The 56,435-nt window shown below is 65.6% G+C and carries 53 protein-coding genes, 2 tRNA genes and 1 pseudogene (1 of these 56 running past the window's edge); 13 read left to right on the top strand and 43 right to left on the bottom strand.

The features are described from left to right. Both NNX38_RS07905 and arfB read left to right on the top strand, forming a co-directional pair. Positions 1-229: the 3' end of a DUF1697 domain-containing protein gene (locus NNX38_RS07905; protein ID WP_255797496.1), read on the top strand. 341 nt of this gene lie to the left of the window's left edge; the window shows 229 of its 570 coding nt (coding positions 342-570); its start codon lies beyond the left edge, outside the window; it ends in the stop codon at positions 227-229. Between the two features lie 89 nt (positions 230-318). Beyond that, positions 319-741 carry an alternative ribosome rescue aminoacyl-tRNA hydrolase ArfB gene (gene arfB, locus NNX38_RS07900; RefSeq protein WP_255797622.1) on the top strand — a complete coding sequence of 141 codons (423 nt, stop codon included), beginning with the start codon at positions 319-321 and terminating at the stop codon, positions 739-741. Positions 742-801: 60 nt separating this feature from the next. Here the strand turns inward: arfB and NNX38_RS07895 are convergent, their stop codons facing one another. The 9 genes and pseudogenes from NNX38_RS07895 to NNX38_RS07855 all read right to left on the bottom strand — a co-directional run bounded on the left by NNX38_RS07895 (position 802) and on the right by NNX38_RS07855 (position 7,480). Beyond that, positions 802-1,035 carry a DivIVA domain-containing protein gene (locus tag NNX38_RS07895; protein ID WP_370646398.1) on the bottom strand — a complete coding sequence of 78 codons (234 nt, stop codon included), beginning with the start codon at positions 1,033-1,035 and terminating at the stop codon, positions 802-804. Next, positions 1,027-1,191: pseudogene (locus NNX38_RS07890) on the bottom strand (DivIVA domain-containing protein); the annotation flags it as partial. The pseudogene NNX38_RS07890 and the gene NNX38_RS07895, both read right to left, overlap by 9 nt. Before the next feature lie 267 nt (positions 1,192-1,458). Continuing rightward, complete coding sequence (locus tag NNX38_RS07885; RefSeq protein ID WP_255797495.1) at positions 1,459-2,103, bottom strand: NUDIX domain-containing protein; 645 nt, start codon at positions 2,101-2,103, stop codon at positions 1,459-1,461. Continuing rightward, the gene (locus NNX38_RS07880; protein WP_255797494.1) at positions 2,100-3,647 is read right to left on the bottom strand and encodes a nicotinate phosphoribosyltransferase; all 1,548 of its coding nucleotides are present in this window, start codon (positions 3,645-3,647) and stop codon (positions 2,100-2,102) included. Before NNX38_RS07880 ends, NNX38_RS07885 begins: the two co-directional genes overlap by 4 nt. A 26-nt stretch (positions 3,648-3,673) precedes the next feature. Beyond that, on the bottom strand, positions 3,674-4,489 hold the full coding sequence (locus NNX38_RS07875; RefSeq protein ID WP_255797493.1) for a ribose-phosphate pyrophosphokinase: 816 nt from the start codon (positions 4,487-4,489) through the stop codon (positions 3,674-3,676). An 87-nt stretch (positions 4,490-4,576) separates the two neighbouring features. Beyond that, positions 4,577-5,053 (bottom strand): hypothetical protein, encoded by a 477-nt coding sequence (locus NNX38_RS07870; RefSeq protein WP_255797492.1) that lies wholly within the window; start codon positions 5,051-5,053, stop codon positions 4,577-4,579. A 52-nt stretch (positions 5,054-5,105) separates the two neighbouring features. Next, entirely contained in the window at positions 5,106-5,900 is a 795-nt protein-coding gene (locus NNX38_RS07865; protein WP_255797491.1) for an ABC transporter permease subunit, read from the bottom strand. Beyond that, positions 5,897-6,865 carry an ABC transporter ATP-binding protein gene (locus NNX38_RS07860; protein ID WP_255797490.1) on the bottom strand — a complete coding sequence of 323 codons (969 nt, stop codon included), beginning with the start codon at positions 6,863-6,865 and terminating at the stop codon, positions 5,897-5,899. The genes NNX38_RS07865 and NNX38_RS07860 overlap by 4 nt, the downstream gene beginning before the upstream one ends. Positions 6,866-6,874: 9 nt before the next feature. After that, positions 6,875-7,480: a DinB family protein gene (locus tag NNX38_RS07855; protein ID WP_255797489.1), complete on the bottom strand. Its 606-nt coding sequence runs from the start codon at positions 7,478-7,480 to the stop codon at positions 6,875-6,877. Between the two features lie 134 nt (positions 7,481-7,614). Between NNX38_RS07855 and NNX38_RS07850 the strand changes: the two genes are divergently transcribed. Then, entirely contained in the window at positions 7,615-8,073 is a 459-nt protein-coding gene (locus NNX38_RS07850) for a hypothetical protein (protein WP_255797488.1), read from the top strand. Between the two features lie 69 nt (positions 8,074-8,142). Here NNX38_RS07850 and nrdF read toward each other — a convergent pair whose 3' ends face one another. From nrdF to nrdH, 4 genes are all read right to left on the bottom strand, one after another. Further along, on the bottom strand, positions 8,143-9,117 hold the full coding sequence (gene nrdF / locus NNX38_RS07845) for a class 1b ribonucleoside-diphosphate reductase subunit beta (RefSeq protein WP_255797487.1): 975 nt from the start codon (positions 9,115-9,117) through the stop codon (positions 8,143-8,145). 54 nt (positions 9,118-9,171) lie between these two features. Beyond that, positions 9,172-11,310, bottom strand: a complete 2,139-nt coding sequence (gene nrdE / locus NNX38_RS07840; protein ID WP_255797621.1) for a class 1b ribonucleoside-diphosphate reductase subunit alpha — start codon at positions 11,308-11,310, stop codon at positions 9,172-9,174. Then, positions 11,307-11,804: a class Ib ribonucleoside-diphosphate reductase assembly flavoprotein NrdI gene (gene nrdI, locus NNX38_RS07835; RefSeq protein ID WP_255797486.1), complete on the bottom strand. Its 498-nt coding sequence runs from the start codon at positions 11,802-11,804 to the stop codon at positions 11,307-11,309. The genes nrdE and nrdI overlap by 4 nt, the downstream gene beginning before the upstream one ends. Before the next feature lie 99 nt (positions 11,805-11,903). Then, positions 11,904-12,149 (bottom strand): glutaredoxin-like protein NrdH, encoded by a 246-nt coding sequence (nrdH, locus tag NNX38_RS07830; protein WP_146361766.1) that lies wholly within the window; start codon positions 12,147-12,149, stop codon positions 11,904-11,906. Positions 12,150-12,601: 452 nt separating this feature from the next. Between nrdH and NNX38_RS07825 the strand changes: the two genes are divergently transcribed. The 3 genes from NNX38_RS07825 (at position 12,602) to NNX38_RS07815 (ending at position 15,512) form a co-directional block, all read left to right on the top strand. Then, positions 12,602-13,540, top strand: a complete 939-nt coding sequence (locus NNX38_RS07825) for a LysR family transcriptional regulator (RefSeq protein WP_255797485.1) — start codon at positions 12,602-12,604, stop codon at positions 13,538-13,540. A gap of 40 nt (positions 13,541-13,580) precedes the next feature. Further along, entirely contained in the window at positions 13,581-14,681 is a 1,101-nt protein-coding gene (locus NNX38_RS07820) for an aromatic acid exporter family protein (RefSeq protein WP_255797484.1), read from the top strand. Between the two features lie 561 nt (positions 14,682-15,242). Next, entirely contained in the window at positions 15,243-15,512 is a 270-nt protein-coding gene (locus NNX38_RS07815) for a hypothetical protein (RefSeq protein WP_255797483.1), read from the top strand. 64 nt (positions 15,513-15,576) lie between these two features. Here NNX38_RS07815 and NNX38_RS07810 read toward each other — a convergent pair whose 3' ends face one another. After that, positions 15,577-16,650 carry an App1 family protein gene (locus NNX38_RS07810; RefSeq protein WP_255797482.1) on the bottom strand — a complete coding sequence of 358 codons (1,074 nt, stop codon included), beginning with the start codon at positions 16,648-16,650 and terminating at the stop codon, positions 15,577-15,579. 62 nt (positions 16,651-16,712) lie between these two features. Continuing rightward, a complete protein-coding gene (locus NNX38_RS07805) occupies positions 16,713-17,810 on the bottom strand; it encodes an acyl-CoA desaturase (RefSeq protein WP_255797481.1) in 1,098 nt (365 codons plus the stop codon). Positions 17,811-18,002: 192 nt separating this feature from the next. Here NNX38_RS07805 and NNX38_RS07800 point away from each other — a divergent pair, with 192 nt between their 5' ends. From NNX38_RS07800 to NNX38_RS07790, 3 genes are read left to right on the top strand one after another with little or no spacing between them, the layout of a single operon-like run. Then, entirely contained in the window at positions 18,003-19,298 is a 1,296-nt protein-coding gene (locus NNX38_RS07800) for an amino acid deaminase/aldolase (protein WP_255797480.1), read from the top strand. Further along, on the top strand, positions 19,295-20,602 hold the full coding sequence (locus NNX38_RS07795; RefSeq protein ID WP_255797479.1) for a D-arabinono-1,4-lactone oxidase: 1,308 nt from the start codon (positions 19,295-19,297) through the stop codon (positions 20,600-20,602). Before NNX38_RS07800 ends, NNX38_RS07795 begins: the two co-directional genes overlap by 4 nt. A gap of 56 nt (positions 20,603-20,658) precedes the next feature. After that, positions 20,659-21,363, top strand: coding sequence for a lysoplasmalogenase (locus NNX38_RS07790; protein WP_255797478.1), 705 nt, complete (start codon positions 20,659-20,661; stop codon positions 21,361-21,363). A gap of 24 nt (positions 21,364-21,387) precedes the next feature. On the opposite strand, the gene NNX38_RS07785 is transcribed toward NNX38_RS07790, so the two are convergent. From NNX38_RS07785 to NNX38_RS07705, 17 genes are all read right to left on the bottom strand, one after another. Next, positions 21,388-22,122, bottom strand: coding sequence for an NUDIX domain-containing protein (locus tag NNX38_RS07785; RefSeq protein WP_255797477.1), 735 nt, complete (start codon positions 22,120-22,122; stop codon positions 21,388-21,390). Continuing rightward, positions 22,122-23,228 (bottom strand): AAA family ATPase, encoded by a 1,107-nt coding sequence (locus NNX38_RS07780; RefSeq protein ID WP_255797476.1) that lies wholly within the window; start codon positions 23,226-23,228, stop codon positions 22,122-22,124. Before NNX38_RS07780 ends, NNX38_RS07785 begins: the two co-directional genes overlap by 1 nt. After that, positions 23,225-23,887 (bottom strand): nicotinamide riboside transporter PnuC, encoded by a 663-nt coding sequence (gene pnuC, locus NNX38_RS07775; RefSeq protein WP_255797475.1) that lies wholly within the window; start codon positions 23,885-23,887, stop codon positions 23,225-23,227. The genes NNX38_RS07780 and pnuC overlap by 4 nt, the downstream gene beginning before the upstream one ends. A gap of 149 nt (positions 23,888-24,036) precedes the next feature. Then, positions 24,037-25,686, bottom strand: coding sequence for an FAD-dependent oxidoreductase (locus NNX38_RS07770; protein ID WP_255797474.1), 1,650 nt, complete (start codon positions 25,684-25,686; stop codon positions 24,037-24,039). Positions 25,687-25,957: 271 nt separating this feature from the next. After that, positions 25,958-26,030 (bottom strand) — tRNA-Ala (locus NNX38_RS07765). Positions 26,031-26,079: 49 nt separating this feature from the next. After that, positions 26,080-26,155 (bottom strand) — tRNA-Ala (locus NNX38_RS07760). A 126-nt stretch (positions 26,156-26,281) separates the two neighbouring features. Further along, complete coding sequence (locus NNX38_RS07755; protein ID WP_255797473.1) at positions 26,282-26,965, bottom strand: histidine phosphatase family protein; 684 nt, start codon at positions 26,963-26,965, stop codon at positions 26,282-26,284. Between the two features lie 9 nt (positions 26,966-26,974). Further along, positions 26,975-27,361, bottom strand: a complete 387-nt coding sequence (gene rsfS, locus NNX38_RS07750; RefSeq protein ID WP_255797472.1) for a ribosome silencing factor — start codon at positions 27,359-27,361, stop codon at positions 26,975-26,977. A gap of 24 nt (positions 27,362-27,385) precedes the next feature. Then, positions 27,386-28,636, bottom strand: a complete 1,251-nt coding sequence (locus NNX38_RS07745) for a hypothetical protein (protein ID WP_255797471.1) — start codon at positions 28,634-28,636, stop codon at positions 27,386-27,388. A gap of 24 nt (positions 28,637-28,660) precedes the next feature. Then, a complete protein-coding gene (gene nadD / locus NNX38_RS07740; RefSeq protein WP_255797470.1) occupies positions 28,661-29,326 on the bottom strand; it encodes a nicotinate-nucleotide adenylyltransferase in 666 nt (221 codons plus the stop codon). Positions 29,327-29,361: 35 nt separating this feature from the next. Then, positions 29,362-29,595, bottom strand: a complete 234-nt coding sequence (locus NNX38_RS07735; protein ID WP_255797469.1) for a hypothetical protein — start codon at positions 29,593-29,595, stop codon at positions 29,362-29,364. A 119-nt stretch (positions 29,596-29,714) separates the two neighbouring features. After that, entirely contained in the window at positions 29,715-31,028 is a 1,314-nt protein-coding gene (locus NNX38_RS07730) for a glutamate-5-semialdehyde dehydrogenase (RefSeq protein WP_255797468.1), read from the bottom strand. Further along, positions 31,025-32,239 carry a glutamate 5-kinase gene (gene proB, locus NNX38_RS07725; RefSeq protein ID WP_255797467.1) on the bottom strand — a complete coding sequence of 405 codons (1,215 nt, stop codon included), beginning with the start codon at positions 32,237-32,239 and terminating at the stop codon, positions 31,025-31,027. The genes NNX38_RS07730 and proB overlap by 4 nt, the downstream gene beginning before the upstream one ends. Positions 32,240-32,291: 52 nt before the next feature. Then, on the bottom strand, positions 32,292-33,875 hold the full coding sequence (gene obgE / locus NNX38_RS07720) for a GTPase ObgE (RefSeq protein WP_255797466.1): 1,584 nt from the start codon (positions 33,873-33,875) through the stop codon (positions 32,292-32,294). Positions 33,876-33,983: 108 nt separating this feature from the next. Next, positions 33,984-34,247, bottom strand: a complete 264-nt coding sequence (gene rpmA / locus NNX38_RS07715) for a 50S ribosomal protein L27 (protein WP_104053918.1) — start codon at positions 34,245-34,247, stop codon at positions 33,984-33,986. Between the two features lie 84 nt (positions 34,248-34,331). After that, entirely contained in the window at positions 34,332-34,643 is a 312-nt protein-coding gene (rplU, locus tag NNX38_RS07710; RefSeq protein ID WP_146361875.1) for a 50S ribosomal protein L21, read from the bottom strand. Between the two features lie 349 nt (positions 34,644-34,992). After that, positions 34,993-38,307 carry a ribonuclease E/G gene (locus NNX38_RS07705; RefSeq protein ID WP_255797465.1) on the bottom strand — a complete coding sequence of 1,105 codons (3,315 nt, stop codon included), beginning with the start codon at positions 38,305-38,307 and terminating at the stop codon, positions 34,993-34,995. Positions 38,308-38,748: 441 nt separating this feature from the next. On the opposite strand from NNX38_RS07705, the gene NNX38_RS07700 reads away from it, so the two are divergent. Next, positions 38,749-39,408, top strand: coding sequence for a vitamin K epoxide reductase family protein (locus tag NNX38_RS07700; RefSeq protein ID WP_370646388.1), 660 nt, complete (start codon positions 38,749-38,751; stop codon positions 39,406-39,408). 34 nt (positions 39,409-39,442) lie between these two features. On the opposite strand, the gene NNX38_RS07695 is transcribed toward NNX38_RS07700, so the two are convergent. Next, positions 39,443-40,081: a hypothetical protein gene (locus NNX38_RS07695; RefSeq protein WP_255797464.1), complete on the bottom strand. Its 639-nt coding sequence runs from the start codon at positions 40,079-40,081 to the stop codon at positions 39,443-39,445. A 126-nt stretch (positions 40,082-40,207) separates the two neighbouring features. Between NNX38_RS07695 and NNX38_RS07690 the strand changes: the two genes are divergently transcribed. Beyond that, positions 40,208-41,308, top strand: coding sequence for an SDR family oxidoreductase (locus NNX38_RS07690; RefSeq protein WP_255797463.1), 1,101 nt, complete (start codon positions 40,208-40,210; stop codon positions 41,306-41,308). 72 nt (positions 41,309-41,380) lie between these two features. Here NNX38_RS07690 and ndk read toward each other — a convergent pair whose 3' ends face one another. From ndk to NNX38_RS07660, 6 genes are all read right to left on the bottom strand, one after another. After that, entirely contained in the window at positions 41,381-41,797 is a 417-nt protein-coding gene (gene ndk, locus NNX38_RS07685) for a nucleoside-diphosphate kinase (protein WP_229951669.1), read from the bottom strand. A gap of 39 nt (positions 41,798-41,836) precedes the next feature. Then, on the bottom strand, positions 41,837-42,313 hold the full coding sequence (locus tag NNX38_RS07680) for a DUF4233 domain-containing protein (RefSeq protein ID WP_229951668.1): 477 nt from the start codon (positions 42,311-42,313) through the stop codon (positions 41,837-41,839). Between the two features lie 11 nt (positions 42,314-42,324). Next, positions 42,325-43,704, bottom strand: a complete 1,380-nt coding sequence (locus tag NNX38_RS07675; RefSeq protein ID WP_227921060.1) for a folylpolyglutamate synthase/dihydrofolate synthase family protein — start codon at positions 43,702-43,704, stop codon at positions 42,325-42,327. Then, positions 43,704-47,003, bottom strand: a complete 3,300-nt coding sequence (gene ileS / locus NNX38_RS07670; RefSeq protein ID WP_255797462.1) for an isoleucine--tRNA ligase — start codon at positions 47,001-47,003, stop codon at positions 43,704-43,706. The genes NNX38_RS07675 and ileS overlap by 1 nt, the downstream gene beginning before the upstream one ends. Positions 47,004-47,331: 328 nt before the next feature. Next, positions 47,332-48,090 carry an SDR family oxidoreductase gene (locus NNX38_RS07665; RefSeq protein WP_255797461.1) on the bottom strand — a complete coding sequence of 253 codons (759 nt, stop codon included), beginning with the start codon at positions 48,088-48,090 and terminating at the stop codon, positions 47,332-47,334. Positions 48,091-48,150: 60 nt separating this feature from the next. Next, positions 48,151-48,996 (bottom strand): endonuclease domain-containing protein, encoded by an 846-nt coding sequence (locus tag NNX38_RS07660; RefSeq protein ID WP_255797460.1) that lies wholly within the window; start codon positions 48,994-48,996, stop codon positions 48,151-48,153. 539 nt (positions 48,997-49,535) lie between these two features. Between NNX38_RS07660 and NNX38_RS07655 the strand changes: the two genes are divergently transcribed. Together NNX38_RS07655 and valS are read left to right on the top strand one after the other, a co-directional pair. Beyond that, positions 49,536-49,829, top strand: coding sequence for a hypothetical protein (locus NNX38_RS07655; RefSeq protein WP_255797459.1), 294 nt, complete (start codon positions 49,536-49,538; stop codon positions 49,827-49,829). A 127-nt stretch (positions 49,830-49,956) separates the two neighbouring features. Continuing rightward, a complete protein-coding gene (valS, locus tag NNX38_RS07650; RefSeq protein WP_255797458.1) occupies positions 49,957-52,584 on the top strand; it encodes a valine--tRNA ligase in 2,628 nt (875 codons plus the stop codon). Between the two features lie 71 nt (positions 52,585-52,655). On the opposite strand, the gene NNX38_RS07645 is transcribed toward valS, so the two are convergent. The 4 genes from NNX38_RS07645 to NNX38_RS07630 all read right to left on the bottom strand — a co-directional run bounded on the left by NNX38_RS07645 (position 52,656) and on the right by NNX38_RS07630 (position 56,164). Continuing rightward, entirely contained in the window at positions 52,656-53,294 is a 639-nt protein-coding gene (locus tag NNX38_RS07645; protein ID WP_255797457.1) for a DsbA family protein, read from the bottom strand. Between the two features lie 66 nt (positions 53,295-53,360). Beyond that, a complete protein-coding gene (gene clpX / locus NNX38_RS07640; protein ID WP_229951660.1) occupies positions 53,361-54,653 on the bottom strand; it encodes an ATP-dependent Clp protease ATP-binding subunit ClpX in 1,293 nt (430 codons plus the stop codon). 168 nt (positions 54,654-54,821) lie between these two features. Further along, positions 54,822-55,496 carry an ATP-dependent Clp protease proteolytic subunit gene (locus NNX38_RS07635; RefSeq protein ID WP_255797456.1) on the bottom strand — a complete coding sequence of 225 codons (675 nt, stop codon included), beginning with the start codon at positions 55,494-55,496 and terminating at the stop codon, positions 54,822-54,824. A 47-nt stretch (positions 55,497-55,543) separates the two neighbouring features. Continuing rightward, a complete protein-coding gene (locus NNX38_RS07630; protein WP_227922731.1) occupies positions 55,544-56,164 on the bottom strand; it encodes an ATP-dependent Clp protease proteolytic subunit in 621 nt (206 codons plus the stop codon). Between the last annotated feature and the right edge of the window lie 271 nt (positions 56,165-56,435).

Genomic DNA, 56,435 nt, shown 5'->3' with positions numbered 1-56,435 from the left:
CGCGATCTTCCTCATGGACATCGATGCGGACACCGCCATGGACGCTTTCCGGCCGAGGGAAGGCGTTGACGAGATCTGGGCGGGCGAAGGCGTCATCTACTCGCAGCGGCTCAGCTCCGAGCTGACCAAGAGCCGGCTGAGCGCCATCGCAGCCTCGCCGCTGTACAAATCGATGACCATCCGCAGCTGGAACACCACGCAGAAACTGTGGGAGCGGCTGCCCGGGTGATGCTTGGGTGTTAGGGTCCTGCCATGTCCGAACCGCTGCTCGACGAGCACGTTAGCCCTACCGGATTCGTTTCGTGCGACGCTGGAGGGATGGATTTGGTGGTGTCGCCCGCGCTCACGATTCCCGCCGCTGAACTCGAGTGGCGGTTCTCCCGTTCGTCCGGCCCCGGGGGCCAGCACGTCAACACCTCGGACAGCCGCGTCGCACTCTCCTGGAACATAGCCGGTTCTGCGGTGCTGTCGGAACAGCAACGCCTGCTGCTGCTGCAGCGGCTGAAACGCAGTCTCGTGGCCGGAGTGCTGACCGTGACAGCCTCCGAGCAACGTTCCCAGCTTCGCAATCGGGAAACAGCCCTGGCCAAGCTCGCCGCGCTCGTGGCAGACGGACTGGCGCCCGGACCTGCACCGCGCCGCACCACCAAACCTACCCGGGGCTCAAACTACCGCCGCCTCGATGCCAAGAAACAACGGGGTGCCACGAAACGGCAACGGCAACGGCCGCCGGCTGATTAAGTCCACCGGGGCTTGGGCATCAATATGAGGGCTGCTGCCCACTGGCCGGTTGTATTCGCGTTAGCTCGGCGTCGTCGGAGTTCCGTATTGGGACGGGCCGAGCCGGCGCCGAAGCTGCTCATTTTCCGAATGCCACTCCCGAAGACCCGTGGCAATCCGGTCCAGGAAGTCATCCACCTCATTCTGCGCATACCCCTCGCGGAACTTTGTCGGCTGGAACCTCTGATTTATTACCTCTTCAGGGCTAAGAATTGAAGCGGTAACGTCCTGCCTCGGGATGTCCGTCTTTTGCAGCTGAAGACGTTCATTTTCGAGTCGCCGAAGCTCCTGGACAGTGCGCTCCAGGAAGTCATCCACCTCGTCCTGGTCATAGCCCTCCTTGAATTTGGTGGGCTGGAAGCGCTTCGCGATAACCTCTTCAGCTGTGAGGGTTCCGGTTCCGTATGTCACGGATTCCCCCTTGGTTTTAGATGATTTCGAAGCATTCGGCAATACCAAGGTGAGCAGTACTATTACCGCGACGAAAATCCAGATTTTTCCTGAGCCGTCGCTTTCGCTCGCCCCTTGGGCCATTACCGCTGAAACATACTCAAAGGACATGGAGCTCGACTTTCGTAAGGTCAGTCTGTGTCACAGCTGAACGGATCAAAATCCTGGCGACAATAACTGTAACCGATCGCTCCTTTCGAAAGCCGCCATTGATTTCGACGTTTCCTGCTATTTCCAGGACCACCCTGCAGCCGGACGGCCGCGGCCCGCGGCGACTGTTTCACTGGATTTGGACAACGCGGGGTTGCGGGCGAGCATCCTCCCCAAATTGGAGGAGTCCGGTTCGGTGCGTCCGGCGGCCGCCGCCAGGTTCCGGCTCATCCGTGCGGCGTGGGCCGTGGTGAAGTGCTTCCCCAGCAGCGCTTTGGTCAGTGCGGAGTCCACCCAAAGCGCATCCAGCACGGCACCGGCGGTGCGGCGGATGATGGTGTCGTGGTCGAACGGCAGTCTGGATACCCGTTCCACCGGGGTGACCTTCACAGCGGCTTCGATAAGCCGGGCGTTCGGATGCAGGACGGCGGTATGGACAATCGAGATGGTGGGCCCGCGCGGATCCCGGTCCGGGTTGTCGTAGACGCCCGCCGTGTCGAGGTGTTCCACCTGGTCCTCCCCTACACCGGTCTTGACCGTCAGCGCCCTCAAAGCGGCCTCGGCCAGCCGTTCGGAGGGAAGCAGGAGGACGCCGGGGAGCGCCTGCGCGCCGGCGAAGGGTTCATTGGCCCGCTCCGCGGTCACCAGGCACAGCCCTCCGTCCCTCACGATGAAGGGCACGGTATCGATTGAGACGAGGGGCTGCAGCCTTTCAGAACTCATGAGGCAATGTTACCGAGCACTGCACGGACGTCCGCGAAGGATTGGCGGCGGAGGAACTCGCCGTTGGCCCAGACGGGCTGCAGCAGGGATGCCTCTTCCTGCTCGGGGGTGGCCTTCTCGATGAGGACCAGTTCGCCGTCGTCGTTCCGGGTGACGGCCAGGCGGCCGGTGGCGGAACGCTTGGAACCGAAGCCCTTGGCAGTGATCGGATCCTTGAACACGTTGCGGGGCTGGCCGTTGACCTCGATGTAGGTGACCTTGATGGCCGAGGAGAACGTGTCCCGGGTGACGTACTGGTAGGTGAACGAACCGGCGCCGAGCACAACATTGTCCGAGGCGTAGCCCGCTTTCTCCAGGCGTGCAGTGATGTCTGCGGCACGCTCGGGGGTGATGGAGTCGCCGTACATAACGCGCACGTTGTTCAGGACCTTGTAGCCGGCGTCGTTACGGGTGGAGCCGAACTCGGCTTCCAGGAGGGCGACGACGCCGAAGTAGGCCGGGTCCTCGGCCATCGACGGTGCCGTGTCGGGGACGGCGGCGCCGGGGCGGGTGGAGGTGCCGCAGACGATGTCGGCCGGGTCTCCGGAGTCGGGACGGATGACGACGTTGCCGTCGCGCGAGGTGATGATGTCCTTGAGCCCGGGCAGGATGCCCTGCAGTACGTGCCACAGGTCGTACCCGTCGGAGACCAGGGAGATGTTGCCGGTGGGGTTGACCTTCAGGATGTGGCGGAAGGTTTCCGCTTCTCCGTCCTGGCCGCCGGCACACATCACGGCGTGCTCGCTGGCGGGGATGGAGCCGAGGATCTGGCCATTCTCCGCGCCGAAGGAGGAGTTGTAGTAGCGGCGGATGAAGTCGGCCGAGCCGAGGGAGTCCGAGCCCTTGAAGGAGAGCAGGTGGCCGGCGCCGGACGCCGCGGCTGCTTCGACGCCGGGCATGCCGCGGAAGGAGAAGTCGTGCAGCTGCCAGTCCACATAGGCGGCGTCCGTGCCGGTCTTCCCGGCGGCCGCGTCCAGGATGCCGCGGTACTTGTCGGCAATGGTCGCTGCGGTGGAGGGCTGCCAGATGGAGGCACTGAGCGCCGTCTCGATGTAGTTGACCAGCCAGAAGAACTCCGGCTCGGTGGATTCGACGGTGACGGAGGGGACCCGCAGGGGCACCCGGGTTCCCTCGGGCACGGCGCGGAAGATCAGCGGCAGGTAACCGCGGCGGTGCAGGGACCGGATGTGGTCGGTGCCGACGGTGTTCGGTCCGAGGATGTCGTTGAGGCCGGCCTGGTATTCGGCCACGGCGTCGTCCTCATCAGCGGCGAAGAACGGGGCGAAGGCTTCAATGCAGAACTTCTGCAGGAAGGCCTGCAGACCGAAGTGCACCACGTGGTCCACACCCTCGATCCGGGAGCCGCGGTTGGTGAAGTTGGAGAGAACCTTTGTGGTGCCCCGGGGGTACATGTGGATGTGGCCGAGCTTGTACGCGTCCGTCTGGAACAGGGCTGCGGTGATGCTGGCGGTGGTCAGGGCGGTCGGTGCTGCTGTCGTGGTCATGGCGGGTTCCTTAGCTTGAGACGGAATCAGATGAGGTGGGAGATCAGGGGCGTGATGGAAGCGGCTACGTCCGGGTTGGCGGCTCCGGGGTGTGAATCCGTGGTGTAAATGGAGGAGTAGGCCTGCCGCAGCTGGGCTGCTTTGCCGGAGAACACCCCGTGGCTGACCCACAGGTCCAGGCGGTCCGGCCCGAGACCGGTGGCTGCGGCCAGGCCCATGAAGGTTCCGCCGCCGTCGCAGATGTCGTCGACGACCAGGAAGCGTCCTTCGGCGGGTAGTTCCTCGCAGGTGAATCCGGACAGCTTGCCGGTGGCAAAGTCCCGGTGCTTCTCTGCGGAGTAGAGCGGAAGTCCGAGGGCTGCGGCGGTCCGGGCGGTGCGTTCCTTCGCTCCGGCGTCCGGGCAGATGACGCCGGCATACTCCCCGGCCTTGTTCCGCAGGACCTGGGCGATCACGGCGGAGGAATCCACGACGCGCAGGTTGCGGACCAGGGCCGGCATAACGGGCGAGTGAGGGTCGAAGCAGACCACTTCGTCGGCGTTCATGGCGTTGATGAGGTTGGCGTAGACCTTGGCACCGAAGGGGGTGCCGCGGTCCTGGCGGGCTCCGGGCAGGTACGGGATGAGGGCCTGGACCTTGTGGCCGCCCTGGTGGGCGTAGTCAATCCACATGGCTGCGGTCATGTACTCGTTGGCATCGGCGCCGGTGAGGTAGAAGTACAGCGGGGTTTCCGCCGGGCTGCCTTCGACCTTGAGGTGGGCCTCCCCGGCCGGGAAGGACATCGGCGTCGCTGCCGAGTGGACGGTGTATCCCTGCGGGACTGTGGCGTATGCGGTGAACATGCTGCCAGCCTACACAGCTTTTTCGTCCTTGGAGGTTTATTGGTCAAATAAACGTATTGTTACGAATAATGACGAATGGGGTACAGGCTACCCCGCCGCCGGACCGACGAAACGGCCGCCCAGCTCCTCGGCGAGAGCGGCGATGTGGTCGGAACCGGGTTTCCCGCCCTCACGGCCCGGAAGAACCAGCACGTGCCAGTTGCTGCCTTCGGCGAAGTACGGCAGCGGGTTTTCGGCGGCGTTCAACAGTTCGGACGCCTTGGTCCGGTCCGCCTCGTTCTCGTAGCGGACTATTTCGACCGTGTCGGTGCACATCCGGTACTCGGGAAGATATCCGTCTATCTGTATCGTGACCGGTTCCGCCGTGCTGCCGGGGTCGCAGTCCAGGACGCCGGCGACGGCGTCGTAGGCTTCATCGATCGACCCGAAAGAGGAAAGAGCGTCCTCGACGGTGCGGCCGGCCGGAGCAGGCTGTTCGTCCGCGGCCGACGATCCGCCGTCCGTGCAGGCGGAAAGCAGCAGCACCGTCGCTGCTGCGGCTGCGAGTCCCTTTACTTTGCGCATTGGCGCCCACCCCGTCGTGTTTGGTGGGGTCATCATTGCACAGGGCCGGCGATCACGTGCCGATGTCCCTCCGGGTGAGTGCGAGGGCCGCGAGCAGCACCAGCAGCGCACTTGTTCCATACAGCGCACCGAGCCCGGCCCAATCGGCCCCGTTGCTGAGCGGGCTGGCGCCGAAGGCCCAGTGATAGGGCGTCCAGGAGTGGAGGTAGTCCAGGTCCGGATTCTGGTTGGCCACCGCGTTGAGGGCGTACCCGCCGACGGCGACCGCAACGGCAGCCGCGAGGGCCCAGACGCGGCGGCCGGTGATTGCCCCCGCAGCCAGGGCGACGGACGCAGTCAGCAGCGCCAGCCCGATGAGCGCCGCGCACCCGGCCCAGACATGGGAAGGAATAAGCCCGAGTTGTGCGGGGCGGTTGAAAACCAGCACGGCCAGGCCGGTGAAAAGCCCGAGCAGCACCAGACGGGCAACAATGGCGGCGCTGCGCTCCAGGACGAGCTGGACCCGGCCGACCGCGTGGGCCAGGAGGAGTTCCAGGGTTCCGCTCTCCTCGTCGCCGGCAATTGCCCGGGTTCCCCACGAAATGGCGGCGATGGTGAAGAGGACGAACCCGATGAGTCCGAAGAAGGTCGACTGGGTGTATCCGGCGCCGGTGGTCAGCTCGTCATAACCCAGCGCGGAAATGAGCTCGGGAGGCAGGCTCTGCAGAAGATCCTGAAAATCCTGCCCGGCCAGGGACGGATAGAGGGGCAGGTACAGGCTCAGGACAGCGAGGATGCCCGCCGCCCATCCCAGAAGCGGACGCCACGAGCCGGCAAACGAGCGGGTGAACAAGGGGAAGCGACTCATTCGGCGGCACCGCCGTCGGCCGGCCCGGCAGCGTTCTTGGGCCCGTAAAACCGCAGGACGGCCTCCTCGAGGTCGGGCTCCTGCACCACCAGGTCGAGGAGGTGATGTCCCGCCAGGGCCGTGATCAGGTCCGGCATGTCCCCCTCGAACCGGGCATGGATCGAGGTTGCATCTCCGGTCGCCGGGTCGGCGGGCGACTGCAGCAGCACCAAGCCAGGCACCCTTGCGAGGCTTTCCATCAAGGCAGGTCCCTCTGCTGCAGTGATTCCAATCCGCACCCGGCGGCCTGCCGCAGCCCGTATGTCCGCCGTGCTGGCGGCGGAGACCACAGTCCCCGAGCGCAGGATCGCCACGGTGTCTGCGGCATCCTCGATCTCGCTGAGTACATGCGAGCTGAGCAGTACCGTCTGGCCGTTGCTGCTCGCCTCCCTCACCAGTGCCAGGAACTCCTGCTGAACCAACGGGTCTAGTCCGCTGGTCGGTTCGTCCAGGATGAGTAGCGGGGGCTGATGCATGAATGCCTGGATGAGCCCCAGTTTCTGCCGGTTTCCCTTGGACAGGGCACGCACCGGGCGGCCGAGGTCCAGGTCGAGCCGCTCCGCCAGCGCCGGAACGGTTCCCGGATCTACGGGTCCACTGATGCGCGCGAAAAAGCAAAGCAGTTCCCGTCCGCTGACTCTGTCCGCCAAGGCCAGATCTCCCGGCAGGAAGCCGATTCGACGGCGCAGGGCGGGCCCTCCGCTGCGGGGATTGACGCCGAGGACGGTTACCTCTCCGGAGCTGGGGCGCAGCAGGTCCAGCAGCAGGCGCATCAGCGTGGTCTTGCCGGCGCCGTTGGGACCGATGATCCCGAAGACGCTTCCGGCTGGAACCTCCAGATCGATGCCTTTCAGTGCTGCAACGCGTCCGAAGTTCTTATGCAACCCACGGGTGCGGACAGCGGCTGAGGCAGAGCCAGTACTCATGGGGTCAGGCTACGCGCCTGCCGTGGGTGTCGGGTAGGCGGCGGCGCCGGCCGGAGCGGGCCAGGATACGTCCCCCGGAGGATCCTCCCCCACCAGCCCGTCCACCGATTCACGGATCAGGTCGGCGTGTCCGGTATGCCGGGCATATTCCTCGATCAGGTCGATCAGCATGCGGCGCAGACTGCCGGCTTGGCCCTCAATGGCGGGCAGCAGCTGGTCGAGTCCACCGTCGTCCAGCGCGGCGGCAAGGCGGTGCCGGGAGCGTCCGACGGCGTCGCTCCACAGGGCGTAGAGGTCCTCCGGGCTGTCGTTTGCGGCGGTGCGCCAGTCCCAGTCCGGATCGTTTTGCCAGTCCACGGCATTCCACGGGACTCCGGGATCCTGACCTTTCAGCCGCCAGGCGAAGTACATGTCCTCCACACCCGCCAGGTGCTTGAGCAGACCACCGAGTGTAATGGCTGAGGTGCCGACGGTGGCGGTGAGGGCTTCGGCGTCAAGGCCGCCGGTTTTCCAGGCAAAGGTGGCGCGCTGCCGGTCCAGGGAACCCAGGAGGGTTTCGGTTTCATTGCCGGCCAGCGGGGGCTCGATTTTGTCCGGGATGTCCTTCTCAGTCATCGCCGAAGACTAGGCGGACGGGGCAGCCGCGTCCATACGTGCTCCGCCCCAACGCGCTTTTGCCCGTGCCTACTGGACGCGGCGGCCGCTGATGCATGGTTGACAGCTGCACCGGCCCGGGCGAGGATCGCGTCATGACTCGGCAGGAAGCCCTCCCCCTCCGCTGCGCGGTCGTGGCGTTCGCGCTGGCCGCCCTGCTGGCCCAACTTGTAGTTGTTCCGCGGATCGCGGCCCGGTCCGCAGCTGCCTACCCGGAGGTTGCGTCCCTGGCGTCCTCGTACGTCACGGTAATCGGGGCTGCGGTGGCCGCCTTCGAGCTGGCGTTGCTGGCAGCCTGGCACCTGGTCTCAGCCGCGGTAGCAAGCAGGTCCGTGACACGTCGGTCGACGGGATGGGCCAACATCATGGCGGTTTCACTGGGTGTCATGGCAGTGCTCTTTGCAGGGGTTTTCGCCCATGCCGGGTTCATCGAGAATATCGGCGGCCCGGCGATGCTGTTCGGGCTGCTGCTCTTCCTAGCTCTCATCCCTGTCGCCTTTGCCTTCAGATACGGGGTCCTGGGCTGGCTGAAAGAAGAACGTTCCGTGCATTAAACAGCGCTGCCGCCGCGACGGACCCGAAAGGCCCGCCGCGGCGGCAATGATGCGGATTCTGCTAAGGAACTAGAAGTCCCAGTCGTCGTCTTCCGTGTTCACGGCCTTGCCGATCACGTAGGAAGAGCCGGAGCCGGAGAAGAAGTCGTGGTTCTCGTCGGCATTCGGTGACAGGGCCGAGAGGATCGCCGGGTTCACGTCCGTCAGGGTGGACGGGAACATGGCCTCGTAGCCCAGGTTCATCAGCGCCTTGTTGGCGTTGTAGTGCAGGAACTTCTTGACGTCCTCGGCCAGGCCGACGCCGTCGTACAGGTCATGCGTGTACTGGACTTCGTTTTCGTACAGCTCGAAGAGCAGCTCGTACGTGTAGTCCTTCAGTTCCTGGCGGCGCTCCTCGGGAACCGTCTCCAGACCGCGCTGGAACTTGTAGCCGATGTAGTAGCCGTGCACTGCCTCGTCACGGATGATGAGGCGGATCAGGTCGGCAGTGTTTGTGAGCTTGGCCCGCGAGGACCAGTACATCGGCAGGTAGAAGCCGGAGTAGAAGAGGAAGGACTCCAGCAGGGTGGAGGCCACCTTGCGCTTCAGGGGATCATCGCCGCGGTAGTAATCCGTGATGATCTGCGCCTTCTTCTGCAGATTCGGGTTCTCCGTGGACCAGCGGAAGGCCTCGTCAATCTCCTTGGTGGAAGCCAGGGTGGAGAAGATCGAGGAGTAGCTCTTGGCGTGCACGGACTCCATGAACGCGATGTTCGTGTAGACCGCTTCCTCGTGCGGGGTGAGCGCATCGGGGATCAGCGAGACGGCACCAATGGTGGCCTGCATGGTGTCCAGCAGGGTCAGTCCCGTGAACACGCGCATGGTCAGCTGCTGCTCATCCGGGGTCAGCGTGGCCCAGGACTGGACGTCGTTGGACAGCGGCACCTTCTCCGGCAGCCAGAAGTTGTTGACCAGGCGGTTCCAGACCTCAACGTCCTTCTCATCCTGGATCCGGTTCCAGTTGATTGCCTCGACGCCGTCGATCAGCTTCAGCTTCTCGGTCATGAATAATTCCTTGTCTTCAAAAGTTCGGGGAAAGGGGTGCGGACAGCGGCAGCCTTACAGCATGCAGGAAACGCAGCCCTCAACCTCGGTGCCTTCCAGCGCGAGCTGGCGCAGGCGGATGTAGTAGATGGTCTTGATGCCCTTGCGCCAGGCGTAGATCTGCGCCTTGTTGATATCGCGGGTGGTTGCGGTGTCCTTGAAGAACAGCGTCAGGGACAGGCCCTGGTCCACGTGCTGGGTCGCAGCAGCGTAGGTGTCGATGATCTTCTCGTAGCCGATCTCGTACGCATCCTGGTAGTACTCCAGGTTGTCGTTGGTCAGGTACGGCGCCGGGTAGTAGACACGTCCCAGCTTGCCTTCCTTGCGGATCTCGATCTTCGACGCCACCGGGTGAATGGAGGAGGTGGAGTTGTTGATGTAGGAGATCGAGCCGGTGGGCGGCACAGCCTGCAGGTTCTGGTTGTAGATGCCGTGTTCCATGACCGATGCCTTCAGCGCCTCCCAGTCAGCCTGGGTGGGGATGTGCACGCCGTCGAACAGTTCGCGGACCCGCTGGGTCTGCGGGACCCATTCCCGGGTGGTGTACTTGTCGAAGTACTCCCCCGTGGCGTACTTGGAGCGCTCGAAGCCGGCGAACTTGCGGCCGGTCTCGATGGCCAGCAGGTTCGACGCCCGCACGGCGTGGTAGACCACCGTGTAGAAGTAGATGTTCGTGAAGTCGATGCCTTCTTCGGAACCGTAGTAGACCCGCTCGCGGGCCAGGTAGCCGTGCAGGTTCATCTGGCCCAGGCCGATGGCGTGCGACATGTCATTGCCCTTGGCAATGGACGGAACCGAACCGATGTGGCTCATGTCCGAAACGGCGGTCAGCGCGCGGATAGCCGTCTCGATGGTCCGGCCGAAGTCCGGCGAGTCCATGGTCTTGGCAATGTTCAGCGAGCCGAGGTTGCAGGAGATGTCCTTGCCGGTCTCGTCGTAGGACAGGTCATCGTTGTACGTGGTGGGCTGGGAAACCTGGAGGATTTCCGAGCACAGGTTGGACATGATGATCTTGCCCTCGATCGGGTTCTCCCGGTTCACCGTGTCCTCGAACATGATGTACGGGTAGCCGGACTCAAACTGGATCTCGGCGAGGGTCTGGAAGAAGTCGCGGGCACGGATCTTGGTCTTCTTGATCCGCGCGTCGTCGACCATCTCGTAGTACTTTTCGGTAACCGAGATGTCGGAGAACGGCATGCCGTAAACCTTCTCGACGTCGTACGGGGAGAACAGGTACATGTCCTCGTCGCGCTTGGCCAGTTCGAAGGTGATGTCGGGGACGACGACGCCGAGCGAGAGGGTCTTGATGCGGATCTTCTCGTCCGCGTTCTCGCGCTTGGTGTCCAGGAACCGGTTGATGTCCGGGTGGTGGGCGTGCAGGTACACCGCGCCGGCACCCTGGCGGGCGCCGAGCTGGTTGGCGTAGGAGAAGCTGTCCTCGAGGAGCTTCATCACGGGGATGACGCCGGAGGACTGGTTCTCGATCTGCTTGATCGGCGCGCCGACCTCGCGGATGTTGGTCAGCGCAAAGGCAACGCCGCCGCCGCGCTTGGACAGCTGCAGCGCGGAGTTGATGGAGCGGCCGATGGACTCCATGTTGTCCTCGATGCGCAGCAGGAAGCAGGAGACCAGCTCGCCGCGCTGGGCCTTGCCGGCGTTGAGGAACGTGGGGGTGGCGGGCTGGAAGCGGCCCTCGATGATTTCGTCCACCATCTGCGTGGCGAGCTGCTCGTCGCCGCGGGCCAGGTGCAGGGCAACCATGCAGACACGGTCTTCGTAACGCTCCAGGTAACGCTTGCCGTCGAAGGTCTTCAGCGTGTACGAGGTGTAGAACTTGAACGCGCCGAGGAAGGTTTCGAAGCGGAACTTCTTCTTGTAGGCGCGGTTGTACAGCTCCTTGATGAAGGTCATGGAGTACTGGTCGAGCGTTTCCGGCTCGTAGTACTCGTTCTTGACCAGGTATTCCAGCTTCTCTTCCAGGTCATGGAAGAAGACCGTGTTGTTGTTAACGTGCTGGAGGAAGTACTGGCGCGCAGCAGCGCGGTCGGCGTCGAACTGGATCTCTCCGTTCTTGCCGTACAGGTTCAGCATGGCGTTGAGCTCGTGATAGCCCAGGCCCTTGTAAGCCTCCGGGAGCTCCTTGGAGTCCGTCATGCCGGCTTCTGCGACTGATGTGTCCAAAACTTTTCCAATCCTTCGTTAACCTTGGCAACGTCCTCGGACGTGCCCATGAGTTCAAATCGATACAGCACGGGGACCTGGCACTTCACGGCGATGATGTCCGCCGCGAGGCAATAGGATTCCCCGAAGTTTGTGTTGCCCGCCCCGATCACACCCCGGATCAAGGAGCGGTTGCGCTCGTTGTTCAGGAACTTGATGACCTGTTTGGGAACGGCGCCCCGGGCTGCGGCCCCCGGTGATGCTGCCGTTCCACCGTAGGTGGGAAGCAGCAGTACGTAGGGCCGGGTGGCCAGCAGTGTGGGCTGGGAGGTGTGGAGCGGAAGAGCCGCCGCGGAGATCCCGAGCTTTTCCACAAAGCGGCGGGTATACCCGGAGGCTGAGGAGAAGTAGATCAGGGAGGCGTCCGTTTCCGGTTGTCCATCCCCTGCGGATGCCGATGCCGGCGCAAAGCCGGCTTGGTCTGCCATCCCCAGTGCCATGGTTGCTGCGCTCCTGACGGGTATTGCGCGGGTGGTGCGTGATGCGAGGTGCTGCGGCGGGAAAGCCGGACGGAGCCCGGCGGCTCCCTAGGCTACGGAGGAAACCTGTGCCTGGGCCAGCTCTTCGATCTTGTCGGGCCGGAAGCCGGACCAGGAGTCCTGCTCGGTGACGACAACGGGGGCCTGCATGTAGCCCATGGCACGGACGCGCTCGAGGGCCTCGGGGTCCTGCGACATGTCCACGCTCTGGTAAACAATGCCCTTCTTGTCGAGGGCACGGTAAGTGGCGTTGCACTGTACGCAGGCGGGCTTGGTGTAAACCGTAACGGTCATGGCTTGGTCTCCCCTAGTGAAGCGTGAAGTCTGTTCTGTGATGCTGGATGGTGCCTGATGAAGCCGGCGATACTGGACGCTCGTCGTGTTCAAAAACTTGCTTGTGAAGCTTGGTGAAGCTCTCGAAGTCTGTTCCTAGATACTACATCCAGTTCCATGCCCAGACACTACATCTAGTGCGCCCCCCAAGGTGGAACCCCTACATGATGTATTACAAGTATGTCATTACACAGGGCCGCCGTCCACAGTTTGTGCACAGGGGATGCCGCGTAAATAGGCGGGATTTCAGCGGCCCGGCGGGGGTTCTCCACAGCCTGTGCAGAACGCCATGCACATGTGACGAGGCAGGCAAGATTCAAGCGTGTCGCGTACCGTGGGCGTGTCGGGTCTAGTACCCGGCAACACTAGATATTGTGGTCGGCCCCGCCGGGGCGAGGAAGGAGGGCGCAGGGATGGTGAATCCCGTGCACCTGAAGACGCTGCTGGAGGTTCTCCGCACCGGCTCGTTTGCCGGAGCGGCCCTGCGGCTGGGCTATACGGCCTCGGCAGTGTCCCAGCAGATGTCCGCCCTGGAGAAGGACACGGGCGCGCGCCTGTTCGAGCGTTCCGCCCGCACCGCCTCGCCCACGGAAGCCGCCGTCGTCATGGCCAGGCACGCCGTCAAGGTGCTCACCGACATGGATGCCCTCCTGGCGGCCGCTACCCGTCCCGGACCGGGCAGCGGCGAGGAGCTGCGCCTGGGCATCTTCCCCAGCCTGGCCACCTTCGCCCTGCCGGAGCTGCTGGCCTCGCCCCAGTGGCGGGACCTGGGAATTGACCTGCTGCTTTCCGTTGCCGAACCAGCGCAGACCATCCAGGGGCTGCGCACCGGCGGAAACCTCGACGTCGCACTGGTGTACCAGGTAGGCCAGGGCGGACTGGCCTGGCCGTCCTCCATCAGCCGCCGCTGGCTGGGCGACGATAACTTCCGTGTGGTGCTGCCCGAGGCCTGGGGTATCCGCAGCGGTGCCGAGGTGTCCGCCGAGCAGCTGGCCGGGATGCCCTGGATCATGCACCATCCCGGCACCCCCGACGCCCTGGTGATTGAGCGGCTCTTCGCCAGCTGCAGCCTCCACCCGCAGGTGGCTGCGTACTGCGATGACTTCAATGCCAGCCTGGCGATGGCTTCCGCCGGCCTGGGCGCGGCGCTGGTGCCGGAACTGGCAATGCTGAACCGGCCGGCCGGGACGGTGGTGCTGGATGTTCCCGAGATCCGTCTGGCGCGCAGCATTTTCGCCCTGCTGATCCACGAACAAAACGTGCAGGTCCGGCTCTTCCTGGACCGGCTGGCCGATGTGCTGGGCCGCCGGAGCATAGTGCCACTCCCCACATCCGGCGCCAGTCAGGGCTGAAAAGTCGTTTCCCGAGTTGGGCTCGGGCCATACTCGAAACATGACCACTGGCGAAAAAACCATCTCCAAACGGTCATTGAGTGCCGTTACCAACCGGGTGACCGGAGTCCTGCGCGTCACCCGGTTCCAACTCGCCTTCAAGGCGACCCTCGCCGTCGGCATCGCCTGGACACTTGCCCCGCATGTGCCGGGGGTGGCTTCGCAGTACCCGTATTACGCTCCGCTGGGCGCCATCGTCAGCATGTACCCCACGGTGTCAGGCTCCTTCCGCACCGGCATGGAGACCCTGGCGGGCCTGGTGACCGGCATGCTTCTGGCGCTGGGGGCACTGCTGATCGGCACCCCGAACGTCTGGACCATTTCCGTGATCGTCGGCATCGGCGTGCTGCTCGGCGGGCTGTCCTTCCTGGGCGCGTCCGGCCGGGAATACGTGCCGATGGCTGCGCTGTTCGTGCTGGTCCTGGGCGGTGATGATCCGGACGGTTACTCGTTCGGCTACGGCGTGCAGATGCTGGTCGGCGTAGGTGTCGGGCTGGCCGTCAACGCCCTCGTCTTCCCTCCCCTGCACCTGAACGGCGCCGTCAACGGGCTGGTGACGCTGCGGAAATCACTGGCACGGCAGCTGCGGGACATGGGGACGGCGCTGGAGGAAACCTGGCCGCCGGAACACGAGGACTGGTCGCAGCGCGAGAGCGAGCTGGATACCCTGACCAAGGAGGTCCGGGAGGCCGTGGAGCTGGCGGACAACAGCCGGCACGGAAACATCCGCAGCCGCAAGTACAGCCGTGATTTCAACGCCGACTACCGGGCGCTGCGGGCCATGGAACGTGCCACCCGGCACGTGAAGGATATGACCGAAGTCCTCACCGACGCCATCTGGCGGAATCCGCAGAACGTCGCTGTCCCGGCCGCCCTGACCGTGCCGCTGGCCGAGGCCGTAAACGCCTGTGCCGAAGCGGTGGAGACCTGGGACCCCGAGAGCGAGGAGCACTCCACGGCAACCCAGGCGCTCGTGGAACTGGTGCGGCTGGTCAACACTTCGGCCTCGGCCGACAGTCCGGTGGATGCGACGGCGGCCCTGGCCATGGACCTGCGCCGCATCCTGCGGATCATCAACACGGAGTCCGACGACGACGCCTAGGTCCGCTGCTCCCTTCCCTGCGGCGCGGGCGGACCGTTAGGGCGACACCCTTCGCCCGGTCCTGAATTCGCCGCGAATACCGGAAATAACCCCGGGAAAACCTGTTCCTTCGATTAAATTTAAATTCCCAAAAAAGTGCGGAATAGCACGCATGCGGGCGGTTCCCGGGGCCTCCCGGGACGCACCCCCTGGTTGACACTGCCCGGCGGAAAAGCAAGACTTCGAAACGTAAACACAGATTGCACTGCGATTCATAAAGCACCATCCGTAGGGGTCAGCCGCCCGGAAATCGGGTTAGACAACATGGAGGGCCTCCCCACTAAAAAGGGGGAACCAATGTTAATGAAACAACGCAGAATTGCACTGCCGGCATTAGCCGCATTTTCGCTTGCCGCTATATCCCTGTCGGGTTGTTCACCAGCAGATACAGCAGATACAGCAGCAACAGCGGAAGGCTCCGCTGCCCCGGAGACCCCGGCAACCCAGAGCCCGGGAGCCCCGTCCGAATCGGCCTTCCCGGTCTCGGCGCCGGACAAAGGCTCAGCTGTCCTCGTTACCCAGATGGAGGACGCGGACGGCGGCAGTTTCGCCGTCCATGGTCTCCGCAGTGATGCCGAGGCCCTTACCTTCGACGCAGACTGTGCCCGGGCCAGCACCGTCACCGTTGACGTTGCGAACGTCGGCCCTGTGTCGTTCTCGTGCGGGCAGGAGGGCGCAACCACCACCGCGACGATGGATGTGCGGCCCGCCGCAGGCATCATTGACGTGACGGTGACCGTGGAGGAAGGCGTTCCCTGGGGAGTAACGATCACCGAGGCAGAACTGCCCTAGAACGCAAAACGGCCCGTGCCCTGGGATTGCCCAGGGCACGAGCCGTTTCGCAAAAGGGGGAAAGCTACCCCTCGTCCGTCAGCAGACCGATCTCGGCAAGCTGACGGGCCATCCCGGCGCCGTCGGGCGCGTAGATCCAGGGCACGTCCACCGGGGTCTCCCCCGGCTTGCCCGTCCGTCCACCGGCCAGCACCGCTTCGCCGGCCGAGAGCTGGCGGATGGCAATGGCCCGGACGTTCTCCGGGTGGCGCTGGGCGAAGTCCGCGTAGATCTCTTCGTCATGCTGGCCGTTGTCGCCGATCAGCAGCCACTTGATGTCCGGGAATTCCTGGGCGAGCCGTTCCAGCTGGCTGCGCTTGTGCGCCTGGCCGCTGCGGAACCAGCGGTCCGTGGTGGGACCCCAGTCGGTCAGCAGCAGCGGACCGGCCGGGTAGAGGTTGCGGGTAATGAACCGGGTCAGCGTAGCGGCGACGTTCCAGGCGCCGGTCGAGAGGTAAAGCACCGGGCCCACGGGGTTTTCCCGCGCGAGGCGGTCCATCATCACGGCCATGCCCGGCGTGGGCGTACGGGCGTGCTCATCGAGGACAAATGTGTTCCAGGCTGCCAGCATCGGCCGCGGGAGCGCGGTGACCATGATGGTGTCGTCAATGTCCGACACCACGCCCACTTCGGCTGCGGGATCCACCACGTAGATCGGCGCGGTGGTTTCCTCACCGTCTTCGGAACGCAGGAGGACGGTGGTCCAGCCCGGAGCAAGATCCGCAGGCAGGACGGCGTCAACCACTCCCCCTCGGTCCGCGGTGACTACGTGCTTCTGGTCGCCCACAATTACGGTGACCGTGGCTTTGTTGACCGGCGGGCTCATGAAGTTCCGCCAGCCGCGGATGCCGTCCGCGATCGCCTTGGACGCCATCGACTTTTCAGCGCCGTCAAAATAACCGGGCTTGGCCAGGATGACCCGGCCGAGCACACGCACCCATTCAGTAGAGCCGTAGCCGGTGAAGGGAAGGACTGTCTGCACGTCCCCCCGCTTCCGGGCACGTTCATCGCGCCATGCATGCAGGGAATCCTCCATGCGCATGCCGAGGTGGGCCACCGGGGTTTTGTCCGCCGGACGGGCTGCGGGGTTTTTTGTCATATTCCTAGTCTGTCAGATGCTTCGATTGCGGGTATTCGCCGTTGCTCCGGCGGATCCGCAAGCTAGATACGGTACTTAGACCGGACCGGGCAGTCGAACGGATCCCGGGCGGAGAGGCCTACCTCGTTGAGGTACCGAACCACAATGGCGTAGGACTGCACGAGTGTGGTCTCGGTGTAGGGGATGGAATGCTTGGCGCAGTGTTCCTTCACCAGTTCGCTGGCCCGGGCCAGCGACGGCCGGGGCATGCTCGGGAACAGGTGGTGCTCCACCTGGTAGTTCAGCCCGCCCATCAGGGTGTTCATGCCGCGTCCCACGATGTTCCGGGAAGTCAGAACCTGGCGGCTCAGGAAATCGACCTTGGAGTCCCTGGGGAGAATCGGCATGCCCTTGTGGTTCGGGGCGAACGAAGCACCCATGTAGACACCGAAGACTGCGAGCTGCACGCCGATGAAGGCGAAGGCCATTCCCACCGGCAGGAAGAAGAACACGGCGGCCAGGTACAGGCCCAGCCGGGTGAAGACCATAACCAGTTCGGAGACGCGGCCCTTGACCTGCTTGTTCGCGAACAGGTGCTTGATGGACGTCGCATGGAGGTTGATGCCCTCCAGCATCAGCAGCGGGAAGAACAACCAGCCCTGACGGCGCGCAAACCAGGCCATGAAGCCCTTCTGCCGTGCCGCCTGCTCCGGCAGGAAGGAGATGGTGTCCATGTCGATGTCCGGGTCCTTGCCCACCGTGTTGGGGTTGGCATGGTGCCGGCTGTGCTTGTTCATCCACCACTGGTAACTGATGCCGACGACGGCGTTTGCCACGAACTTGCCGGCCCGGTCATTAGCCGGCCCCGATTCGAAGACCTGCCGGTGCGATGCCTCGTGCGCAATAAACGCGAGCTGCGTCAGGAGGATGCCCAGCGCCGCGGCGATGAGCAGCTGGAACCAGCTTTCCCCGATAAAGAAAGATCCTGTCGCGGCGGCAACCACGCCGACGCACAGGAACACGAACGTGGTGATGTAGAAAGAGCTCCGGCGTTTCAGCAGGCCTTCGTCGCGGACGGCCTTGAGCAGTCCGGAGTAGGTGCTGGTGACGTTGTTCCGGCGCGGCTTCTTTTCGCTCGGGGTTTCTTCAACGGGTGCAGTGGAGGATGCGGTTATGCTCATGCGGCCTTCTGGTGGTGTACGACTTCCCAGTCGGCGTGGCGAGCGGTTTCGCTCTACAGATGTGACCACCCTAACCCGGAAGTCTGGTGTTTGTCTGTGACATCCCGCGGGTAACCGGCCGGGTGCAGCGTGTTGCGTGCTGGAGGGGACGGTGTTCCGTGTTTAGGGTGGGTGCAGACAACGGAGGTCACCATGGGCGACAGCAACGAAGCGGCAGCTCCCGCTCCCCCTCTGCAACTGTTCCCGCCCGGGTTCCCGGGCCCGCCGGACACCACGGCCGCTCTCCTGCCCTGGCTGACCCCGGAAACCTATTGGCCCGCCCTGTCGGAGGCAACCGCGGCACTGCCCGCACCGGTGGCAGTGCTGGAGCTGCAGGCCCTTCGGTTCAACGCCGCGGACCTGCTCCGGCGCGCCGGCGGAGTTCCGCTGCGGATTGCCAGCAAGTCCCTCCGGGTCCGAGGTGTCATCGAGGCCCTGCTTCAGCTCCCGGGTTTTCAGGGCGTCTTCGGCTACACGCTTCCCGAGGCCCTGTGGCTGGCGGAGCAGTGCACGGACGTCCTGGTGGGATATCCCAGCACGGACCGAGCGGCCCTGACCCGGCTCCTCGGCGACGAGCGGCTCGCCGCCCGGGTGACCCTGATGGTCGATGACGAATCCCAGCTGGACCTGGTAGATGCCCTGGCGCCGGCAGGAAAGCGCCCCGAAGTGCGTATCTGCCTGGATGCGGACGCCTCCTGGCAGGCGCCGGCACTGGGCTTCATCGGCACCCGGCGCTCTCCGCTGCACACCCCGGACGACGCCGTCGGGCTGGGCCGGCGGATTGCCGCCCGTCCCGGCTTCCGGCTGGTGGGCCTGATGATGTACGAAGCCCAGGTGGCCGGCGTAGGCGATGCCGTTCCCGGGGCAGGTCCGATGAATGTCCTGATGCGGCACCTCCAGCCGCGGTCCATGGCCGAGCTCCTTGACCGCAGGCAGCTCATTGCGGGGCGGCTGCGCGAACTGTGCCCGCTCGAATTCGTGAACGGCGGCGGCACCGGCTCCATTGAAGCCACCCGCGCGGACCCTGCGGTCACCGAGATCACGGCCGGGTCCGGGCTCTTCGGCGGACACTTGTTCGACAACTACCGCGCGTTTACGCCGGCTCCCGCCGCAGCCTACGCCTTCGACGTCGTCCGCCGTCCGACGTCGGACACCGCCACCGTGCTGGGCGGCGGATGGATCGCTTCGGGGCCGCCGGGGCCCAGCCGCGCCCCGCGTCCGGTCTGGCCTCCGGACCTGCGTTTCCTCCCGCGGGAAGGGGCGGGTGAGGTGCAGACTCCCCTGCGCGGCGCAGCTGCCGGGACGCTGCATCCCGGTGACCGCGTCTGGTTCCGGCATGCCAAGAGCGGCGAGCCGGCCGAACATTTCAACGAGTACCAGGTTGTGGACCGCGGGAAGATTGTGGGCACGCTGCCCACCTACCGCGGCGAGGGGAAGGCGTTCCTGTGACCGCGGCGGGCACCTTGTGGGAAAACTGGGGACGGAACGTGACGGCGCAACCGCTCCGCGTGGAGCGCCCGATCGATACTGCAGCCCTGCAGCGGTGCGTCGCCGACGCGGCAGGTGCCGGGCTGCGGGTCAAAGCCGTGGGCGCGGGCCACAGCTTCACCGACATCGCCGCCACCGACGGCGTCCAGCTGGACCTCAGCGCCCTGCAGGGGATCATCGCAGTGGACACCGGAAGGTCCCGGGTGCGGCTGCGTGCCGGCACCCGGCTGCACCGGATACCATCCCTGCTGGAACCTTACGGACTGGCAATGCCGAACCTCGGCGACATTGACCGGCAGTCCATCGCCGGCGCAGTCTCCACCGGTACGCACGGAACGGGCGCCGCGTTCGGCGGGATGGCCACCCAAGTAGTGGGAGTGACCCTGGTCCAGCCCGACGGCGGCCTGCTCAGCGTGGGCGACGACGATCCGCTGCTCCCGGCCGCCGCCCTCGGACTGGGCGCCTTGGGTGTCATCGCCGACGTCACCCTGCAGTGCGTACCCGCATTCGTCCTCCAGGCCCAGGAACGCTCCGAGCCCCTGGCGGATGTACTCCAGAGCCTGGCGGACCGGGTCAAAGCAACCGACCATTTCGAGTTTTACTGGTTTCCGCACACCGATCGCGCTGCCACCAAGGCGAACACCCGCCTGCCGGGCACTGCACGCTGCCGTCCGCCCGGTCCCGGTGCGCGCTGGATTAACGACACCCTGCTGGCGAACACGCTGTTCCGGGCAACCTGCGCCGCAGGCAGTGCCGTACCAGCCGTAGTCCCTGCCGTGAACGCCGCAGCGGCACGGCTGCTCGGCGGCCGGGACTATTCGGATGCCTCGGCACAGGTCTTCACCACCGGGCGCACCGTGCGGTTCCGGGAAATGGAGTACGCCGTTTCGGCGGACCGCGTGGGGCCGGCCTTCTCCGCCCTGCAGCAACTGATCGAGGAGCACCGCTGGAGGATCTCCTTTCCCGTAGAGGTCCGCTGGGCGGCCGCCGATGACCGCTGGCTGTCCACCGCCTACGGCAGGGACACCGCCTATATAGCCGTGCACCGCTATTACCGGGAGGACTTTGCCGAGTACTTCACCGCTGTTGAGGAACTTCTGCTCGCCCACGGGGGGCGGCCGCATTGGGGCAAGCTGCATTCGCGCCACGCGGCGGCGCTGGCTCAGCGGTATCCGCGTTTCGGGGACTTCCTGGCGGTACGGGAACGGCTGGATCCGGACCGGGTCTTCGCCAACGCCTATCTGGACCGGGTGCTGGGCGCCTAACGGCTATCCTGCCGGAGGCACCGTACGATGGTCTGCAGCCGACCCGAAGGAGTGCCGTGACCGCCGCGCCCGCCCCAAGCCAGACCTCCGTTCTGCCCCGCTCGTGGTGGTGGGGATTCCTGCCTTTCGCCGCAGCCTCTGCCGTTCATATCGGGGCGCGAGCGGTTGAAGCCACGGATATCGCGGAGCCCACCAAGCTCACCCTGATGCCGTTGCTTGCCATTGCCGCCCTGTGGGGCGCACGCGGCGTCGTCCGCGGGCCTGCCGGCCGGATGCTGCCGGTGTCCCTGCTGCTGGCGGCCCTGTTCTTCTCCTGGATCGGTGACGGCGCAGCCGCGTTCTTCCCGGCGGCACCGGAACTGCCGGTGATGCTCGGCTCCTTCGGGGTCGCGCACATCTGTTACATCTGGCTCCTGGCACGGTATGCAGCTGCCGGGCGAATCCCGCGGTGGGCACTGGTCTTCCCGCTGTGGTGGGTACTGATGCTCGTGGTGCTGTGGCCTGCACTGGGCGGGCTGGCCCTGGCCGTGGCCGCCTACGGCGTTGTCCTTGCCGGTACGGCGGCGACGGCGGCGCGGTGCCGGCCGATGGTCGCGGCCGGCGGCCTGCTGTTCCTTTCCTCGGACACGATCCTGGCCTGCCGGATTTTCCTGCCCGAGCAGATGCCTGACTGGACCAACCCCCTCGTGATGCTGACCTATTGCGCAGGGCAGGCCCTTATTGTTGCCGGGGTCCTCCGGACCTGGCGGGACGGGCGCTGACCGCCCAGGCCCGGCGGAAAGGCGTTACACCGGGCGCATCATCGGCGGGCTGAGGTACTCGTCCCGAACGGTGAACAGCGCCGCGGGGGCGCCCTTGTCGCGGAGGACCTTGCGTCCGGTGTCGCGCAGGGCGCCGGTCATCTTGCGGGTGAAGTTCCCGGCGTCGAGCTTGTCGGTGTTCCACACGGCCTGGTACACCTGACGCAGCTGGTAGAGGGTGAATTCCTCAGGCAGCAGCCTGGCCGCGGTAAGGGTGTATTCGATCTTGCCGGCAAGCCGGTCCAGGGCGGCGGTGAGGATCGCGCGGTGGTCGAAGGCCAGCGTTTCATTGGCGAGGACCTCGTACACGGGCAGCCACTGTGCTGCTGCGGTGTCGGTGCCCGGGTTCAGTGCGGGCAGGGCGCTGCCGTCGGTTGCGAGCAGCGCCAGATGCGCGACAGACACGACGCGCATGCGCGGGTCGCGGCCTGGTGAGCTGTAGGTGGCGAGCTGCTCGACATGGCCGCGGTGTGCACCCAGCTCCAGGCCGGTCTCCTCCTGCAGCTCGCGCCAGGCGGCCGTGAGGGCATCCTCGTCCGGTCCCACGAAGCCGCCGGGCAGCGCCAGGGCTCCCTTGAAGGGGTGCCCTCCGCGGCGCACGAAGGCTGCATGGAGAGTGCTTGCTTTGACGGCGAAGACGACCAGATCCACGGTCAGCGCAACGGAGGGATACTCCCTGGGCGCGTAGTCCTGAAGGAACTGTTCTTCTTCGGTGGCCATCAGGCTCCTGTCAGTACCGTCCGTTTTGCCCAGGGCGGGGAGGTGAAGCGGTTCCGCTGGGCGATGATGAGGTCGATTATCTCAGTTGCCGTGGATATCCGCTCCTCCGGAGTGCCGGAAACCAGGATCCAGGAGTGCCCTGCTGCCGTGAGCTCCTCCTTGAACCACTCGGTCATCTCGGCGCGGGGGTGCTCGGCCTCGCGCCATCCGTCGTCCTCGAACGGGACGCCGTCGTGGTCGGTAATGAGGTAGAGGTCGCGGCGGGGCAGCCGGTCGACGGCGAGGTAGGAACCATAGCTCTGCTCACCGATGTAGACCCGCTCAAAGAGGGACGTGGTGATTACATCCGTGTCGGCGATGACCAGCGGACACCGCGCCGCGGCTTCGTTTTCCATCTGGTTCTGCCGTTCACCGATGACGGCAAAATCCTCGGCGGTCCAGACCATGTCCGACAGGACGGCGTCGGGCTTTGTTTCCTGCACGGCGGCGAACTTGTCGTAGGTGTACTGGCGGCCGAATTCCGGAACGTCGACGAGCTCGGGGAAACTCTCCCGGTAGTGCTCGGTCAGGGCCCGGGCGAGGGTGGTGGTGCCGGTGGATTCGGCTCCGACGACAATGATGCGCACGGCCAGGTCCTGCCGGGCATCTTTGAGGATGTTCCTCCAGGCTGCGCTGAGGTCATCCCGGCAGAGGGTGCCGCTGACGGGATAGGCGGCGCGGGGCCTGTCCACCATGACGTGGGCCGCGCCGAAGTCCTGCGCCAGTTCGCTGCCGTAATCCTCGGAGCTGAAGACGGCGTCGACGGCTGTGATTCCCTTCAGCTTGAGGGCAATGCGCAAGGCCTCGTTGTGCGCCTTCCAGATGGTCCGGGAGTTGTAGTCCACGGGGCAGTCATTGGGCATTCCGACGACGGATACGTTGGTCTCCGCGAACTCGGCGGCAAGCCACTTCACCCGGTCTTCAAGGGTGATGCTCTCAAACCGGCTGCCAAGGATGACGACGGCGAGCTTCGTGCACTGCTCCGCTGCCCGGGCAATGAGGTGCCGGTGGCCGACGTGCGGCGGATAGAACTTGCCAATCACGACACCCTGTCCAAACAGCTTCATGCCGGTATCTTTCCGGCTGCAGCAGCCGGACGGGCGGCAGCCGTGCGGGTGCGCTTCCAGTCGATCAGACCGTAGACGCAGAGTGCGGTGAAACCGATGTAGAGGATGCCGGTGAGGTTGAGTCCGCGGGAGAAGTACAGCGGAACACTGACGAGGTCGATGGCAATCCAGACGTACCAGTGCTGGAAAATCTTCTTGGCCTGCCCGTAAGTGGCCAGGAGCGACGCGGCCAGGACAAAGGCGTCGGGCCAGGGAACCTCGGAATCGGTTCCGTGGGTGAGGATCATGGCGATCCCCGCGGTGGCCAGGACGACGGCGGCGATGCCGGCGATCACCTCGTTCCGGCTGGCGTCGCGGATGGGCAGGTCGCTTTTCTGCTCGGTGTCCTTGGCGCCGCGGACCCAGTTGTACCACCCGTAAACGGACACGGCGGCGAACACGGCCTGCAGGAGGGTCTCCCCGTAGAGCCCGGCCCCGAAGAAGAGGACCATGAACGCGATGTTGTTAATGATGCCCACAGGCCAGTTCCAGGCCTTCTGCCGGGCCACACCGTAGACGCAGGCTGCACCGGTGACGAACCCGATGACTTCGATCCAGCTGACGGGTGCTCCAAGCAGGGTTGCTGCCGGCGAATTCATCCAGTCCAGTACTGCATTCATGGCGCTCTCCTGATTTATTGTCAATGTGACAATGAGTAGCCTAAGGCCGACAGGGAGAGAACGGAAGGCTTCGTCCGGGCCAGTATTGAGAGCTACGTCACACATGGATAAAGCCCCACCCGTCGGGGTGGGGCTTTATCCAAACCTGGTCAGGCCTGCACGTCGGCCAGGTTTCGAGCGGCGGCGTAGCCGAAGGTCAGTCCCTGCCCGATGGTGGCACCGGGGCCCGGGTACACCCGTCCGAATGCATTACCGGCAGCGTTCCCGATGGCGTACAACCCGGGAATCGGGGTACCGTCCGTAGCCAGGGCCTGCCCGTTGGCATCGGCGCGTACGCCGCCGCACGTGCCCAGATCCCCCGGGACAACCTGCACCGCGTAGTAGGGGCCGGCATCGATGGGCCCAAGACACGGATTGGGTGAAATGGTGGGATCGCCGTAGTAGCGGTCGTAGGCACTGTCACCCCGGCCGAAGTCGTCATCCCGCCCGGCCCGCGCCAGGCTGTTGAACCGTTCGACGGTTGCGGGCAGCTCGGCCATGCCCAGTGAGGAGGCGAGCTTCTCAAGGGTTGGCTCCTGCTTTGCGATGCCGGCTTCGTACCAGGCCTTGGGCAGCGGTTGGCGCGGGAAGATCCCGCCGCCGAACAGATAGCGGTTCCGGTATCGCTGGTCGAAGATCAGCCAGGCGGGAATGTGGGGGTCTTCCGGACTGTGCTTCGAGGTGATGATCTGCCCGGCAGTCATGTAGTTCACTGCTTCATTCATGAAGCGCCGTCCGCTGCCGTTGACAATGATCTGCCCCGGAAGCGACCGCTCTGCAAGGAGTGCGCCCGGCATGGGTCCCGGTGCGGGCACGGCGGGGAACCACCAGGCTGCATCCATGAACGCCAGATCCGCGCCGTGGTTCTGGGCAATGGAAATGACATCACCCGTGTTGGACTCCGCACCAAAACTCCAGGACCCGTCGACGTAAGGAGATTGGTATTCCTGCCGCATCGCGGCGTTTCGATCGAACCCTCCCGTGGCCAGGATGACACCTCGACGGGCCCGCACGCTGGTTTTCTGCCCATCACGCTCAACGACGACGCCGGTGACGCGTCCGTCTTCGATGATCAGGTCCTCCAGCGGCGTCTGCGTCCAGATCGGTACCCCTGCCTTTCGCAGCCCGGCCAGGAGGCCGGCAGCCAGTGCCTGGCCACCGGCCAGATACTCGCGGCCAAGCGCCATGCCGCCTACGCCCAGTCCCAGCTGACGGGCGCCTGTAAGCACACCCTTCGGACTGCGGGCCACCAGATTCAGCCACTTGTAGGCGCGGCTGGTAATCGGCATGGGAAACGGTGCCTTGAGCTTGGGTTCCCGCAGAAGGGCGCGGTCGGCACCCAGTGATTTGGCATCGAACGGCTTGGGCTCGCAGGCCCGCCCTGTCGCCGACCCTCCGGGGAGCTCGGGAAAATAGTCGGCATATTCGGTCATGAACTGGAACTTCAACGGCGTCATGCTCCGCAGCAGGTCGACGGTGGCACGGCCCGCATCAATGTGCGTCTGCCAGCGCTCGTCCTCGACTTCGCCCCGGGTGGCTTCCCGGAGATAGGTCCGGATCCGCTCCGGGTCCTCTTTCTGTCCGTTCTCCTCCAGGACGGAGTTTCCCGGAATCCAAAAGCCACCCCCGGAAAGCGAGGTTGAGCCCCCTACATACGGGGATTTCTCCACCACCAGGGCGGACATTCCGTGATGCGCGGCCGCAAGCGCCGCGAACATTCCGGTCCCCGCGCCGACCACAACAACGTCTACTTCTTCCATCAGGCTGACTCCCCCGGTTTTCTGAAATACAGGTCGCGGGACGGGCAGTTGCCGGCAAAGCAACGCCGCGACGCCGAGCGGCCCATCCCTATGGAGGCGAGTATCACAGAGAAAGACCGCCTGCGCTAGGCGGAGGCTGCTGAGCAAGCGGGCAGCACGGCGCTGAGGGCACATGCTGCCGGGAACGGAACGTGGGACGGCTCGGGCGCACCCAAACCGGAGTTGTGCGGACATGAAAAAAGAGGCCTGATAAATCAGACCTCTTTCTCGGTGGAGCTGAGGGGACTCGAACCCCTGACCCCCTGCATGCCATGCAGGTGCGCTACCAGCTGCGCCACAGCCCCGAACTTTCAGTGGTTTTCCACCGCAAACCCTTCGGTCTCCCGAAGGTTTTGGTGGAGCTGAGGGGACTCGAACCCCTGACCCCCTGCATGCCATGCAGGTGCGCTACCAGCTGCGCCACAGCCCCAAAACTAAAGGTTGTTTACTTCACTTTTCCGTTCACCGGGGCGAAGCAACTCCTCTACCTTAGTACAAATCAACAGGAGCGCAAAATCCACTTATCGCTCCCCTGCCGGGCAGAAAAGACGGTCGGTCAGCCCTCCACCGGGCCGCTGGGAAGCGAGTCCAGCCCTACATTATGCTGCGCCAGGTGCCAGGCGGAATTCCCGTGCCGGTCCGGGATTTCCTGAAGGACCGACCAGTGGCAATTGGATACTCCTGAGATGACCGCCCAGGACTCCGTCGGCAGGCCGAGCAAGGCGCAGATTCCGGCGCGGATCGCTCCCCCGTGGCTTACGGCCACAAGGGTGCCCCCGGCAGGCAGTTCCAGGACGGCCTCCCCCACCGCTTCGGCGACGCGCCGGCCGACGTCGACGCGCGTTTCGCCGCCGCCCGCCCGGGCACTGCCTACCCCCGCCGACCAGGCAGTCAGCAGCGGAGCGTCCTGCTCCGCAATCTGTGTGAAGGTACGCCCTTCCCACGTGCCGGCAAACGTTTCCCGGAGGCGTTTGTCCTCCGCAACCTCAAGACCGGTCTCAACAGCCAAGGCCCTGCCTGTGCCAAGGGCGCGGCTCAGGTCCGAGGAAACTATCGCGTCCGGTTCGAGAAACCGCAGCACTGCCGCCGCCTCGGCGGCCTGCCGCAGGCCGGTGGCGTCAAGGGCAATATCCTGCTGCCCTTGGAAGCGCCCCGCCCGGTTCCATTCCGTACGTCCGTGGCGCCAGAAAACCACCCGGCGCGACGCGGAATCCGGATCCCAAGGGGCAGGGGCGCTCACGGTCACAGGTTATTCGGACTCGGCGCCGGCAGGGGCGTCTTCGAGCTGAAGGTCAACCTCGGGGCAGTCCTTCCACAGACGCTCCAGGGCGTAGAACACCCGGTCCTCCTCGTGCTGGACGTGCACTACAACGTTGGCGTAGTCCAGCAGGACCCAACGGCCCTCGCTGCGTCCTTCACGGCGCACGGGCTTGAGGTCCATCTTGGACAGTTCCTCTTCAATGCCGTCAACAATGGAGTTGACCTGGCGCTCATTCGATGCCGAGGCAATGAGGAAGACGTCGGTGATGGCGAGCCGTTCGCTCACGTCGATCGCGACGATATCGTCCGCGATCTTGGCCGAGGCCGCTTTGGCCGCCGCCCGTGCAATGTTGATGGAAGATTCGGTGGCGCTCAAAGTGTTTCTCCTTGGGGTAATCGGTCAGCCGCCAAGGCCGCCGACGATCATTAGTACTCCGACGATCAGGGCAAGTGCGCCCAGACCTGCAACGCCGGCGGCCGCAAAACGCAGCCTCCGGGTACGGCCGAGTCCGGCCGTCATGACATCTAGCGGGTCGAGTCCGAAGGCACTGCGGGCACCGATGGGGGTGGCAGCTTCCTCGGATTCAACCGGATTATTGACCAGCGCGTCCGCGCGGGCGAGGATCCGCGAATGCCGCACGTCCGTGGCGCCGACAGGTATCCGGCGCGGCACGGACGCCGGGCGCTGGGCGGGAACAACCGGCAGGGGCCGCGCGGCCGCAGCCTCCGGATCCACCACCGGCGTAGACGAGGTGACAATGGGAATATGCGAGGTCTGCGGTGCCTTCATCACGGGATGCTCCATCCCGGGGACCTGCACAAACTCGAGCGGGGTCACCATCGCCAGGTTGTGGGCAGTGCTCGGATCGCTCTGCGAAGGTTTGCGCTGCTCGTTTTCCTGCGACAGTTTCTGGATGGCGCGGGTGCGGCGGTTCAGTACCTTGGCACGTTCGGCCAAAGCCTTCTGCTGGGCCAGCAGTTCCAGGTCGACGGCCTGCGGATCATCAACCTGCAGGGCCTCCATGGCAGCAACATGGTTGCGGGCCTGTCCTTCCAGTGCCTGACGTGCAGCCAGGGCCTGCTCCACGCTCATACCCTCGACGTCGGCGTTGGGGTCGGTGCCGGCAACGGCAGCGTCCGTAACGGACGGCGCGGCCGATGCGGCGCGCCGGCTTTCCTTTCGGCTTGCCTGCGAGCCGGGGCCGGATCCCTGCTTGTGCTGCAGTTCCGGAGCCTGGGGTTCCGACGTCGGGGACTCCGGTTCCGTGTCTGTGCCCGCCAATGACGACTGCCGGCGTCGTTCCCGACGCAGGGGCGTACCGGCAGCGGGTGAAGGTCGGGAAGCTACCGGTCCGGTGGCTTCCGGCGGGGCCGGGAGATTTGCGGGCGGCTCAGCCGAACCGGCTCCGGTCTTGGCCGCCGCCGCAGCACGCTGTTGCTGCTGCTGCAGCCTCAGCTGCCGGCGGGTGGGCGGAGCGGTCTCAGGGTCGCGGCGCTCCGGCGTCTCTGCCAGGGCCTTGTACGCACGCAGCGCTTCCCGGTCCCGGGCGCGCTGCTGGGACTCACGTTCCCGCGGCCCGGCCGGGGAATCCACAGGTACGTCGGCCGCCCGGCGGCTGCGCCGCGGCGCGGACTCTGGACCGTTAGTCATTTCCTACCCATCCGGTATGTGTATTTACGCTACTGGTTCTGTTTCGGTTTCCGCGGAGTTCGGAGACTGCCTGTCGGCGGCATACAAACGGTGCTTCGCGATGTACTGCACTACCCCGTCCGGCACCAGGTACCACACGGGGTTGCCTTCGGCCACGCGGCGTCGGCAGTCGGTCGAAGATATCGCCATGGCCGGCACATCCAACAGGAAGACGTCCTCCCGGCCGACGTTCTCCAGAACGTGCCCCGGCCGCGTCACGCCCACAAAGCGCGCCAATGACCACAGCTCCTGGATGTCTTTCCAGGACAGGATCTGCGCCATGGCGTCGGCGCCGGTGATGAAGAACAGGTCAGCCTCGGGCCTCGCTGCCTTCAAATCGCGCAGAGTGTCAATGGTGTACGTAGGGCCGGGCCGGTCGATGTCGACCCGGCTCACCGTGAACCGCGGGTTCGATGCCGTCGCAATGACGGTCATCAGATACCGGTGCTCGGCCGGACTCACCTGCTGCGCGGCCGGCTTATGCCACGGGTCACCGGTGGGAACGAATACCACTTCGTCCAGATCGAACGTGGACGCAACCTCACTCGCCGCCACCAGGTGGCCGTTATGAATGGGGTCGAACGTTCCACCCATGACTCCGAGGCGGAATCTGCGCTTTCCGTTGCTTTCCGTCCGCTGCGGTTCACCCATGGGGAAGAACGCCTTCGCTGACTCCACGTACGGGGTCAGTCCCGGATGGCCTGACCGTGGTCATGCTTGTCGGGGAACTGGCGCTGGGGATCAATGTGCTCCGGCTCGGCCGTGTGCCGGTTGCCCACGTTGGAGAAGGACACCGTGATCAGCATCAGCAACAGGAATGCCGCAAAGATGACTCCACCGTAGACGTACGGAGACGCCGGCAGGTCAACGTGGTGTTCTTCGGCAGCAGTAAACACGGCGCCCGTAAGCTGGATCAGCATGTATCTCCCCTAGAGATCGATAGGTTCCGCCGGGCAGCCGGCGGAACGGGTTCTTAGTCAATGGTACGCGTAACGGAGTGCACATCGCAGCCGGACCCGTCGCCGGGCATTGGACGGAACTAGTCGCGGATCTGCCCGTCGCCCTGGATGATCCATTTCGTAGTGGTCAGTTCCCTGAGGCCCATGGGCCCCCGCGCATGCATTTTCTGCGTGGAAATGCCCACTTCGGCCCCCAGCCCGAGTTCGCCACCGTCCGTGAACCTGGTGGAGGCATTGACAATGACCGCCGCCGAATCGATCTCAGCAATGAACCGCTCGGCATTGGCAAGGTCGTTGGTGATAATCGCTTCAGTGTGACCGGTGGTCCAGCGCCTGATGTGCTCCAGCGCGTCATCCAGCGTGTCCACCACAGCCACGGCCAGGTCCAGGTCCATGTACTCACGCCCCCAGTCGCCGTCGTCTGCTGCTTCCGCGCTGACTCCGGCGGGCAGCAGTTCCATGGCCCGGGGGTCGGCGTGCAGGCGGACGCCGGCGGCGGCCAGCGCAGCCAGGACATCGCCGGCCGCCGGAGCGCCCTCGTGGATGAGCAGGGTCTCGACGGTATTGCAGACGCTCGGGCGCTGCGTCTTGGCGTTGAGCAGGATGTCCACTGCCATCTCCACCGGCGCCGAATGGTCCAGGTAGATATGCACGTTGCCCTCCCCCGTCTCGATGACGGGCACGGTGGCGTTGGTGACGACGGACTGGATCAGGGAGCGGCCGCCGCGCGGAATGAGCACGTCCACCCGGCCCCGTGCCTTCATGAGTACGTTGGCGCCTTCCCGGCCGTATTGGTCAACGCTCTGCACGGCGTCGGCGGGCAGGCCTGCTTCCTCGAGGGAATCACGGATGATTTCCACGAGGACCGCGTTGGTGTTCGCGGCGGCGCTGCCGCCGCGCAGGAGAACCGCATTGCCGCTTTTCAGTGCCAGGCCGGCAATGTCGAGGGTGACGTTGGGGCGGGCCTCGTAGATGGCGGCCACCACGCCCATCGGAACGTGCACCTGGCGCAGCCGCAGACCGTTGGGCAGCGTCTGGCCGCGGGCTACGGATCCCACCGGATCCGGCAGCCCGGCAAGGTTCTCCAGCGCTGCGGCCAGCGCGGTGATGCGTGCCGGCGTCAGCGACAGCCGGTCCAGCATGGCCGTTGAGGTCCCGTTGTCCCGGCCGGCCGCCACATCGCGGGCGTTGGCCTCGAGGATGGCGGCCTGTTTCGCGTTGACGTTCTGCGCGATCTGCCGCAGGGCGCGGTCCTTCCAGGCACGGTTGGCCCTGGCCAGGCGCCGTGCGGCGGTGCGGGAACGGTCGGCGAGGGCATGGACCTGGGCCTCGACGCCGGTGTCCGGCGCGCCGGCGGGTTCGAGTTCGGCCTCAGTTGTGTTCACGGAAGTCATGCTCCCAGTGTAGGTCCGGTGCCGGCATCCGGCCCGGGTCCCGGTGCTTCGTTGGGGTGCAGGAGAACGAGGTCGTTTACGTGCACCACAGCGCGTTCATAGCCGCGCCCCAGTTCGCGCGACAGTTCGCGGGTGGAGCGGCCGAGCATGGACGGCAGCTCGTCCGAACCGTAGTTGGTCAGGCCATGGGCAATCACGCGGCCCGCGGTATCGGCCAGGGCAACGGCGTCACCGGGCTCGAACTGCCCCTTTACAGCAGTGATTCCCGCCGGCAGCAGCGAACGGTGCCGGTCCCCCACTGCCCGTGCCGCGCCGTCGTCGAGCACCAGAGTGCCCTGAATGCGGGCGAGGTGGGCGAGCCACAGCAGGCGGATGGACCGGCGGCGGCCGCGGGTAGTGAACCAGGTGCCTACGTCTTCTCCGGCCAGCGCGGCGGCGGCATTGGCTGTGGACGTGACCAGTGCAGGGATGCCCGATTCCGCGGCAATGGTGGCTGCTTCGACCTTCGTCGCCATCCCGCCCGTACCCACGCCGGCCTTGCCCACCTTCCCGATCCGCACGTCCGCCAGGTCCTTGGGACCGGTGACTTCGGGGATGCGGCGGGCGCCCTCGGACGGCGGACCGTCGTAGAGGGCGTCGACGTCGGAGAGCAGGATGAGCGCGTCGGCCTTCACGAGGTGAGCCACCAGGGCGGCCAGACGGTCATTGTCGCCGAAACGGATCTCGTGGCTGGCAACGGCGTCGTTCTCATTCACGATGGGCAGGACGCCGAAGTTCAGCAGCCGTTCCATGGCGCGGTGCGCGTTGGCGTGATGGGCGCGGCGCATCAGGTCCTCCACCGTAAGCAATACCTGGCTGACGGTGACTCCGTGGACGCCGAATGCGGAGGTGTATCGGGCCATCAGCAGCCCCTGCCCCACGCTGGCGGCGGCCTGCTGGGAGGAAAGCTGCGCCGGGCGCTTGGTGAGGCCCAGCGGCGCCAGCCCGGCGCTGATAGCGCCGGAAGAGACCAGGATGATCTCGGTGCCCTGCGCATGCCGGGCGGAAAGCACGTCGGCCAGGGACTTCAGGGCAGAGTCGGAGATGCCGCCCGCTACCGAGGTCAGGGAGGAGGACCCCACCTTGACCACTACCCGGCGGGCCCGGGCCAGCCCGGAGCGGGACGTTAACGCACGGCGGGCAGGTGTGGCGAATTCGATTTGTTCACTCATAACCTGCCCAGCCTATGCGCTGCACCCCGTCCCTCTCGGGAAGATGAAGGTGTTAGTCCTCTTCGTTACCCTCGACGTCCGCAGGGCGGGAGGAGTGCTTGTAGTTCACGGACTCGGTCCAGATGCCTGCCTTGCGCTCGGCTTCGAGCTCATCGCGGGCCGCGGCGCGGGCTTCCTTGCGCTTCTGGTGGTCGCCGCGCTTTTCCTCGCGGGTCGGGCGGGAGAAGTCTTCGACGCGGATATCGCTGCCACGCGGGGAAGCGGCAAGCAGTTCCGCTCCGCCGATCATCGTGGGCTCCCAGTCGAAGACGACGCCGTCGCCCTCGCCGATGACCACGGCGTCACCGGGCTTGGCGCCTTCCTTGAACAGTTTCTCCTCCACGCCCAGCTTGGCCAGGCGGTCCGCCAGGTAGCCCACGGCTTCGTCATTGGTGAAGTCGGTCTGCTGGACCCAGCGAACCGGCTTCTCACCCAGGACGCGGAAGAGCGGCTCGAGGTTGCGCTCCTCGCGGCGGATCAGGAAGCCGCCCTTGTAGTTGACGCCGCGCGGCTTCAGGACCGGCGGCTGGATGCGCGGCGGAGCCTTCTCCACGGCATCCCGGGCGTCCTTGACGATGGCAGCCATGGCGAACCCGAGTTCACGCAGGCCTTCATGGCTGGACGCGGAAACCTCGAACACGCGGTAGCCGCGCTTCTCCAGTTCCGGCCGGACGAACCCGGCCATGTCGCGGCCGTCAGGAACGTCCACCTTGTTCAGTGCGACAAGGCGCGGACGGCGGTTCAGCGGCACGACGTCGCCGTCGGTGCCCGCGTAGCTCATGTCCACTTCGTACTTCTCGAGCTCGCGCTCAATGACTTCCAGGTCCCCAATGGGGTCGCGGTCCGTTTCCAGTGCGGCACAATCCAGCACGTGCACCAGGGCGGCGCAGCGTTCCACGTGGCGCAGGAAGTTGTGGCCCAGGCCCTTGCCTTCCGAGGCACCTTCAATCAGGCCGGGAACATCGGCGACGGTAAAGCGCACGTCACCGGACTGGACAACGCCCAGGTTCGGGATCAGCGTGGTGAAGGGGTAGTCGGCGATCTTCGGCCGGGCGGCGGAGATGGCGGCAATCAGCGAGGACTTGCCGGCCGACGGGAAGCCGACCAGTGCAATATCGGCAATGGACTTGAGCTCCAGGACAATGTCGGCCTCTTCGCCGGGGACGCCCAACAGCGCGAATCCGGGCGCCTTGCGCTTCTGCGAGGAAAGCGAGGAGTTGCCGAGGCCGCCCTGACCACCGGCGGCAGCGATGTATTCGGAGCCCTCCCCTACCAGGTCCGCCAGGACGTCGCCGGCCTTGTTCTTGACGACGGTGCCGTCCGGAACGGGGAGGATCAGCGTCTCCCCGGTCTTGCCCGCGCGCCAGTCGCCCATCCCGTTGCCGCCGTTGGTGGCATGCCGGTGCGGTGCGTGGTGGTAGTCGAGCAGGGTGGTCGTATTCGAGTCAACGCGCAGGATGACGTCGCCGCCGTCGCCGCCGTTGCCGCCGTCGGGCCCGCCCAGGGGCTTGAACTTTTCACGCTTGACGGACACGCAACCATGGCCGCCTGTACCGCCCGAAACATGCAGCACTACGCGGTCTACAAAGCTGGCCATGGTTCTCCTTCAAAGGAACTACTTGATCATGCCAATTCTACTTGGCTTAAAAAAACGACGGGGCGGACCATCAAGGCCCGCCCCGTCGGAAAAGCTAAATGCCGGTGATTACTCGGCGGCTGCAGCAGCCACGATGTTCACGACGCGGCGGCCACGACGGCTGCCGAATTCAACTGCGCCTGCTTCCAAGGCGAACAGGGTGTCGTCGCCTCCGCGGCCAACACCCTCACCCGGGTGGAAGTGGGTGCCGCGCTGGCGAACGATGATTTCGCCTGCCTTGACAACCTGGCCGCCGAAACGCTTTACGCCGAGGTACTGGGCGTTGGAGTCGCGACCGTTGCGAGTGGAACTCGCACCTTTCTTATGTGCCATTTCTTTGCCTGCCTTTGCTAACTGATATTGAAACCCTCAGGCGGGATCACACCCGCGTTCCCGGCCCTGGGGCCGGCAGGAGAATCAGGAGTTGATGGACGTAACCTTGACCTTGGTCAGCGAGGAGCGGTAGCCCTGACGCTTCTTGTAGCCGGTCTTGTTCTTGAACTTCTGGATAACAATCTTCGGACCCCGGAAGTTCTCGACGATTTCTGCAGTCACGGTAACCTTGGCCAGGTCCTGTGCAGCAGAGGTGACCTTGTCGCCATCAACCAAAAGCAGGGCAGGCAGCTCAAAGGTGCTACCGGCTCCACCGGGGACGCGGTCCAGGGTTACGAGGTCTCCGACGGAAACCTTTTCTTGGCGGCCGCCAGCGCGGACAATCGCGTACACCACTTGGGAACTCACTTCTCTCGACGTTTAATACTTGGATGCGCATTTAGCCAGATCCAGATTGGACCCGCCTTGCGCCATGCAGTTCCGCCTGAACCGATAAACGGTTGGAAGGCGTTCGCACCGAAGTTCAAGGCTACGCTAATGGTCCTATAACCCGCAAATGCGCTATGCACATGCGGAGTCGACCCACGCGCCACCGAACCGGTGCCACTGCTCGATCTCTACTTTATCCCATGAAGCCGGTGTTCCGGGCATCGGTGCCCCGGTGGGTCCGCAGCACGGGCTTAAACGCCTGCGGGCGGCCGGCCCCATCAGGGACAGGCCGCCCGCAGGCGGTGGAACGGGGACGCTACAGTTCGGAGGCAGGTACGCCTACGCCCAGGATCACCGGAGCCGCTGCACCGGTCTTTTCCTCCCGGGCCACCGGCGGCTTGCCGGCAGCCGTGGCCGTATGCCGTGCCGGAGCGGAGGAAGCTGCTTCCCCTGCGGCCGGCGCCGTGACCTCGGCGGCTCCCTGCGGGCTGCTGGCTGCCCTGCGGCGGCGCACCGGACGGGCGGGTGCCTCCGGTGCCGATGCCTGGGGTGCAGCCTGCCGGGTGGACGTCGGCTCCTGCTGGGCAGCAGACGCCGTTTCGGCTCCCTGCGCCGGTTCCGCCGGCTGGGACACAGCCGAGGCAACCTCGTTGAAGGCTTCGGTCAGGCTTTCCAACGTCAGGACGGGTTCTTCCTTCACCTGACGGCGCCGCTGGCGGCGGGGAACCACTACGGTTTCGCCCTGGATATTCAGCACGGCGCCCGGCTCGGTGTCGGACTCGTCAGCGGTTGCTTCCTTCGGCGCCGGCGATCCCGCGTTGCCGTTGGCGACGGCGTCAACAACGTCGTGCGCGGCGGCGGTCGCAGCGGCAATGCTGGCCAAGGCTGCACGGGCGGCTTCGGCCTTCGCCTGCCGCTCGGCATCTTCCTGCACCGGCTCGTCGGGCTGCGGCTGATCTTCAGCAGCCTGGACGTTCCCGTTCTGTCCGCGGCTGCGGTTGCGCTTCCGGTCCCCGCGGGACTGCTTTTCCTGCTTGAGGTGCTGCTGGTGGTTATCGTCCGCAACCGCGTGGCCGTTGCCGGCCGGCGTGTGGCTGGTGCTGCGGCGGTGCTCCACGGGTACGTCCTGCGTGACGACGCCGCGGCCTTCGCAGTGTTCACAGGTCTCGCCGAAGACTTCCAGCAGGCCGGTGCCCATGCGCTTGCGGGTCATCTGGACCAGGCCCAGCGAGGTAACCTCGGCCACCTGGTGCTTGGTACGGTCCCGGCCCAGGCACTCCACGAGGCGGCGCAGCACCAGGTCGCGGTTGGCTTCAAGGACCATGTCGATGAAGTCGATGACGATGATGCCGCCGATGTCGCGCAGACGCAGCTGGCGGACCACTTCTTCGGCCGCTTCGAGGTTGTTCTTAGTGACGGTTTCTTCCAGGTTGCCGCCGCTGCCGGTGAACTTGCCCGTGTTCACGTCCACCACTGTCATGGCTTCGGTGCGGTCGATCACCAGGGAACCACCCGAAGGCAGGAACACCTTGCGGTCCAGGGCCTTGGCGATCTGCTCGTCGATGCGGTGGGCCGAGAAGATGTCCTCGTCCTTGGTCCACTTCTCGAGGCGTCCCACCAGATCCGGCGCCACATACGTGACATAGGCCTCGATGGTGTCCCAGGCCTCTTCACCGGAGACCACGAGCTTGGAGAAGTCCTCGTTGAAGACGTCGCGGACCACCTTGATGGTCAGGTCCGGTTCGCCGTACAGCAGTTCGGGCGGCAGCGTCTTCGTGGACGTGGACTTGGCCTCAATGTTCTCCCACTGGGCGCGGAGGCGGTTGATGTCATTCATCAACTCTTCCTCGCTGGCACCTTCGGCGGCAGTGCGCACAATAACGCCCGCGTTTTCCGGCAGGTGGTCCTTGAGGATCTTCTTGAGCCGGTTGCGTTCGACGTCGGGCAGCTTGCGCGAGATGCCTGTCATCGAACCGCCCGGAACGTACACGAGGTAGCGGCCGGGCAGCGAGATCTGGCTGGTCAGGCGTGCACCCTTGTGGCCCACCGGGTCCTTGGTGACCTGCACCAGGACCGAGTCGCCGGACTTCAGCGCCAGTTCAATACGGCGCGGCTGGCCGTCCAGGCCGGCGGCATCCCAGTTGACCTCGCCGGCGTACAGCACGGCGTTGCGTCCGCGGCCGATGTCCACGAAGGCTGCCTCCATGCTGGGCAGCACATTCTGGACCTTGCCGACGTAGACGTTGCCGATCAGGGAGTCCTGCTGGGTGTTGGAGACAAAGTGCTCGGCAAGGACGCCGTCCTCCAGCACGCCGATCTGGATCCGCTCGTCACGCTGGCGGACAATCATCTGACGGTCCACGGACTCACGGCGGGCCAGGAACTCAGCCTCGGTGATTACATGGCGGCGGCGGCCCGACTCGCGGGACTCGCGGCGGCGCTGCTTCTTGGCTTCCAGCCGGGTTGAGCCCTTGACGCTGGTGACGCGGTCCGAGACCGGCGCCTCGACGTGGGCGCGCGGTGCGCGTACCCGGGTGACGGTGTTGGGCGGATCATCGTCCGCTCCCCCGGTCAGTTCCAGGTCGGCATCCCCGCGGCGGCGCCGACGACGACGGCGGGAGGTTACGCCGTCGGACTCGCTGTCCTCGGGGCCGGTCGCTGCTTCTTCTGCACTGGCTTCCTGCCCGGTTCCAGCTTCCGAGCCCTGGCGGCTGCGGCCGCGGCGGGACCGGCGGCGGGAACGGCCGGAATCTTCGTTGCCCTCCTGCTCGTCCGTTTCTTCCGCTTCGGCGGGCTTGGCCACCGGCACGGAGCGTACGGCGGTGAGGTCCGGGGCGTGGAACAGCACCGAGGTGGGCGATTCCGGCACAGAGAACGGATCCAGCGCGGAGGTGGGCCCGGCGGCTTCGGCCTTGGCCGGGGCCTCGGTCTTTGCGGTTGCTTCGGCCGCGGCGGGCAGCACCGGCTCGGCGGGGGTTTCGGCGGTTTCCGCAGCAGCAGACTGGGCCGACTCCGCCGAACGTGCCGGACCGGTCGGCGTGCTGGCCCGGCGCCGGGTACGGGTTTTCGGTGCCGGGGCGGCCGCTTCGGCAGCGGGTTCGGTGTTGGTGGACTCGGGACCGGCTGCAAGCGTCACTTCGTCGGCAGCGGCGTTCTCGACGGCAGGAGCGCTCTCTGCGGCAACGGCATCAGCGGTAGGCTTCTTGGCCGGGCTGCGGCGCCGGCGGACTGTCTTCGCGGGAGCTGCTTCAGCGGAAGCGGCTTCGGGAGCCGCTTCAAGGGCTACCGAGTCTGCGGCGGCGGAAGCGGCTTCGGCGGCGGCTTCGGGGGTCTCCTCAGACGGGGTAACTGCTTCGGCGGCCGGTGCTGCCTTCTTGCGGGGAGCGCGTGTGCGCTTGGGCTTCTCAGCGGCGGGCGCGGGCGTTTCCGGCTGGGTTTCTGCTGGAACCGTTTCGGCTTCCGGGGCGGCCGCTGCGGGCTGCCCTGCGGGGGACGCAGCCGGGACAGACTTGCGGCGGCTGCGGGTGGCCTTCTTTACGGGTGCCGGCTGCTCGTCCGGCTGCACGGGAAGATCCCCTGCCGCACCGGTTTCCACAGGCAGTTCATTGGTTCCATTATTCTGATTAGTCATGTAGGCCTATGCTCCGGCCCTGCGGCACTGGCCACATTCCAATGCCCCAAGGCAATGTGTCGGCTGTACGGTGGCATCGCAGCCTGCCCGCCAGCCGGAAGTCGTCTGGATGTCATTCGAGGTCGTGCCAGCTGTGGGGCGCGGTATCACTCGAAGACCAGCGGCGCTTTTCCTGCTACCCCTGCGGAACGGATAATTTTCGTTACGGCTGTTCTGGGTAGGTCTGGCCGGCGGATTCCCTGGTTCCCATCCGGATTGATGGGCCAACTACACGGGAAGCGTCACCGGCAGAACCGGAAGCCTGTCGCTGGACCGGCAACGGAATGTGGTTCCGCCGTCAGCCAAGCTTCATTATCGCATACGGCCGCCTTTTTGGCCCGCCCCTGCGCATAGACTCGACGCAGATAGTTACTTCCGACAGCTACTCCGTAAGGAGCTTCCGTGCCCTCCAGCGCAGCCCGTCCATCTTCCGGCGCCACCCCGGACGAAGCCGCCGATCCCCGGGACCAGTCAGCCGCTGCAGTCCGTCCGGAACGCCGGTCCTTTGCCTGGACACTGCTGGTCACCGCCGTAGTCGGGTGGGTCGCCTCCGGCATCCTGGTGATTGAACGCCTCCACGTCTATGCGGACGCCGACTACATCACCAGCTGCGACATCAGCCCCTGGGTCTCCTGCGGAACAGTGTTCCAGACCTGGCAGGCGGCGATCTTCGGCTTCCCCAACCCGCTGATCGGCATCGTGGCCTTCGCCGTCGTCATCACCACGGCCATGGGGCTGCTGGCCGGTGCCCGCTTCGCCCGCTGGTACTGGATCGGACTGCAGATCGGCGTCACCCTCGGCATGGTGTTCGTGGTCTGGCTGTGGAGCCAGGCACTGTTCGACATTTACGTGCTGTGCATCTACTGCATCGCGGTGTGGGCGGCCATGATTCCGCTGTTCGTCTTCACGACCATCCGCAACCTGACGGCCGGCACCATCCCGGCGCCGGCCGGCTTGGTCCGCTTCCTGACGGACTGGGCATGGCCGATCGTCGTTCTCCTCTGGGTCGCGACGGCGGCGTCCATCTTCTTCCGGTTCCTGAACTCGTTCCTGGGCAGCTAGCCCTTCCCCGGAGTTTCAGCGGCCCGGGTGGAAACTACCGCTCCAGCGGAAGTCCCCAGGCGAGCACCACCGGAATCTCCTGGCCCTCCCAGGTGGCCGTCAGCGACGGATCCGGCGCCGTACGCCCGTCCACATCCAGCAACCGCACCACGGAGAACTCCCAGCCGCCCTCGGTCAGGACGGAGGTTGCCCAGCCCTCCGGATCCGAGGCGGGCGCGTCGACCAGCCCGGCGCCGTCGGGCATCCCCGTGCTGGACACCTGCATGGTTTCGGACATCAGCTCGCGTCCGCCGTCGTTGGCAAGGTACTGGGCCGCCTGCGGCTGCCGGGAAAGCAGTGCCGCCTCCAGTGCCCGCGCGTAGACCGGGTCGCCGAGGGCGTCGTAGACCCAGCGCCGACCGAGCACCGAGTGCTCCATTTCGTTGATCAGGAATTCCTCCGCACCGGCCAGCGGCGCGCCGCGGTAGGTCAGGGGCACCTGCACCAGCAGTGATCCGGCTTCCACGATATGGGTTTCGATTCCCACCTCGCCCTCGGGGTCATCGAACCGGAAGGAAGCCACCTTCCGAACAGTCACCGGATCCGTTGAGGGAAACCACCACGTGCCCGGCAACCAGCCGGAGATCAATTCCATTTTGCCCGGACGCAGCTCGGCGTCGTATATAAGTGCCATGGCCACAGCCTAGGCGACTTTCTCCGGAACCCGTGAGGAATTTCCCCCGCCGGTTCCCCGTTGGCCCAGAAGAAGGCGTACGGAAGATTGCCCCGCAGCGCCGCATTTCGATCCATGAGGAGAACCATGCTCAGAACCACGCCCGCCCGCTCCGAAACCCCGCGCACCGCACTCGTTGCCGGTGCCACCGGGATCGCCGGAGCGGCCCTGGTGGACCTGCTCTCGAACGAGGGCTGGACCGTCCTGGCCCTGTCGCGGAAGGCCGGGAACCCCGACCCGGCGCGTCCCGGCGTCGTCCCGGTTGCAGCGGACCTCGGCTCTCCCGAAAGCCTGGCCCAGGCGCTGAAAGGCGCCCGCCCCACACACGTTTTCTTTACGTCCTGGTCCCGGCAGGAGACGGAGGCCCAGAACATTGCCGTCAACTCGGCCATGGTCCGGAACCTGCTCACGGCTCTCGCCGACGCTCCCCTGGAGCATGTAGCCCTGATGACCGGGCTCAAGCACTACATGGGCCCGTTCGAGGCGTACGGCGAGGGTCCCATGCCGGATACCCCGTTCTCAGAAGACGAACCGCGCCTGCCGGTGGAGAACTTCTACTACGCGCAGGAAGACGAACTGATGGCAGCCGCCGAGCGGCAGGGCTTTGCCTGGTCCGTTCACCGCGCCCACACCGTGATTGGCTTCGCCGTCGGAAACGCCATGAACATGGGCCAGACCCTTGCCGTGCAGGCCACCCTGTGCCGGGAACTCGGGATGCCGTTCATTTTCCCGGGCTCCGAAACCCAGTGGAATTCGGTCACCGACATGACCGACGCCGGCCTGCTCGCCGAGCACATGCTCTGGGCTGCGACGGATGAACACACGGCCAATGAAGCCTTCAACGTGGTCAACGGCGACGTTTTCCGCTGGCGTTCCCTGTGGCCGCGGCTGGCCGCCGAGTTCGGGGTGGAGCCGGTCGGGTTTGAGTCCGAGCCGCGCCCGCTGGAGGAGCAAATGGCCGGCATGTCCGAAGCCTGGGCGAAGATCGCCGCCGAGCACGGCCTGGCCGAACCGGATCTCGGACGCCTGGCCTCCTGGTGGCACACCGATGCCGACCTTGGCCGGAAGGTGGAGGTGCTCACGGATATGAGCAAGAGCCGGGTCGCCGGCTTCACGGGCTACCGCCGCACGGAAGATGCGTTCAAAGCGCTCTTTGCGCGCCTGCGGGACGAAAAGCTGATTCCGTAACCACCCGTTGCAGACAAAAGGGCCGGCACCATTACTGGTGCCGGCCCTTCGTGTGTCCTTACGGTTCCGGTACTAGCTGAACCAGATGCCGATTTCGCGGGCAGCCGATTCGGGCGAATCGGATCCGTGGACCAGGTTCTGCTGGACGGCGGAGCCCCAGTCCCGGCCGAAGTCGCCGCGGATGGTGCCCGGTGCCGCCGTGGTGGGATCGGTGGTGCCGGCCAGGGACCGGAAGCCTTCAATCACACGCTGTCCTTCGAGGACCACCGCAACAATCGGACCGCTGAGCATGAACTCAACCAGGGGCTCGTAGAACGGCTTGCCCTGGTGCTCGGCGTAGTGCTCTTCGAGGATGCTGCGGGTGGCTTCAGTCTTCTTCAGCTCGGCCACGGTGTACCCCTTGGCTTCGATCCGGGCCAGGATGGCGCCGGTGAGCCGTCGCTCGACGCCGTCGGGCTTGATCAGGACAAGTGTGCGCTCGGTGCTCACGGTGTATCTCCTTGGAACGATCGGATATCGGATCTAAGCCTAGTCGGTGCCGGCGGCGGTTTCGGGGCCGGCTGCCGCGTTGCCTTCTTCGGGATGTGCTTTCTCCCATTCGGCCTGCATCCGGTCCCGTTCGCGGTTCTCCCGGTCCAGCCGCATTCCGGCTTTGAGCCCGTACCACCAGGTCAGGGCGAACAGCACGCCAACGAGGAACATCATGGGTTCCAGGAAACCGCTGGCGATGAGCACCAACTGCAGAATCCACCCGATCAGCGGGCCTGCCGGCTTGGAGAGCAGCGCGCACGTTCCGATCATCGCCGCCGCCAGCAGCAGTCCGCCGGTGAGCAGCAGCGGCGGCGAGATGCTGTCCCGGTGCAGCCCGAAGACGGCCAGCGTCCCGAACAGCACCACGAATGCTTCCAGGGTCAGCACCGTCGAAGCGAACATTACCTTGACGGAGCGGCGTTTCTTGGGCATTCCCGGACGCCATTCGCGCTGCGCCTTGGTCAGTTTAGCCATAGCTGCGAAGCCTACTTTCCGAGGAGGGTGCGCGCTTCGGCGACCACGGTGATGGAACCGACTACGAGCACGCCGCCGGAGAGATCGTTGTTCTCCTCGGCCTTGGCTACGGCCCATTCGAGGGCATTGTCCAGGCCGGCCTCGACCTGGATGTCTTCGTCTGCGAACCCGGCGTCCACGGCGTCCTGAACCAGTTCCTCGGCCGGGATGGCCCGCGGCGAGGCGGACTGCGTCAGCACAACACCGCTGACCAGGTCGCCGAGCTGTTCGCGGAGTTCACTGAGGATGCCGACGGCGTCCTTTTCCGCCAGGATGCCGACCACCAGGACGAGGGTGGTGAAGTTGAACGCCTCGCGCAGCGCCTCGGCGGTCGCCTTCGCGCCCGCAGGGTTGTGCGCGGCGTCGACAACGATGGTGGGTGCGGTCCGCACCACCTCAAGGCGGCCGGGCGAGGTGACGGTCAGGAACCCGGTACGCAGCAGTTCGACGTCGAGTTCCTTGGTCCCGCCGCCGATGAAGGCTTCCAGCGCGGCCACGGCCACTGCGGCGTTTTCGGCCTGGTGGGCTCCGTGCAGGGGAACCTGCAGGTCCTCGTAGCGGCCGGCGAGGCCGTTGATGGTGACCATCTGGCCGCCCACTGCCATCACCCGGGATTCGACGCCGAACTCGACACCTTCGAACCGGAACGGGACGCCTGCCTCGTGGGCCTTTTCGAGCAGCACCTGCGCGGCCTCCATGGGCTGCGCGGCGCTGATGAGGAACCCGTCCTCCTTGATGATGCCGGCTTTTTCCCGGGCAATATCGGCGACGTCGTCGCCCAGCAGCTCGGTGTGGTCTAGGGAAATGGGCGTGACTACGGAGACGGTGCCGTCGCCGACGTTGGTGGCATCGGTGATGCCGCCGAGTCCTACTTCGATAACGGCCACGTCCACCGGTTCGTCCGCGAAGACCGCGAACGCAAGGATGGTCACGGCTTCGAAGTACGTCAGCCGGGGCTCGCCCGCGGCCTCCAGTTCGGCGTCCACAATGTCCAGGTAGGGATGGATCTCGTCCCAGATCCGGACAAACGTTTCATCGCTCACGGGCTCGCCGTCAATGCTGATCCGCTCGGTGACGCTGGTCAGGTGCGGGCTGGTGTACCGCCCGGTGCGCAGCCCGTAGGCACGCAGCCCGGCTTCGATCATGCGTGCCGTGGACGTTTTGCCGTTGGTACCGGTGATGTGGATGATCGGGAAGGCCTTGTTCGGCTCCCCCAGTACTTCCATCGCCCGGAACAGCGGAGCCATGCGCGGCTCCATCTTGTTTTCCGGCGCGCGGCTGAGCAGTTCGGCATAAACGCTCTCCACCGAGAACCCGTCAATGGAACCGGACGGGCGGTCTGCTGAACTCATTAGATCTTCTCCACTGTGACGATGTACTTGTCGGCGTCGGTGTCGGCGCCGTCGGTGACCAGGTCCCCGGTGACCACCAGGTCATCCGTGAGCGTTTCGGCCTTCACCAGGCTCACGTTGGCTTCCAGCGCCGCCGCTTCTTCCTCGCCCGTGCTGATGCGGGTGCGGATCCGGTCGCTGATGTGCAGGTCCGCGTCGCGGCGGGCCTGCTGGACGGCACGGATGGCGTCGCGGGCAGTGCCCTCGGCCGCCAGTTCCGGGGTGACCTCGGTGTTGAGGACCAGGAAGCCGCCGCCGGGCAGCACGGCAACCGCCTTGGCGGATTCTCCTTCGCCGGTTTCGACGACGGTCTCCAGCGTGTACTCCTGCGGTTCCAGGGCGAGGCCGCCGGCGGTGACCGTTCCGGCGTCGTCCACGGACCAGTCGCCGGACTTGGCAGCCTTGATGGCCGTCTGCACGTTCTTGCCCAGACGGGGGCCGGCGGCGCGGGCGTTGACCACGAGCTTCTGGCTGATACCGAATTCGGCCGGGTCTGCGTCGGCGGCGTCCACCAGGCGGACGTTCTTCAGGTTCAGCTCATCCGCGATGATCGCGGCGAACTGGCCGGTCAGGGACTGCGCCTCCGGGGCGACGACGGTCATTTCGGACAGCGGCAGGCGGACGCGGAGGTTCGCGCCCTTGCGCAGGGAGGAACCGACGGAGGCAATCCGGCGGGTGGCTTCCATGCGTTCCACCAGGGCGGGGTCGCTCGGGAAGAGATCAGCGTCGGGCCAGTCGGTCAGGTGCACGGAGCGCCCGCCGGTGAGGCCGCGCCAGATTTCCTCGCCGATGAGCGGCAGCAGCGGGGCTGCCACCCGGCATACGGTTTCCAGGCAGGTGTAGAGCACGTCGAAGGCCTGCGTGTCTTCTTCGAAGAAGCGCGTGCGGCTGCGGCGGATGTACCAGTTGGTCAGCGTGTCCATGTAGGCGCGCAGGATCTCGCAGGCGACCGACACATCGTAGGTGTCCAGTGCCGTGCCCATGTCCCGGACCAGGTCGCCGGTGGCGGCGAGCAGGTAGCGGTCCAGCGGTTCGGTGGAGTCGTAGCAGGCCTTGGCCTCGTAGCCGTTGCCGTTGTTGGCGGCGTTGGTGTAGAGGCTGAAGAAGTGCCACACGTTCCACAGCGGCAGGATGGCCTGGCGGACGCCGTCGCGGATGCCCTGCTCGGTGACGATCAGGTTGCCGCCGCGCAGGATCGGGGAGGCCATCAGGAACCAGCGCATAGCGTCGGAGCCGTCGCGGTCCAGGACCTCGGAGACATCCGGGTAGTTGCGCAGCGACTTGGACATCTTCTGCCCGTCGGAGCCGAGCACGATGCCGTGGCTGATGACGTTGCGGAAGGCAGGCCGGTCAAACAGCGCCGTGGCCAGCACGTGCAGGGTGTAGAACCAGCCGCGGGTCTGGCCGATGTACTCCACGATGAAGTCGCCCGGGTTGTGGCTTTCGAACCAGTCGGCGTTCTCGTGCGGATAGTGCACCTGGGCGTACGGCATGGACCCGGAGTCGAACCACACATCCAGCACGTCTTCCACGCGGCGCATGGTGGACCGACCGGTGGGATCGTCCGGATTGGGGCGGGTCAGCTCGTCGATGAACGGGCGGTGCAGGTCCGGCTGGCCTTCCTTGTTCAGCGGCAGGCGGCCGAAGTCGGCTTCCATTTCCGCCAGCGAACCGTACACGTCGGTGCGGGGGTAGTTCGGATCGTCGGAAACCCAGACCGGGATGGGGCTGCCCCAGTAGCGGTTGCGGCTGATGGACCAGTCACGGGCGTTTTCCAGCCACTTGCCGAACTGGCCGTCCTTGACGTTCTCGGGGATCCAGTTGATCTGCTGGTTCAGCTCGACCATGCGGTCCTTGATCTTGGTGACCTCCACGAACCAGGAGGAGACCGCCTTGTAGATCAGCGGGTTCCGGCAGCGCCAGCAGTGCGGGTAGCTGTGCTCGTAGCTGGCCTGGCGCAGCAGCCGGCCGTCCGCCTTCAGGACGCGGGTGATCGGCTTGTTGGCGTCGAAGACCTGCAGTCCGGCAATGTCGGACAGTTCCCCGTTGGCGAACATGGGCAGGAACTTGCCGCCTTCGTCCACGGAGAGGATCACGGGGATGCCGAATTCCTCGCAGACCTTCTGGTCGTCTTCACCGTAGGCGGGTGCCTGGTGGACGACGCCGGTGCCGTCTGTGGTGGTGACGTAATCCGCGGTGACGATCTGCCAGGCGTTGGCAGTGCCCCACTTCTCCGTGTCGGTGTAGTAGTTCCACAGGGGTGCGTAGCGCAGCCCGGCGAGGTCCTTGCCGAGGTGGACAGCGGTGACGGCCGCGCGGGCGGCCTCGGCGTCGTCGTACCCCAGGTCCTTCGCGTAGGAGCCCACGAGGTCCTCGGCCAGGAGGAAACGTCCCTCGCCGGCCTGGGTGCCCTTCGGCCCGGCGGGCACGACGGCGTAGCGGACCTCGGGTCCGACGGCGAGGGCCATGTTGGTGGGCAGGGTCCAGGGGGTGGTGGTCCAGGCGATGGCCTGGACGCCTTCGAGCTCGGCGGAAAGCGCGTTGTCGCCGGCGGTGATGGGGAAGGTGACCGTGACCGTCTGGTCCTGGCGCATCTTGTAGACGTCGTCGTCCATGCGCAGCTCATGGTTGGACAGCGGCGTCTCGTCCTTCCAGCAGTACGGAAGCACGCGGAAACCGCTGTAGGTCAGGCCTTTTTCATGCAGGGTCTTGAACGCCCAGATGACCGATTCCATGTACTCGACGTTGAGCGTCTTGTAATCGTTCTCGAAGTCCACCCAGCGGGCCTGGCGGGTGACGTAGTCCTGCCATTCGCCGGCGTACTTCATGACCGAGGCGCGGCAGGCATCGTTGAACTTGTCGATGCCCATCTTCTCGATCTGGACCTTGTCGCTCATCCCGAGCTGCTTCATCGCCTCGAGCTCGGCGGGCAGGCCGTGGGTGTCCCACCCGAAGCGGCGTTCCACGCGGCGGCCGCGCTGGGTCTGGTAGCGGGCCACCAGGTCCTTCACGTAGCCGGTGAGCAGGTGGCCGTAGTGCGGCAGGCCGTTGGCGAAGGGCGGGCCGTCGTAGAAGACGAACTCATTCTCGCCGTCGTTTCCGGCCGGCCGGGCGTCGATGGAAGCTTGGAAGGTGCCGTCCTGGTCCCAGTACTTCAGAACGCGTTCTTCAAGTTCCGGAAACCGGGGGGAGGAGGGAACGGCAGCAGAAGCTGCGTCGCCGGTGCTGGCTTTGGGGTATACAGAGGGCATATTCGTCATCCTGATAGCGGCAAGTGAATCTGGCTGTGGAACAGGATGCGAGGGCGGCCTCTACCGGCCCCGAAAGGCCGGCGGTAACCGCGGTACCACCTCGCTTGCCGCCGTGCGTTCCCGTTGGTGCTGGGTTCGCGCGGCTGCCGCTCATTGACTGCTGTGACGGGCTTACCCGTCCGGTTCTACTGGGCTGCCCCTTTTAAATGGGTAACCGTTCTTCCGGAAGCTCACCGGTGATGGCCGGGTCAGTGCTGTTCCGGTCAAGTTTAGGCCACGCCCGCGCCGGTTGTCGAAGCACCGTCCCCGGCGGGGCGTTCCGGGACTACCTGCAGGCCTACAGTGCGGTGCGTATGACCTTGTGCTGGGCCGCCTGCGCCAGCGGGCGCAGGACCACCTGGTCCAGGTTGACGTGGTGCGGCACGTTCAAAGCGAACGCGATGACCTCGGCAACGTCTTCAGCCGTGAGCGGCTTTTCGACGCCGGCGTACACCTTGTCCGCAGCTTCCTTGTCCCCCACCCGGTTCAGGGAGAACTCCTCCGTTTTCACCATGCCGGGCGCAATCTCGATGACACGGACGTTGTGTTCGGCTTCCTCCAGGCGCAGGGTCCGGGCCAGCATCTCTTCCCCGGACTTCGCCGCACTGTAGCCGGCCCCGCCCTCGTAGGCGGTGAAGGCCGCCGTCGACGTCAGCAGCAGGACCGATCCCCGGCCGCTGTCCCGCAGTGACGGCAGGAAGGCCTGCGTCATCCGCAGCGCCCCCAGGACATTGACGTCGTACATGCGCTGCCAGTCGCTGATGCTTCCGCTGGCGACCGGGTCGAGCCCGAAGGCGCCGCCGGCGTTGTTGATCAAGGCGTCCACTCCCCCGCCGGCCAGGACCTGCTCGGCGAGCTGTGCCACCGAAGCATCATCGGTGACATCCGCGGCGATGGCTTCAGCACCGGTTTCCGCTGCGAGCGCCTCCAGTTTCTCCCGGCGGCGGGCGACGGCGACGACGCCCCAGCCCGAGGCGCGCAGCGCTCGTACCGCCGCTGCCCCGATCCCTGAACTTGCTCCGGTGACAACGGCCCGCTTCGGTGTGATCTCAGTCATGGAACCACTCTAGCCAGCGTTTGGTTCCGCCCTGGTTTTTCGGCACGTTCCTTCGCTCTGTTACGACGGCGACTGCTGGGCATGTTCGCGAAGTCCCCACATGTCCCGCGTCTTTTTCACCAGATCGACAAATTCCTCCGGCCGGTGCAGGACAAGTTCCGCAGTGATCCTCAGCGTGATCCACCCGCCCGCTGCCGACGCGTTCCAGCGTCGCCGGTCCGCACGGTAGTGCTCCCGGCTGCTGTGGAACGCGAACCCATCGATCTCGATGATCAGCCACCCGTCAACAAGCAGATCCACTCGTCCGATACCAGGCAGGGCCACCTCTGTCTCAACCCGCAGTCCGGCGTTCAATAAGTGGAACCGCGCGCAGACCTCCAGCGGCGATGCCGTGCTGCGCCGAATGGTCCCCAGCAGGGCCCGGACCTGCCAGTCCTGCTGCCCGGAGAATTCCTCCTGCAGGCCCTGCAGTCCTACGGCACTGGTTACGACTGCGGATTCCGCCATCACCAGTGCGTCCAGCCGGGGAAGGCAGCGGAAGGCGTCCTGGAGGATCTGCCGGGGCGGCGCTATCAGCCGGTGTGCCGACCGCTGTCCCCGGTGCACAATCGCGCCGGGTATTGACCGGGCCGCGTCGCACCGGACGTGTACGGTTTCGGGTGGAGTCAGCAACCACCAGCCCAGAATGTCTGCCGCCGAGATGCATGTCAGCGAGGTCTGGCTGCGTGGGGCATGGACCAACCGGGCGTCTGCTTGAGGCAGCGCAATCGTTCCGCGGGCCACGCGCCGGACGATCCCGGTGTGCAGAGCCTGGTCGATCGTCCGCCGCGGGAACCCGTTGGCTGTCAGCGTCCCGTAGCTTGCTACTCCGTAACGTGTGAGCAGGAATGCCTCCAGTTGCTGCATCCTCCTCACAATGGTGTGTCTCCCGCCGATTGTTGCTCACCCGGGCTGCGGGGTGGAGTGCATTAGGCCACCCGGTGCGGTTCGAGCCTCTGTGGAGGGATACAAGGTTGCCTGCCCGCACAGGGTCGCACGGTTTGGGGCTCATGGTTCCTCCTGAGGTCCCAACCGCACCACCAGCACCACCCAGTGGGATGCTGTGCTCGCAGGAGACCCCAGCCGGGCACAGGGTCCCACGATTTGGGGCTGCCGACATCTCCTGAGGTCCCACCAGCACCAGGAGCACCACCTGATGGGACGCTGTGCTCGCGGGACACCCCAGCCGGGCACAGGGTCCCACGGTTTGGGGCTCCTGGTTCCTCCTGAGGTCCCACCAGCACCACCAGCACCACCCGGTGGGACGCTGTGCTCGCAGCGACCCCCAGCCGGCACGAGCTGCACGCCAGGGCTGTAGGCTCTCCGTACGCCAGCTTCCCCCTAGCTGCCCCGACCGCCCGTAGCTGCCCCGACCGCCCGTCCACTGCCCCGAACAGGACCCAGCCATGCCCCTTGTCACCAGATTCCTCGCCGGAGTGCTCCTCGCCAATGCAGTTCCGCACGGGGTCAGTGCCGTGCAGGGAAGACGGTTTCCCACCCCGTTTGCCAACCCGCCCGGCGTCGGCCTCTCGGGACCCATGGCCAACGCCGTATGGAGCGCCCTAAACGCAGCCGGCGGCATCGCCCTGCTGGGCCGGACCCCGGCCGGTCCACGTGAACGCATCTCGTTGCTCACCGGAGCAGTCGCCATGACCTCCTTCCTGGCTCACTACTTCGGCAAATCACCGCAGGACAGCTAGGTTCCGGCTCGGCGCCCGGGAAGCGCCGAGATTGTCCTGCCGCGGCAACTGCGGCCGGACACGGCAACACCCAGGCTTAAACCCGGCAGTGCCTCAGACCATAGGCCTGCATGGAAGAATGGAAACCATGGCTGAACATATCCCGGGCACAGACACGCCCGACAACGAACCCCAGACCGTTTCCGTCCCCGACAAGCCCGCCCTTGAGGGGCTCGAGTCCAAGCTGAGCGCCCGCTGGCGCGAGGAGGGAACGTACGCGTTCGATCCGGACACGGTCCGCGACGAGGTCTACTCCATCGACACTCCCCCGCCCACGGCCTCCGGCTCGCTGCATGTGGGACACATGTTCTCCTACACGCAGACCGACGTGATGGCCCGCTACAAGCGGATGACCGGCAAGAACGTCTTCTACCCGATGGGCTGGGACGACAACGGCCTGCCCACCGAGCGCCGCGTGCAGAACTACTACGGTGTGCGGTGCGATCCCACCAAGCCGTACGACGCCGACTACCGCCCGCCGGCGAAGGCCGCGAAGAACCAGCGTGATTTCGACGTCGTCTCCCGCCGCAACTTCATCGAGCTGTGCGAGGAACTGGCCGTGGAGGACGAGAAGGTCTTCGAGGACCTCTTCTCCACCCTCGGCCTGTCCGTGGACTGGAACCGGACCTACCGCACCATCGACGACCACTCACGTGCCGTCAGCCAGCGCGCCTTCCTGGACAACCTGCGGGCCGGCGACGCCTACATGGCCGAAGCCCCCACCCTCTGGGACGTCACCTTCCGCACCGCCGTGGCCCAGGCAGAGCTTGAGGACCGCGAGCAGCCCGGCGCCTACCACCGGGTGAGCTTCCACGCGCCCGACGGCGAGAAGATCTACATTGAGACCACCCGCCCGGAACTGCTGCCGGCCTGTGTTGCCTTGGTCGCGCATCCCGACGACGAGCGGTACCAGCGCCTCTTCGGCACCACGGTGAAGTCGCCGCTGTTCGACGTCGAGGTGGAAGTGAAGGCGCACCCGCTGGCCAAGCCCGACAAGGGTTCCGGCATCGCCATGATCTGCACCTTCGGCGACCTGACCGACGTCACCTGGTGGCGCGAACTGAACCTGCCCACCCGCGCCGTGATCGGCCGCGACGGCCGGATCCTGGCGGATACACCGGAGTGGATTGCCACCGAGACGGCCAAGGAAAACTACGCGGCCATCGCCACGAAGACCGTCTTCAGCGCCAAGGAAACCGTGGTGGAGATGCTGCGTGAAAGCGGCGACCTCGACGGCGAACCGAAGAAGATCACCCACCCGGTCAACTTCTTCGAAAAGGGCGACAAGCCCCTCGAAGTGGTCACCAGCCGCCAGTGGTACATCCGCAACGGCGGCCGCGACGAGGAACGCCGCGAACGCCTGATTGCCCGGGGCAAGGAAATCGACTTCCACCCGGCGTTTATGCGCTCCCGCTACGAGAACTGGATCGAGGGCCTCAACGGCGACTGGCTGGTCTCCCGCCAGCGCTTCTTCGGCGTGCCCGTTCCGGTCTGGTACCCCCTGGATGCCGCCGGCAACCCGGATTACGACCACCCGGTACTGCCCGATTCCGCGTCCCTCCCGGTGGACCCGGCGGCTGAACCGGCTCCGGGCTACGAAGAGTCTGCCCGCAACCAGCCCAACGGCTTCATCGGTGACGCCGATGTGCTCGACACCTGGGCCACCTCCTCGCTGACCCCGCAGATCGTGGGCGGCTGGAGCGTGGACGAGGACCTCTTCGCGAAGGTCTTCCCGTTCGATCTGCGGCCGCAGGGCCACGACATCATCCGGACCTGGCTGTTCTCCTCGGTGGTCCGCGCCGATGCCCTGAACGCCGCTGCGCCGTGGAAGCACGCCGCGATTTCGGGCTGGATCCTGGATCCGGACCGGAAGAAGATGTCCAAGTCCAAGGGCAACGTGGTGGTCCCCACCGACGTGCTGAATGAGTTCGGTTCCGACGCCGTGCGCTACTGGGCCGCCTCGGCGAAGCTCGGCGCGGATACGGCGTACGAAATTGCGCAGATGAAGATCGGCCGCCGCCTGGCCATCAAGCTGCTCAATGCTTCAAAGTTCGTCCTGAACCTGGGCGCAACGGAGAAGAACGTGGCCCTGGCCGACACCTCGGTGATCACCAACGCGCTGGACCTGGCGCTGCTGGCCCAGCTGACCGACGTCGTCAACGCCGCCACGAGTGCGTTTGAGCGCTACGACTACGCCAAGGCGCTGCAGCTGACCGAGTCCTTCTTCTGGTCCTTCACGGATGACTACGTGGAGCTGATCAAGGACCGTGCCTACGGAGCCGCCGGTGACGCGGAGCAGGCCTCGGTGCTCGCCACGCTGGCCACCACCCTGGATGCGCTGCTGCGCCTGTTCGCGCCGTTCCTGCCGTTCGCGACCGAAGAGGTCTGGGGATGGTGGCGCGCCGGATCCGTGCACCGCGCGCCGTGGCCGAACGTGGACGGCCTCGCCGCCGCCGTGGAGGACGCCGACGCCGGCATCCTCGGTACGGTAGCCGCCGCCCTGGGCGGTATCCGCAAGGCGAAGTCCGAGGCCAAGGTGAAGCAGCGCACCGAGGTCCTCAAGGCCACGGTCACCGCGCCCGAGGGTGCCGTCGCCCGGCTCCGCGCCGGGCAGGCGGACCTGAAGGCCGCCGGCAACGTCCGCGAACTCAACCTGGCCGTCGGCGAGGGTGAGCTGACCGTTTCCGACGTCGAGCTGGCACCGCCTGCGGAGTAACCGCAGCAGGACAGCAGAACGCCCGGCCGGGGTTACCCGGCCGGGCGTTTTCGTCTATGGAAGCAAAATGATCAGTCGAACTGCGGGCTCTCGGTGCGGCTGCGCTTGAGTTCGAAGAACGCCGGGTTGGAGGCCAGCATTACGGCCCCGTCGAACATGGCTCCGGCTTCTTCGCCGCGCGGGATGCGCGTCAGGACCGGGCCGAAGAAGGCGGTGCCGTTGAAGGCCACGATGGGGGTTCCGACGTCGTCGCCCACCTTTGCGATGCCTTCCTTGTGGGAAGCGCGCAGCTGGGAGTCATACTCCTCCGTGTCGGCGTACTGCGCGAGCTCGGCAGGCAGGCCGACCTCGGCCAGCGCCTCACGGATCACCGTGGGGAAATCGGAGTTGCCACCGATGTGGATACGGGTTCCCATGGCGTCGTACAGCTTCTTGATGTACTCACTGCCGTGCAGTTCCTGCGCAGCGATGATCACGCGCACCGGACCCCAGGCCGCGTCCATCCGCTTCCGGTAGTCCTCCGGGAGGTGGTCGCGCCCCTCGTTCAGCACGGACAGGCTCATGACGTGCCAGTTGGTGCGGACGTCGCGGACCTTTTCCACCTCGTCCATCCAGCGGGACGTGACCCAGGCGAACGGGCACATCGGGTCAAACCAGAAATCGGCGGTCGATGCGGAACTGGCAGGCGACACAGAACCATTAACGGTCATGGAAACTCCTTCGAAGCGGTCGATGGCGCATACAGCGCCGAACGTACTACTCCTACCAACCCCGCCCTACGCGGATTTGTTCCGGCGCTTGGTGGCGACAGCGTGGGAAATGAGGGTCGGTTCGGCCTTCTTCTCCACTGTATCGGCGGTAATGACCACCGTGGCGACGTCCTCCTGGCTGGGCAGATCGAACATGACCGGCAGCAGCACTTCTTCGAGGATGGCACGCAGGCCGCGGGCTCCGGTGCCGCGGTCCAGCGCCTGGTCCGCAATCGCGTCCAGGGCGCCCTGCTCGAAGGTGAGTTCGACGCCGTCGAGCTGGAACATCTTCTGGTACTGCTTCACCAGGGCGTTCTTCGGCTCGGTCAGGATGCGGATCAGGGCTGTACGGTCAAGGTTGGAGACCGTGGTGATCACCGGCAGGCGGCCGATGAACTCCGGGATCAGGCCGAACTTGAGCAGGTCCTCGGGCATGACCTCTGCGTACGAATCGGTGCCCTTGGTGGTTTCGATCAGCGGCGCGCCGAATCCGATGCCCTTGCGGCCGGACCGCGAACCGATGATTTCCTCGAGGCCGGCAAACGCGCCGGCCACGATGAAGAGGACATTGGTGGTGTCGATCTGGATGAATTCCTGGTGCGGATGCTTACGCCCGCCCTGCGGCGGCACGGAGGCGACGGTGCCTTCGAGGATCTTCAGCAGGGCCTGCTGTACGCCCTCGCCGGAGACGTCCCGGGTGATCGAGGGGTTCTCGCTCTTGCGGGAAATCTTGTCGATCTCGTCGATGTAGATGATGCCCTGCTCGGCCTTCTTGACGTCGTAATCCGCGGCCTGGATGAGCTTGAGCAGGATGTTCTCCACGTCTTCACCCACATACCCGGCTTCGGTGAGCGCGGTGGCATCGGCGACGGCGAAGGGGACGTTGAGCCGGCGGGCCAGGGTCTGCGCCAGATAGGTCTTGCCGCAGCCGGTGGGACCGATCAGGAGGATGTTGGACTTGCCGATTTCGACGTCGTCGGCAGCTACTGCGTCCGCAAGGTTACCCGCGCCGCGCGGGGCGTGGCCGGCCTGGATGCGCTTGTAGTGGTTGTAGACCGCAACGGCCAGCGACCGCTTGGCGGGTTCCTGGCCAATCACGTATTCCTGCAGCGAGTCGAAGATTTCCCGCGGCTTGGGCAGCTCGAAGGTACCCAGATCCGCAACCTCGGAAAGCTCTTCCTCGATGATCTCGTTGCAGAGGTCGATGCACTCGTCACAGATGTACACGCCGGGGCCAGCAATGAGTTTGCGGACCTGCTTCTGGCTCTTTCCGCAGAAAGAGCACTTGAGCAGATCTGTGCTCTCACCAATGCGAGCCATAGTTCAGTCCCCTTAGATGGTCCATCAAAAACGGTTCCGCAGCATGGGCTGAGCCAACCATGATCCACTCTAGGACACTTGGAGGAGCTATTCAGCAACCAAACGGCCCGTGGTGCGATATTACGCGCCACGGGCCGGCTGGACATGCCGTTATTTCGGCGAAGCAGGTTACATCTTGTTGATGGCCGGCGTCTTGAGCTTGCGGGAATCGAGCACCTGGTCGATCAGCCCGTATTCCAGGGCCGATTCGGCGGTCAGGATCTTGTCACGCTCGATGTCCGTGTTGACCTGTTCGGAGGTGCGGTTGGAGTGCAGCGCCAGGGTGTCCTCCAGCCAGGTACGCATCCGCATGACCTCGGCGGCCTGGATTTCCAGGTCGGAGGCCTGTCCGCCCTGGCCGCCGGACAGCGAAGGCTGGTGGATGAGCACGCGGGCGTTCGGCAGTGCCAGGCGCTTGCCCGGGGTTCCGGCGGCCAGCAGCACGGCGGCCGCGCTGGCAGCCTGACCGAGGCAGACCGTCTGGATCTCCGGACGGATGTACTGCATGGTGTCGTAAATGGCCGTCATGGCCGTGAACGAGCCGCCCGGGGAGTTGATGTACAGGGTGATGTCGCGGTCCGGATCCGTGGACTCAAGCACCAGCAGCTGGGCCATGACGTCGTCGGCGGACGCGTCGTCAACCTGGACGCCCAGGAAGATGATGCGGTCTTCGAACAGCTTGGTGTACGGATCCTGGCGCTTGAACCCGTAGGGCGTGCGCTCTTCGAACTGAGGCAGAACGTAGCGGCTGGTGGGCATCTGCGGGGCGACGGCGGAGCCGGCGGTGCCGAAATTATGGTTCATGAATTACTCCTGAAGTCTGCAAATGGAGGGGTAGCTGGCCGGGGACCCTAGTCCTCGTCCTTGCCCTCTGCCTGGTCCTGGTTGGTTCCGCCGCCGCCGGTCACTCCGCCTGCGTGCGCGGAGATCTTGTCGAAGAAGCCGTATTCCAGGGCTTCCTGCGCGGTGAACCACTTGTCGCGGTCATTGTCCTTGAGGATGGTTTCGACGGTCTGGCCGGTCTGCTCGGCGGTCAGCTCAGCCATCACGCGCTTCATGTTCAGGATCAGCTCGGCCTGGATCTTGATGTCCGAAGCCGTGCCGCCGATTCCGCCGGAGGGCTGGTGCATCAGGATGCGGGCGTGCGGCGTTGCGTAGCGCTTGCCCTTGGTGCCGGAGGAGAGCAGGAACTGGCCCATGGAGGCGGCCAGGCCGGTGGCGACCGTGACGACGTCGTTCGGGATGAACTGCATGGTGTCGTAGATCGCCATGCCTGCGGTCACGGAACCGCCGGGAGAGTTGATGTAAAGGTAGATGTCCTTCTCAGGATCTTCCGCGGAAAGCAGCAGAAGCTGGGAGCAGATCGCGTTGGCATTCTCGTCCCGGACTTCCGAGCCCAACCAGATGATCCGCTCTTTGAGCAGGCGGTTGTAGATGTAGTCGTCCCGGCCGGCCGGGTCCACCGTTGCCATGGTGGGTGTGTTCGGTGCAGTTGCCATACTGAGTGACCTCTCGCTCTGGCAGGAACGGGTGCTGGCCGTGCCAGCGGCTCCTGCCGTTTGTCTCTTCTAGGACACTAGCCTGTTGCGGCGGCGTTCTGCTTCGGTTTGGCCGACTGTTCGCTGACGGCGCACGATGCGCGTCACATCGCCCTGTGGCGCGGGCCGGCCCGCGAAAGGACCGCTTAAACCACTGTGCCGCCCGGCCCGTGGGGCACGGGGGCCCAAAAGGGGGGGTTGGGAA

The organism is Arthrobacter sp. zg-Y238 (assembly GCF_024385525.1).
In the GTDB taxonomy this organism is placed as follows: Bacteria; Actinomycetota; Actinomycetes; order Actinomycetales; family Micrococcaceae; genus Arthrobacter_B; species Arthrobacter_B jinronghuae.
This window is presented reverse-complemented; position numbering and strand designations above follow the sequence as displayed.

Coding starts and splice junctions, on each gene's coding strand:
- arfB (WP_255797622.1), top strand. CDS start 319: ATGGATTTGGTGGTGTCGCCCGCGCTCACGATTCCCGCCGCTGAACTC.
- NNX38_RS07885 (WP_255797495.1), bottom strand. CDS start 2,103: ATGAGTTCTGAAAGGCTGCAGCCCCTCGTCTCAATCGATACCGTGCCC.
- NNX38_RS07880 (WP_255797494.1), bottom strand. CDS start 3,647: ATGACCACGACAGCAGCACCGACCGCCCTGACCACCGCCAGCATCACC.
- NNX38_RS07875 (WP_255797493.1), bottom strand. CDS start 4,489: ATGTTCACCGCATACGCCACAGTCCCGCAGGGATACACCGTCCACTCG.
- NNX38_RS07870 (WP_255797492.1), bottom strand. CDS start 5,053: ATGCGCAAAGTAAAGGGACTCGCAGCCGCAGCAGCGACGGTGCTGCTG.
- NNX38_RS07865 (WP_255797491.1), bottom strand. CDS start 5,900: ATGAGTCGCTTCCCCTTGTTCACCCGCTCGTTTGCCGGCTCGTGGCGT.
- NNX38_RS07860 (WP_255797490.1), bottom strand. CDS start 6,865: ATGAGTACTGGCTCTGCCTCAGCCGCTGTCCGCACCCGTGGGTTGCAT.
- NNX38_RS07855 (WP_255797489.1), bottom strand. CDS start 7,480: ATGACTGAGAAGGACATCCCGGACAAAATCGAGCCCCCGCTGGCCGGC.
- NNX38_RS07850 (WP_255797488.1), top strand. CDS start 7,615: ATGACTCGGCAGGAAGCCCTCCCCCTCCGCTGCGCGGTCGTGGCGTTC.
- nrdF (WP_255797487.1), bottom strand. CDS start 9,117: ATGACCGAGAAGCTGAAGCTGATCGACGGCGTCGAGGCAATCAACTGG.
- nrdE (WP_255797621.1), bottom strand. CDS start 11,310: ATGACGGACTCCAAGGAGCTCCCGGAGGCTTACAAGGGCCTGGGCTAT.
- nrdI (WP_255797486.1), bottom strand. CDS start 11,804: ATGGCAGACCAAGCCGGCTTTGCGCCGGCATCGGCATCCGCAGGGGAT.
- nrdH (WP_146361766.1), bottom strand. CDS start 12,149: ATGACCGTTACGGTTTACACCAAGCCCGCCTGCGTACAGTGCAACGCC.
- NNX38_RS07825 (WP_255797485.1), top strand. CDS start 12,602: ATGGTGAATCCCGTGCACCTGAAGACGCTGCTGGAGGTTCTCCGCACC.
- NNX38_RS07820 (WP_255797484.1), top strand. CDS start 13,581: ATGACCACTGGCGAAAAAACCATCTCCAAACGGTCATTGAGTGCCGTT.
- NNX38_RS07815 (WP_255797483.1), top strand. CDS start 15,243: ATGGAGGACGCGGACGGCGGCAGTTTCGCCGTCCATGGTCTCCGCAGT.
- NNX38_RS07810 (WP_255797482.1), bottom strand. CDS start 16,650: ATGACAAAAAACCCCGCAGCCCGTCCGGCGGACAAAACCCCGGTGGCC.
- NNX38_RS07805 (WP_255797481.1), bottom strand. CDS start 17,810: ATGAGCATAACCGCATCCTCCACTGCACCCGTTGAAGAAACCCCGAGC.
- NNX38_RS07800 (WP_255797480.1), top strand. CDS start 18,003: ATGGGCGACAGCAACGAAGCGGCAGCTCCCGCTCCCCCTCTGCAACTG.
- NNX38_RS07785 (WP_255797477.1), bottom strand. CDS start 22,122: ATGGCCACCGAAGAAGAACAGTTCCTTCAGGACTACGCGCCCAGGGAG.
- NNX38_RS07780 (WP_255797476.1), bottom strand. CDS start 23,228: ATGAAGCTGTTTGGACAGGGTGTCGTGATTGGCAAGTTCTATCCGCCG.
- pnuC (WP_255797475.1), bottom strand. CDS start 23,887: ATGAATGCAGTACTGGACTGGATGAATTCGCCGGCAGCAACCCTGCTT.
- NNX38_RS07770 (WP_255797474.1), bottom strand. CDS start 25,686: ATGGAAGAAGTAGACGTTGTTGTGGTCGGCGCGGGGACCGGAATGTTC.
- NNX38_RS07745 (WP_255797471.1), bottom strand. CDS start 28,636: ATGACTAACGGTCCAGAGTCCGCGCCGCGGCGCAGCCGCCGGGCGGCC.
- nadD (WP_255797470.1), bottom strand. CDS start 29,326: ATGGGTGAACCGCAGCGGACGGAAAGCAACGGAAAGCGCAGATTCCGC.
- NNX38_RS07735 (WP_255797469.1), bottom strand. CDS start 29,595: ATGCTGATCCAGCTTACGGGCGCCGTGTTTACTGCTGCCGAAGAACAC.
- NNX38_RS07730 (WP_255797468.1), bottom strand. CDS start 31,028: ATGACTTCCGTGAACACAACTGAGGCCGAACTCGAACCCGCCGGCGCG.
- proB (WP_255797467.1), bottom strand. CDS start 32,239: ATGAGTGAACAAATCGAATTCGCCACACCTGCCCGCCGTGCGTTAACG.
- obgE (WP_255797466.1), bottom strand. CDS start 33,875: ATGGCCAGCTTTGTAGACCGCGTAGTGCTGCATGTTTCGGGCGGTACA.
- rpmA (WP_104053918.1), bottom strand. CDS start 34,247: ATGGCACATAAGAAAGGTGCGAGTTCCACTCGCAACGGTCGCGACTCC.
- NNX38_RS07705 (WP_255797465.1), bottom strand. CDS start 38,307: ATGACTAATCAGAATAATGGAACCAATGAACTGCCTGTGGAAACCGGT.
- NNX38_RS07695 (WP_255797464.1), bottom strand. CDS start 40,081: ATGGCACTTATATACGACGCCGAGCTGCGTCCGGGCAAAATGGAATTG.
- NNX38_RS07690 (WP_255797463.1), top strand. CDS start 40,208: ATGCTCAGAACCACGCCCGCCCGCTCCGAAACCCCGCGCACCGCACTC.
- NNX38_RS07680 (WP_229951668.1), bottom strand. CDS start 42,313: ATGGCTAAACTGACCAAGGCGCAGCGCGAATGGCGTCCGGGAATGCCC.
- NNX38_RS07675 (WP_227921060.1), bottom strand. CDS start 43,704: ATGAGTTCAGCAGACCGCCCGTCCGGTTCCATTGACGGGTTCTCGGTG.
- ileS (WP_255797462.1), bottom strand. CDS start 47,003: ATGACGAATATGCCCTCTGTATACCCCAAAGCCAGCACCGGCGACGCA.
- NNX38_RS07665 (WP_255797461.1), bottom strand. CDS start 48,090: ATGACTGAGATCACACCGAAGCGGGCCGTTGTCACCGGAGCAAGTTCA.
- NNX38_RS07660 (WP_255797460.1), bottom strand. CDS start 48,996: ATGCAGCAACTGGAGGCATTCCTGCTCACACGTTACGGAGTAGCAAGC.
- NNX38_RS07655 (WP_255797459.1), top strand. CDS start 49,536: ATGCCCCTTGTCACCAGATTCCTCGCCGGAGTGCTCCTCGCCAATGCA.
- valS (WP_255797458.1), top strand. CDS start 49,957: ATGGCTGAACATATCCCGGGCACAGACACGCCCGACAACGAACCCCAG.
- NNX38_RS07645 (WP_255797457.1), bottom strand. CDS start 53,294: ATGACCGTTAATGGTTCTGTGTCGCCTGCCAGTTCCGCATCGACCGCC.
- clpX (WP_229951660.1), bottom strand. CDS start 54,653: ATGGCTCGCATTGGTGAGAGCACAGATCTGCTCAAGTGCTCTTTCTGC.
- NNX38_RS07635 (WP_255797456.1), bottom strand. CDS start 55,496: ATGAACCATAATTTCGGCACCGCCGGCTCCGCCGTCGCCCCGCAGATG.
- NNX38_RS07630 (WP_227922731.1), bottom strand. CDS start 56,164: ATGGCAACGGTGGACCCGGCCGGCCGGGACGACTACATCTACAACCGC.